The following is a 57,498-nucleotide window of genomic DNA, read 5'->3' as shown; positions in this document are numbered from 1 at the left end:
AGCGCCGTTGATGTCAGGATTGGATGCCAGCTCCCAGTGCATCTCCAGAGCCCGGCATGGAGAGAGACCAGATAGCCGACCTCCTCCTGGGCGACTCTGAGGTCACGGAGCAGGCCCCTGACGCCTTGCTCAACGACTCCCCACGGCCCCTACGATCTGGCGCGATCATGGCACGAGTGCTGCCAGGTCTGACCGGTGTCCGGCACGCGACTCGGTCAGGCAGGGCTCCTTGTCCAGAGCCACCCGGTCGCGTGCAGACCACACCCGGCGACCTTCTGAGTCGCCGACAGGTTGACTTCAGCGAGGCGGAAAAGTATTAGATAGGGCCTTTCGCTAGGTTATGCTGCCGCAGCTCATTCGCTCGCGGGCCAACTACTGCCTAGCGAAACTGATGGGAACCCATGAATGATCCTGTCCCCACGCACGGGAACGGCATGACTCTTGAAGCGCGGCCACCCCAGTCGGTCCGGCGCCGCGGGGCGGTGCTCGCGGGGATCCGGTCGGTGATCACGGCGACTGGCTGCGTGCTGGCCTACTACCTGCTGCCCATGGACCGCGCGTTCACCGGTGGTACGGCGGTCGGCCTCATCATCGGCCTGGTGGCCCTGGCGGTTCTTTTCGCCTGCCAGACTCTGATGATCACGCGGTCCTCCACCCCTCGTCTGCGGGCTGTGGAATCTCTCGCCACCATCCTCCCGCTGTTCCTCGTCCTCTTCGCTACCACCTACTACCTGCTGGAGCGGGGCGAATCCAGCAGTTTCAGTGAGCCGCTGACCAAGACCGACTCGCTGTACTTCACTCTCACCGTCTTCAGTACCGTCGGCTTCGGCGACATCACCGCCGATACCCAGACAGCACGTGCGGTCACGATGGGGCAGATCGTCGGCACCATCCTGCTCGTTGCCATTGGTGCCCGCATCATGGTCGGCGCGGTCCAAGCCAGCCAGCAACGACAGGAGATGAAAGAGTGACCGACGTGCGAACGCGGGAGCTCTGCTCGCGTCACGCGTTCGCCCGAGGCGCGGGGCCCGGAACAGGAAACCTGGCGGTATAGGACTGCGGGCCGCCCGCGTGATGCACACGAGCGTCACCTTGCGCGGGGCTCCGCCCGCAGTGCCCCCGCGACCGCCGACAGTGCGGCAGGGCCGGTTGGCTCACCCGTCACCCCACCGCCCTGAACGTAGAGGGACCGCGCCGGTCTGAAAGGCATTCTGGCCCGCTGCCCCGAACTGGAACCGGCCGCGGGACACGTCCGCGACTTCGGCGAGATGCTCAGCGGCCGCCTCGGCAGCACGCTCCCTAGTCGTCGAACTCGAACGCCGCCGGACCGGGCCCAGCCGCTCCGCGAGCGGTGCCACAGTGGAGAGCCGCCGGTCCCGTACGGTCTCACCGCCAACGGCCGCATTGGCCGGGTGGCTTTCGCAGGAGGGTCGGTATATGCGGATTCTGATCATCACGGCGGGTTCACGGGGTGATGTTGCGCCCTTCACGGGCCTGGGGCGGCGCCTGCTGGACGCGGGCCATCAGGTCGCCGTGGCCGCTCACCCGTCCTTCGCCTCACTCGTCGGCGGGTGCGGTCTCGAACACCGGCCTGTGCCGGGAGACCCGCAGGAACTGCTCCGGGCCTGGTCCCGGGCGGCGTCGCGGGAGGAGTCCCGGGCGCTGACGAGGGCGTACGCGGACGGGCTCGCCGACGGGGTGGCGGAGGCCGTGGCGGGCGGAACCGACCTGGTGCTGACCGCCTTCGGCCCGGCGCCGCTCAGCTGGACGGCCGGCGAGGCGTTCGACATCCCCGTCATCGGCACCTACCTCGTACCGGCGTTCGCCACCGGTCAGTTCCCGCTGCCTGGCGCACGGGACGCCAACGACCTGGGGCCAGAGGGCAACCTCGCCGCGGGCCGAGCGGTGGAGAGGCGGGCGGAAGGGCTCTTCGCGGGCGCCGTGACCCGGCTGCGCGCCCGCCTCGGGCTGCCCGCCGACGCTCCGTCGGCACCGGGGGGCACAGGGCCGGTCTTCCACGGCTTCAGCCCGCTGGTGGTGGCACGCCCTGAAGACTGGCCTTCCAGGGTCGAAGTGGCGGGCTACTGGTGGCCCGCGCGGCCGAACCGCTGGCAGCCCCCGGCCGAGCTTGTCGACTTCCTCCAGGCGGGTTCGCCTCCGGTGTTCATCGGGTTCGGCAGCATGGCGCCGGGCCAGGGCGAACAGCTCAGTGAGCTGGTGGCCTCGGCGGTGGAGCGGGCGGGCGTACGCGCGGTTGTGCAGGCGGGGTGGGCCGGACTGAGCGGCTGCGGCGACGACGTCCTGGCCGTCGGCGACCTCCCGCACGACTGGCTGTTCCCTCGCACCGCCGCCGTCGTCCATCACGCCGGGGCGGGTACCACCGCGGCCGGGCTGCGGGCCGGAGTGCCCTCCCTGCCAGTACCCGTCATGGCCGATCAGCCGTTCTGGGCATCTCGGCTGTACCAGCTAGGAGTTGCCCCCCGGCCTCTGCCGTTCCAGGACCTCACCGCCGAAGCCCTCGGTGACGCAATCAATGCCTGCCTGTCCGAGCCGGCCTACCGCCGCCGCGCGGCCGCACTCGCCCACCGCATCGCCGCCGAGGACGGCGCCACTCCTGTACTCGCCCACATCGACTCACGGGGCGCCCCGTGAACCCGAGGGATGTTCCATCCTCATGCCTCGCACGCGGCGCCGAGCCCCCGGAGATCGGGTCCCGGACCGTCCGCCGCAACGCTCTTGACCTGGAGCGCGCTCCAGATACGAGCATGGGCGGCATGAACACCACAGACCCCCAGATCGTCCTCGGAACGATGGACTTCGGCACCCGCGTCGACCCCGACCATGCCTTCGCCATCCTCGACTCCTTCGTCGCCGGCGGCGGTGTCTGGCTCGACACCGCGAACTGCTACTCCTTCTGGACCGACCCCAGTGGCGTCGGCGGCGCCAGCGAGCGCGTCATCGGCGCGTGGCTCAGGGCGCGCCCGGGCGCGCGCGACGCCGTGCGGATCGCGACGAAGGTCCGGCAGAACCCGCTCGTTCCGCACTCCTGGCCGAAAAGTGCCGAAGGGCTCTCCGCCCCCGCCGTCCACGCCGGCGTGGAGGGGAGCCTGGGACGTCTGGGAGTCGATCACATCGACATGCTCTGGGCCCACGCCGAGGACCGCACCGTGCCGCTGGAGGAGACGGTCGGCGCCTTTGGCGAACTGGTCGCAAAGGGAGTGGCCGTGCGGGTCGGGGCGGCGAACCATGCCGCCTGGCGCGTCGAACGCGCCCGGTCGCTCGCGCGGGAGCAGCGCGTGGAACCGTGGACGGCCCTGCAACTGCGCCACTCACTCGTCCAGCCGCGCCCGCTCGCCCCCCTCGCGGAGTCCGGCCACCGCATGCTCGCCGCCGAGGACTTGGACCTCGCGCGGTCGGAGGGGCTCGCCGTGTGGTCGTACAGCTCGCTGATGTGGGGTTCCTACGTGCGCGCGGACAAGCCGCTTCCGCAAACCTATGATCACCCAGGGACCACTCAGGTACTCGCGGTCCTGGACGACATCACCGACGAGCTCTCGGCCACGAGGAACCAGGTCGTCCTGGCATGGCTGATGCGGCAGGGGATCGATCCCATCGTCGGCGCGAGCCGGGTGGAGCAGATCGGGCAGGCACTCGCCGCACGCCATGTGCGGCTCAGCGACGAGCACATGGCGCGCTTCGCCGAAGCGCGGTAGCGCCAGGCACCAAAGGAGCCCCATGACCACCCTCACCCCGGCAACGGCCGCCGACCGCACCGGTGTCTCCATCGACACGCTGCGCTACTACGAGCGCGAAGGCCTCATCGGCCCGATCCGGCGCTCCGCCGGCGGGCGCAGGGAGTACACCGAGGATGACCTCTTCTGGATCGGCCTGGTCACATGCTTCCGCGAAGCAGGCTTGGGTATCGCGGACCTGCGGGGGTTCGTCGCCATCCTGCGCGCCGAGCACCCTCCGCAGGACCGGGTCGCCTTCCTCCGCGAGCGCCGTACCGCCCTGGAGCAGCGGGTGGCAGCGCTGTGCCGGGCCATGGAGGTTCTCGACGAGAAGATCGCCTACTACAGCTGAGCGCCGGGAGCCACGCACTCAGCTCGCTCCCTGTCTGCCACCCATCCCACGATCCCGAACTCCTCGCCGTCTGGAGCCGACAACGGCACAACGTCTGCCACTGGCTCAGGCAGGCAGATGGACACACGAACAATCTCCCAGCAACTACACCAGCCCACCTCGGCTGCCCCTGGTACGCGGGGAGGGTCCGACCGGCGCCTGCCGCTCGGACCCTCCCTGTTGCTCTGGTGGCGGCTCGCGCCTACCCGTCGGTCAGACGGCGGCAGGGGCGCCGAGCATCGCGGAAGCCTGCTTCAACGGGCTGAGCCCACGCGCGGGTGCGGCGGCGCGGGGAAGGCCGGGGCAGGTGAAGCCGAGCTGGCCCATGGCCCGGAGGACTTCGCCGACGCTGAAGTCGCGGCGGTCCTGGCGTGTGATGACCTGCCCGACCTGCTTGACCGGGTAGGTGCGGCGGCCGATGATCACGGACTCGCCGATGACCTGTTCGGGCTTGATGCCCTTCATGGATTCCAGGACGCCGCTCTTGGTGAGATCGAACGGAAAACGGGCGATGACACAGCGCACGATGCCTCACAGGGAGAAGAAGGGGATGGTTCTGCCGCGGTGAGGCGGCTCAGTGCGCAAGGGCGAGGACGCCCAGAGCACTGCCATGCTCGTCGACGACAGGCAGGGCAGCGAGCCGACGGCCGCGCATGGCGTGCTTGGCTTCGACCATGGTGGTCACGGGCGAGGTGAACGGCCCGCGGTCGTCGAGAATGTCGCGCAGCTGGACCCGGTCCGTGTACGCGGAGCTGTCACGGACGGCGGTGAGCTGGGCCTGGGTGACCAGTCCGGTGCACAGGCCGTCGTTGTCGCAGACGAGCAGGTGCTCGGTGCGGGCACTGGCCATGACGGACAGGGCCACCTCGATGGTCATGTCGTCACAGACCTGCGGTCCGGCCGTGTCCATGGCGTCGGCCACCGTCCGGTGCACGGAGCTGGCGCTCGCCGGGCGGGATTGCATCTGAACCAGTGTCAAGACGTGTCTCCTGCAGAGAGGGTCAGTTTCCTGATCACGAAGTTTCTAGGCCGCAGCGTCGAACAAGGACTGTCGCACGACCGTGCGCCGGGCGGCCGAAGCGGGGCTGCGCCGGCCGCGTGGGGCCGCACTGCGCTGACGCCGCTCGGCCACCGGCGCGGTGATCGTCACGGGGATGCCGGAGGGGGTCTGGGCGCCGGTGATCCGGCTGAGTGCCTCTTCGCCGGAGCGGACCGGGGTGGTCTGGGGGACGATGCCGGCGGCTGCCATGAGACGGGTCATGTCGCGGCGCTGGTTGGGGGTTACCAGGGTGACGACGCTGCCGGACTCACCGGCCCGCGCGGTACGGCCGCCGCGGTGGAGGTAGTCCTTGTGGTCCGTCGGCGGGTCGACGTTAACGACGAGGTCGAGGTTGTCGACGTGGATGCCGCGCGCCGCGACGTTCGTCGCGACGAGCACGGTGACGAGCCCGGACTTGAACTGGGACAGGGTTCGGGTGCGCTGCGGCTGCGACTTCCCGCCGTGCAGGGCCGCGGCCCGTACACCGCTGGACAGCAGGTGGTCGGTGAGCTTGTCCACGCCATGCTTCGTGTCCAGGAACATGATCACCCGGCCTTCGCGCGCCGCGATCTCGGTCGTCGTCCGGTGCTTGTCGGCGCCGTGGACGTGCAGGACGTGGTGCTCCATCGTGGTGACCGCGCCTGCGGACGGGTCGACGGAGTGGACCACCGGGTCGGTGAGGTAACGGCGGACCAGGAGGTCGACGTTGCGGTCGAGGGTGGCGGAGAACAGCATCCGCTGGCCCTCGGGACGGACCTGGTCCAGGAGCGCGGTGACCTGGGGCATGAAGCCCATGTCGGCCATCTGGTCGGCCTCGTCAAGGACCGTGATCGCGACCTGGTTCAGCCTGCAGTCACCCCGGTCGATGAGGTCCTTGAGACGGCCCGGCGTCGCGACGACGACTTCGGCACCACGGCGCAGTGCACTGACCTGCCTGCCGATCGGCATTCCGCCGACGACAGTGGCCAGGCGCAGCCTCACCGAGCGGGCGTAGGGGGTAAGCGCGTCGCTCACCTGCTGCGCCAGCTCTCGTGTCGGCACGAGGATCAGGGCCAGCGGCTGGCCGGGCTCCGCGCGCTGTTGGGCGGTGCGGGCCAGCAGGGCCAGGCCGAAGGCGAGGGTCTTGCCCGAGCCGGTGCGCCCGCGACCGAGGACGTCGCGGCCCGCGAGGGTGTTGGGCAGGGTCGCGCCCTGGATCGGAAACGGGATGCTCATGCCTTGCTCGGTGAGCGAGGCCAGCAGCCGCTCGGGCATGTCGAGGTCGGCGAACGCCTCGACGGCGGGCAGCGCGGGAGTGATCGTCTTCGGCAGGGCGAACTCGCCCGAGGCCGCCGCGGGCCGCCGGCCGTGGCCGCCCGAGCGGCTCGGCCCTCCGGAACGACTCGGGGCGGGCGAGCCGAAGCGGCTGCCCCGTTGCGAACCGGCGCCGGAGCCGAAAGCGGGACCGCCGGTACGGCTACGGGTGCGGGTGGAGCGGTCGTTCGTACGCATGGGGTTCATTCAGAACCTTCCTTGATACGGCACGTATCAAGGAATTCTCGCAGCGGAAGAGCAGCGCGGGGAATTACAAGAACGGGCCGAGCGAATGCAAGAGACAATCTGTCCTGCGGTGAATCCGGTGTGAGTGCAGGCGATTAAGCGGGTCACGTCATGCGGACATGAAATCCAGGACACCGAGGGCGCAGATTTAAAGAGGAGCGCATTCCTGGAGAGGAATCCTCAGACGGCTTCGTTGTCCCGCGGTGGCAACCTCGGGGAATGCCCGTAGCTGGGGCCCGCACCCCGAGGGATGCGGGCCCCAGCTACGAAGTGCGCGTCAGCCCTCAGACGGGAACGATGTTCTCGGCCGTCGGGCCCTTCTGGCCCGGCGCGATGTCGAAGGTGACCTTCTGACCTTCGAGCAGCTCACGGAAGCCCTGGGCGGCGATGTTCGAGAAGTGGGCGAACACGTCAGCGCCGCCACCGTCCTGCTCGATGAAGCCGAAACCCTTTGCTGCGTTGAACCACTTCACAGTGCCAGATGACATGTCATATCTCCTTTGGGGCAGTACGCCGGGACCCGCAAGCCACGGATACCGGGTCGCCGCGACGATGCCCCGCCCGGAAAGTGACCGGAAATACAAAACGCTTCCCGCGGCTGAAAAATGCCGACGAAAGCGTCGAAGTTTTGGGATCCACGACTGCAACTGAGATCGACAGTAGCATGCGGTAGCCGCCTGTGTACGGTTAATAATTCCGCTCTGTTCGTTGCGGTAAACACACTGCCCTCGCAGCGCAGTAAACTCTCATCTCGCGGTCGTAGATATTAATCCACCTGTGACGCAGCATTCCAGGAAGAGCGGTCGCTGTTTGCGCGGGCACAACTATTGGAAGGCCCTGCGGGGCGATGATCTCGGCCCGGGCCCCTTACCGGCACTGGGTGACGTCGAACGTCACGGCCTGCCCTTCCTGAAGCTCACGGAAGCCAGAAGAGTGGGTCGCCGCGCGGCGAGCGAACACATCCCGGCCGGGCGGCCGCCCTGGTTCCTCCGCCTGCCCATGGCAGTCGACCGGACGCCACGCGTCCGCACAGCCGCAGCACAGCGACACGCCGCACTCCCGACAGATGTGTGCGATACCCGGCGGGCACGCACCACCTCAGCCCGCGGTCGTGGGGTTCGCCGGTTCGGCGGCGTGGCGGTGTCCGGCGTTGATGCGCTGGGCTTCTTCGAGCTGGTCTTCGAGGATGATGATGCGACAGGCGGCCTCGGTGGGGGTGCCCTGGTCGACGAGTTCCCGGGCGCGGGCGGCGATGCGCAGCTGGTAGCGGGAGTAGCGGCGGTGTCCGCCAGGGCTGCGGAGCGGGGTGATGAGGCGGGCTTCGCCGATGGCGCGGAGGAAGCCGTGGGTGGTGCCGAGCATGTCGGCGGCCCTGCCCATGGTGTACGCGGGGTAGTCGTCGTCGTCGAGACGGCCGAACGAGTCGTCTGCTGTCATCGCACCTCACTGATGTGGAACGCGGGGAGGGGCCCTGGTGCCAATGGCACCAGGGCCCCGAAGGAACTGCTACACCATCTGCCGGCCCTGATACTGCGCCGGCCTTCTGTGTCCGTAGACCCGGCCTGAACACCAGGGGTACGGGGATCGCGGTTGCTTGACCGGAGACCACCTCACTATCGATGTCCTGCGGTACCCGGGCTCAGACTTCCGCCCGGGCGATCCTGATGGCGCCTGGCTCCTCCGTTCTTCCCTCTGGGATCAACCACTTACCTACTGCTGGTAATGCATTTTGCGTACCGCTCTGTGGCCTGTGACAGCACCACTCTTCGGCAGCCAGCCCCGTCGCCCGTCCTGCATCTGCTCCGGCTTGGAACCCCACTGCCGAACCTCCCGGTGCGCGCGCCCGCAGCCGACGCCTTCACCAAGGTGCTACTCACTCACTTCACTGCTGGGTTACTGCGAACTGCACCTACGGGTACTGCTACTGCGGTACTGCTCTCGGCGGCCCCTCACCACTGCGGGCCCCCCGGTCCGGTCGTCAGTCCCGTCGCCGTCCTGCAACCTCTGGCTCCAAAACTCCACCACCGAACCGTCCTGCGAACTGCAACTACCTGTACTACTGCCCGCCAGTTCGTCTCTGGCGGCCCTGCTGTCTCTCTGAGCTACGAGAAGAACCATAACTACGCCACGGCCCAATGTCTACTCCGGCCGACATAGATTTACGCGTGTTCGACAGTGCGGTAATCGACTGCGAACAGCGAAGGAGTGCGGCGGGAGCAAGCCGGGCCAACGGGCCGCAGTCCACGTACAAGCCCCGGACGGACAGGGTCAGGCATTGACGATCGGCTGACCCGTGCAGCAGTTGGAAGCTCCCGCGTGGAGGGCAGCGCCCGGCCGGGGAGAGCTGAGTGACGGCGCGGCCGGTGCGCACCGCGGCACGGTGAAGTGGCGCCCGTGGGCGAACGAGCAACGGGCCGGCCACCCGCAACGGGTGCGCAGCCGTACGCACGGCGGCCGGCGGAACCTTCATGCGGCGCGGCAGAGTGCCGCGGGGCCGGTCGCGGCCGAGGCACTGGCCACGGTCGCGTGCACGGGGCGGGGGGTGCGGATGATGGCCGCGGCCTGCGAGCGGTTGCGCGCGAAGACGACGAGGCGCAGCACCGCGAACCGCGCGACACCGGCGAGCGCGGAGGCCGAGAGGTAGACGATCTGCTCGAGCACCGCACCGGGTGACGCCACCAATTGCTGCAGGACGAGCATCGCGACACAGGTCACCGCGTACGCGGCCGCCGCGGACCCGGCCGACTGTGCATGCTGCCGCCAGGTCGCGCGCCCTCCCGCGCCGAAGGTGAAGCGGGCGTGCAGCTCGGTGGCGAGGAGCGTGGAGACCACGGTGATCAGGGCGTTGGCCAGGGCCCACGGAATCCAGGAGGCGAGGGCCACCACGGCGAAGCTGGACGCGAGCCCCACCCCGCCACCGCAGAGCACGAAGCGGGCGAAGGCGGTGAAGGCGCCGGGCGCCGCCTGCTGCTGGCTATGTGCTGTCTCCATGATCCGACCCCTTTGATGGCTCGCCCCGCGAAACGCGGTCCCCTCTCGGCCTGCGAGGCCGAAGGAACCGCTTCCGATGGCGCCATGATGGCACACATGTGGCGCCACCGTGGGCCATATATGACGCCACTCGCGATGCGAGGAGTGCCACGCTGCGGAAGAAGTCGTGAAATGTGCAGGTCAGCGGCGGCTCAGCACAGCCCCGGTACGCGCCGGGGGCATGGCGGATGCCGTGCCCCGGGAGCCGTCTGGTCTGCTGTCAGCCTTCCGTGCGGCGATGTACGCGCCCCCATCGGTGCGCGGTCTCGCTCCTGGACGCCGGACAGGCGCGGCTCGTCGCTCGGGTGGGTTCTGGCCGGGCTCGCGCCGAGCCATGAGATCTGCAGCAGCATGATCTGCCTGATGACGCGGCTCCGGCCGAGGTCGCGGAACTGGATGTCACGGCGCAGGATCTCCACCCAGCCCAGGCATTCGGCAAGCACGAAGACCGTGCTGCGCCGCACGAGTCGGCCTCGCGATCGGTGCCCCGTGCGGGAAAGGTCGTCGGAAGCCGGCCCGCGCGAGTTCAGGTCGCAGAATCAGAGGGCTTGTGCGCCTGGGTGCACGGCCCCACGCTCAGCGGGTGGAACACGGCCCAGAGCCTCGGCCTTCAGGCCCAGCACCGAAGCAGGTGCGGCCCACCACCCATACCTCGGTGTTCACGCCAGGCCAACAACCCCGCATCTCGATCGACGGGATGCGCCTGCGGGGCCATCGGGCCACCCTGGGACCATGGCAACCCCACCGATCGTCATCCACTCCCCGACACCGTCCGGCGGCAGGATCGTGACCGTCCATGCCAAGGGCCGGGACGAGCGGCTCGGGCTCGCGCACAGCGACCACGACGTGATCGCCTTCCTCGCTGATGCAGGACTGGCGGACCCCGAGCGGGTGCTCGACAACCCAGCCGTGGTCAGGTGGCAGGGAACCGAAGCGCACAGCTACGAGCCCGCCTGAGTCCCCGCAGCACCCGCTCACGGCCAAGGTCCTCTCGGCCGCAACAGGGCATGCCGGACCGTCGGGCACGCGCTGCACCAGCCGACGGTGCATCGGCACGGCTGCTACCGGGCGGCTCCGGTCAGCGAAGCTTCGCGTACACGATGAGGTTGTCGACGGGGTGGCCATCGGCGTTGAACGCCCCGTCACATGTGACCAGACGGAGCACACGCTCACCGGTCGCCCCGTACACCTTCTCTGTGGGGAAGGCGTTCTTGTCCACGGTCTCCGTGCCTGTGACCGCGAAATGGGACTGACCGCCCGCCCCGTCGGACACCACGATCTCCGCGCCTTCGGCGATCGAGCGGAGGTCGTGGAAGACGGCCTTGCCGAAGCGGGTGTCGTTGTGACCGATGAGCACGGCGGCACCCTGTTCACCGGGTACGGCCCCGCCCGCGTACCAGCCCGCCGTCATGCCCTCCTCTGCCGGCGGGACCTCGACCGTGCCGTCCTCGTTGAGGCCCAGCCGCAGCAGCGCGGTGTCGATGCCGAGCGACGGGACCGTCAGCCGGGTCGGCGCAGGCGCCTTGGGCGCTTCCGGGGACCGGGGTGCGTGTGAGGCCGTCCGGGCGGATGCCTCGGGGACGTCCGCCGTTCCGCACCCCGTGACGGGGGCGAGCAGCAGGCCGACTGCCGTGGCGGACGCGACTGCCCGCCAGGACGAGTTCCGTATGAGGGGCATGTGCACTCCGGTGCGGTGGTGAGCGGGGGAAATGGGGGTGGCGCCGCCCCTCTGGGAGCGGCGCCACTGTGCGGGGATCAGCCGTTGCGCTGAGCGGCGGACCGGCGACGCAGCACGAGGGCACCGGCACCCGCGAGCAGCACCGCGCCCGCGGCCGAGCCGTACAGCGCGGTGTCCTGGGTGCCTCGGACGGGACGCTCCCCCGCGTCGACGCCGCCCCGCGGCATCGTGCCGGGCCGCAGGGACTCCGCCGGTGCGGGAGTCGCCGTCGCAGAGGGCTCGGTGCCCTCGGAAGCGGGGGCAGGGGTGGCGACGCTCGCCGTGGGCACCGGCGTGGGAGTGCCGTCGGCGACGGCCGCGGCGGACGGGAGGAGGACCGCGCCGGTGGCGACGGTGGTGAGGACCGCGGTGCGCAGGGTCGTTCGAAGGGACATGAAGAACTCCGATTCCAGCTCGGCATCGATGGTGCCCGCGCTCGGATGCGCGTCGGGCGGCGCCGGCTCGCCCCAGACTGGAGTGAAGTTGTGAGGAAGCTGTCAGACCGCCGTTTCCATCGGATCAGGGCCGGCCGACGGAAGCCGCAGGGTGAACACCGACCCCTGGCCCACCGTGCTGACCACGCCGCTCGTGCCTCCGTGTGCCTCCGCAAGCTTGCGGACGATGGCCAGCCCGAGACCGCTTCCCCCGGTCCGGCGACTGCGTGACTTCTCCGCGCGCCAGAACCGGTCGAAGACGTATGGCAGGTCCTCGGGCTCGATGCCACTGCCGGTGTCGGCGACCTCCACCACCACCGCTTCGCCCTCGGCACCCTCGCCCGCGTCCCCGGGCACGGTCGCATACGCGCGCAGCGTCACCTTCCCTCCGGGCGGGGTGTGGCGTACGGCGTTGGACACCAGGTTGCCCACCGCCTGGCGCAGCCTGACCGGGTCGGCGTCGAGAGCGGGGAGCGGCTCGCGCCCGGCCGTGAGGGCCACGGTGAGGCCGACCCCGGCGGCATCGGCCTCGGCCTGGTGCGCGGAGGCGACCTGGGCGAGCAGCTCCTCGATCCGCACCGGCTCGGGGTGCAGTCGCAGGGCACCGGCATCGGCCGCCGACAGGTCCTGGAGGTCGTCGATGATGTGCTGCAACTGGACCGCCTCCTCCAGGAGCGAGGAGACGAACGCCCCGTCCGCCTCGGCGATGCCGTCCTGTGCTCCCTCCAGCCACCCCCGTATGTTGCTCAGCGGGGTGCGCAGTTCGTGCGCGACGTCGCTGACCATCACCTTGCGCTGTTCCTCCAGTCGGGCACGGTGTGCCGACATGTCGTTGAAAGCGGCGGCCAGCCGGCCGATCTCGTTGTCACCCGCGACCACCACCTGCGACGGGTCCTCGCCGTCCCGCATGCGCTGAGCCGCTCCCGTGAGCGCGTGCAGGGGCCGTACGAGGCGGACTCCGGCCAGGACCGAGGCGCCGACAGTGAGTGCGAGGACCAGCGCCGCGGCGCCGGTGATCTTCACCGTGTTCGCCGCCGACAGCTCGAAGCCGGGGACGGCACCTCCGCCCGGGTCGGTGATGAACAGCAGCGCCGGTGAGGCGACGTAGGAACTGAGCTGCTCCTGGCGGGCGATGCCGACGCACGAGGCGATGTCGCGGTCGTTCTCGCTGTCCAGGGGCGAGGGGGTGGCGTATGGCGTCGGCACGGCAGGCCCGGGAACGGCGACGCCCGGGGCGGGTGTCGGCGCTTCGGCGAGGGCCGTGGGGAGGGGCTCCGTGGAGCTGTCCCACGAGAGGTCGAGGTCCAGCCCCACGGCTTCGCGGCCCTGTCGTTCCAGACACGCGTTGACGAGCTCGTTCAGTGCGCTCAGCGCCTTCTTCTCGGTCCCGGTGGGGCTGTCAAGCGCGTCCGTCGCGCACGCGCTGCTCCGCAGACGGTCAGGATCGTTGCCGACGACCTGGATGCGGGGGCGCCCGCTCGGGCCCTCGACGACGTCCGAGGCGATCCCGGACCGACTGAGGCACTGCACGGCGGCCTCGGCGGTGCGCCTCAACGACGTACGTTCGGCCTGGGGCAGTCTGAACGGGCCGACGGCCCGCGGGTCGATCCGGTCGTCGGCGGAGCGCTGCTCCCCGTCCGCTCCGGGTGCGCCGACCGTCACGGACACCGAACCGGAGCCCCCGCCTGCCCCGTTCACGCTGTTCGCGGTTGCGGACGACACGGCTGTCACGGCCAGCGGATCCACGACGGCGGACGCCTGTGTCGGAAGAGCGGGTGGGGGCGGAGAGGTACCGGCGGAGTCGGCGACCGTTTCCCGGCTCTGCGTCGTCAGTGTGATGCGCCGGTCGGCCGACTCGGCGAGCTCGTCCACGGTGGTTCCCACACCGTCCCAGGTGGAGTGTTCGGCCGCGTAGGCGAGCAGGGCGTCGAGGATCCGGGTGTCGGCGGCCAGGTTGCGGCCCTGTTCCTGTTCGATCGCACCGGACGTGGTCTGGACGGCCAGCCATGCGGTTGCGGCGACGGAACACGCCGCCACGAGCGCCGACACGGCCAGCAGCCGACCGAGCAGGCTCCGGCGCAGCGGCAGACGCGGCCGCTGCCCCGCGCGCTCAGCGCGCCGCAGCACGCGCGGCCCCCTTGAGCGGGTCCATGAGTTTGTATCCGACGCCGAAGACGGTGAGCAGCCGGACCGGCCGGCGGGGCGCGCGCTCGATCTTCTTGCGGAGGTTCATGATGTGCACATCGACCGTACGGCTGCTGATGTACCGGTCGAAACCGTGCAGTTCGGCGAGCAGTTGCTCGCGGGTGAAGACGCGCTCGGGCTCGGCGGCCATGGCCGCGAGGAGCCGGAACTCCCCCGGCGTGCACTCGACTCCCGCGCCGTCGACGGCCACCTCGTGGCGCACGGGATCGATCACGAGTGTTCCCACCCTCAGTACGTCGCTCTCCGCCCGGTCCCCGTCCCGCCGGGTCCGCCGCAGGAGCGTGCGCACGCGTGCCATGAGTTCCCGCGGGCTGTAGGGCTTGGTCATGTAGTCGTCCGCCCCCAGGTCGAGCCCGAGCAGCAGGTCGTCCTCCGCCGTCCGGGCGGTCAGCATGAGGACCGCCAGTTCGCTTTGCTCGGCCCGGAGTACGCGGAGCACGTCCAGTCCGTCGGCGCGGGGCATCATCACGTCGAGGACGAGCAGGTCGGGCGCGCCCCGACGGGTCTGTTCCAGGGCGGAGAGTCCGTCCGACACCACCGTGACCGCATGCCCTTCGCGTTCGAGGTAGCGGCGTACCAGCTCCGCCTGTTTCGCGTCGTCTTCGGCGACTATCACGTTTGCGCACACGGGGGTGATCGTAGAGGAGCCCGGACCGCGGCCTTCCGTCGGGCGATCACGCGTGAGGCCGCGGAGTCGGGGGCCCGCCGGTGGGGCAGCCGACACGCCGCCGGCCGCCCCACCGGTGAGCTGCCTCAGGTGGTCCGGTCCGCAGGTATCCCTTCCCCGCCGGGGACCAACCGGGTCAGCTCGTCACTCACGACGCGCGCATCCTCGGTCCGCCCCGGGGCGAGCAGTTCCTCCTTGCATGCCTCCAGCACCTCACTCAGCAGTGCCGCTCGCTTCGGCTCGGCCTCGTCCATCCGCCGGGCCGCGGCGGCAGCCTCGGTCAGGACGGGCAGGCGGGTCGCCGGGTTCCGGGGCTCCGACGTGCCGAACGTGAGGAGCGCGCGGGCCAGGCGCGGCAGATACACCGCCGGACTCACCCCGACGAGCACTCGATAGGCGTCGACCTCCTCGTGGATGTTGATCGTGCCGGATCCGAGCAGCAGCGCGCGTGCTCTCAGTACGGCGTCGTGATCGACGTTCTCGCAGTGATTCATGACGGTGATTCTGGGAGATGCCGCCGAGCCCCAACAAGGCTTCCGGAGCGTGCTGTTCGTCCTACGAAAACGCCGTCTGACCTGTCATGATGGGTGTGTCATCGCTCCTCGGGGGCGGTACGGAGGCCAGGTGCCGGGGCCGGCTGGTCGCAGGCCACCGCGTCGCTTCGGAAAGGGGCCGTCCCCCTCCTGGCGGAGACCGTGACCACGTCCGGAGTACGCGAGGACCCGCCCCCCCGACGAGGGGGCGGGTCCTGTGTGGGGCCGGGGGTCTGATCAGCGCGTCACTTCAGTGCGGGCGGTGCGGCGTCCGCCGAGGTGCCCCAACGGGAGGGCGTGGTGCCGACCTCGAAGGAGATGTCGCGGGTGTCGCGGAGGTCCTCGGTGGTGACGTAGGTCTTCCCGTATGCGGCACCGTCGGTCAGCGCGGACTGGATGTACCGCGCGGTGTCCGAGGTGCCGGGAGCCTGCACGGTCAGCCGGCCCTTGGGGTAGTAACGCCGGTCGAGGGTGAGGTCGACCCGCTCGAAGACGGGCGTGGACAGACCCCACGTGTCCGCGCCCGGCTGGACCGGGAAGATCCCGATCGACGACAGGACGTTCCAGGCGGACATGGTGCCGAGGTCGTCGTTGCCGGTCATTCCGGTCGGGGTGTCCGTGAAGAGCGTGAGCGCGGCGTGCACCACGTCAGTTGTCTTCCAGGGCTGGCCGGTGGAGAGATAGGTGTACGGGGCGATGAGGTCCGGCTCGTTCTGCGGGTTGTACTTGTCCGCGTTGTAGTAGTCGTACGGCCCGTTCACCCAGACCTCGCGGGCGGTCTTCGCAGGGTCCTTGAGCAGCTGCTCGTAGGCGAAGAACGAGTCGAGGCGTGCGTTCGCGGAGTCGGTGCCGCCGATCAGGGAGACCATGCCGGGCAGATCCTGCGGGACGAGCCACTGGTACTGCCAGGACGTGCCCTCGTGGAAGCCCTCGCTCTGTGCGGGGTCCACGGGGCCGGTGAACGCACCCGACGCGTCCCGGGCACGGAAGAAGCCGGTCGAACTGTCGAATATCTTGCGGTAGTTCTGGGCGCGCGCCGCGTACCGGGCGGCGTCGTCCTCGTACCCCAGCTCCTTCGCCATCTGTCCGAGCATCGCGTCGGACAGGGCGTACTCCAGGGTTGCGGATGCGCCGTGGTCGTAGTCGGAATCGCCCGGCTTCGCATGGGCCCGGCCCTTGATGTAGGGCGCGAAGCCGTCGGCGAGGTACTCCTTGTTCGCCTCACGTCCCACGGGTGCGGAGCCGGCCGGGGGTACGCCGTCGGCGTTCTTCTTCAGAGCCTGGTACGCCTGCTCCTCATACCCCTTGAGCAGGCCCTGCTGATAGGCGTTGGTGAGGAACGGCGTGACCGGGTCACCGGTCATGATGTTCGTCTCGACCGTGCCGTAGCCCCACTTGGGGAGCCAGCCGCTGTCTTCGTCGATCTTGAGGACGGAGATCGCCATGTCACGGGACTCGCTGGGCGCCAGCAGCGACAGCAGCTGGACCTGAGTGCGATAGGTGTCCCAGAGCGACCAGTTCTGGTAGTAAGTGAACCCCTCGGCCCGGTGGATCTTCTGGTCCCAGCCGGTGTAGCGCCCGTCGACGTCGCTGCCGATGTTGGGCGCGAGGAACGAGCGGTAGAGGGAGGAGTAGAAGGTCCGCCGGAGGGTCTCGCTGCCGCCCTTCGCCTGGACGTCGTCGAGGCGGTCCTCCCACGCCGCCTGCGCGGCGCGCGCCACACGGTCGAACGAACGCCCGCCCTCGGTACGGAGGTTGAGGGCCGCGCCCTTGGCATCGACGTACGAGATCGCGGTGGTCGCCTCGACGGTACGGTCCTTCGAGGTGTCGAAGCGCACGAAGGCGCCGTTGCGCTCACCGCCGGCGGACGAGGCAGCCGAGCCCTCGGTGACCGTGTCACCCTTCCACGTTCCGGACGTGGTGAAGGGCCGGTCGAAGCGGGTGATCGTGTACACCGTGTACGGCTTGGTGTCCTGGCAGAAGCCGCTGCCGGTGATGGCCGTGCGCACGGTGCGGTCGTCGAGGATCTCGACGTCGGTGTTCACCGTCCTGTGCAGCGACTGGCCCGCATTGATGAGGACGTTGGCCTTGTCGGTGGCGGGGAAGGTGTACCGCTGCACGCCGGTGCGCCGAGTGGCACTCAACTCGGCCTTGATGCCGGACTTGAGACCGACCTCGTACGTGCCGGGGCCCGCCTTCTCGTCGTCGTGGCTGAACTCGGCCGCGTACGTGGCGTTGTCCGTCGAGGTGACGTCACCGGTGGTCGGCAGCACCGGGAGATCACCACCGAGGCCACAGCCGACGCCGGAGATGTGGACGGAGGAGAAGCCCCTGATGTGGGTCTCCGAGTAGTCGTACCCGGTGTTGTGCCCGGTGTCCGGTGAGAGCTGCACCATGCCGAACGGCACTGCGGCGCCCGGGTAGGTGTTGCCCTCGTTCTCCGTCCCGATGAACGGGTTGACGAGGTCGATGAGCGGGCTGCGCTCGGCGTGCTGCACGCCGTCCGCCGCGGCGGGTGCGGCAACGGCGGCGCCGAGCATGGCGGCCGTGGCGGCTGCCGTCCCCGCACCGCGAATCCAGTGGGTCCATCTCATGGAAAGAACGCCTCTCGGACTTAGACAACGTTGTCATGTCTCGCTGCGCGATCATTCTTGGCCGGTATACGTGTACTCGTCAAGAGTCAGAACGCGACTTGACCGATCAGGCCCTGCTGGCGGGCTCTTGTCCCGCCGACCTCGACGAGGGCGCGACAGCAGTGCATTTCGCCCCCCCTTCTTCGAAGTGCATCCCCCTCGCCAAGAGCCTGGGTGTCAACCGGTTCCTTCCGCAGGGTTCCTGGCCCGCAGTACTCCGTCGATGGACTCTTCGCGCCATCGCGACAGGAGCTCGTGGAAGGCGCCTGCGCCGTGGGGGTAGGCGCTCGGGCCGTTCGGCCGGCCGCGGCCTTCGCGGTTGTAGTAGCCGGGGGTGCACTCGGCGTGGAACCACTCGTGGTCTGGGGCGCCTTCGGTCAGGACGGCGATCCAGGCGTCCTCAGCCTCACGGGACGGTTCGATGACTGCGCCCTTGGCTTCGGCAGCCGCGACAAGGGCTGCGGCATGGACGGCCTGCTCGTCCAGAATGTGCGTGAAGTTGACGCTGCTGGCGTTCTGCAGGGATCCCATCTGGATGAGGTTGGGGAAGCCGTTGCAGGTGAAACCGTGCAGAGTGCGCGGGCCCTGGTTCGCCCACGCGTGAAGGAGTGGGATGCCCCCTCGCCCGTGGACGGGAAGCTTGCCGGAGAAGATGCCGGAGGTCCCGACGGAGAACCCGGTGGCGAAGATCAGGCAGTCGAGTTCGTAGGCGGTGTCGCCGACCACGACTCCGTGTTCGGTGATGCGCTCGATGCCATGGGTCCCTGCGGTGTCGACCAGCGTCACGTTGCTTCGGTTGAACGCCTGATAGTACGTGTCGGAGAAGGTCGGGCGCTTGCAGGCGTACCTGTACCAGGGTTTGAGCTTCTCGGCCGTGTCCTGGTCGGTGACGGTCCGCTCGACTCGGGCGCGGAGCTCGTTCATCTTGGCGGCGTCGGCGACCTCGTAGGCTGCTTCGAATGCCGTTCGTCGCCTTGACGGCGGAAGCTGGGCAGGAGCTTCTCCAAGAGGCCCGCTGACGTGGTCCAGCGGTCCGCCACGAGATCCTGTTCGGCTGTCTCACCGGAGACGATACGAAGGAAGTTGTCGCGGCGCTCACGCGCCCAGCCGTCGCGGTCCGCGCCGACGTCCTGCGCTGTGGTGCGGCAGTTGGCACGCACGTCCACGGAGGAGGGGGTTCGCTGGAAGACGTAGACGTGTCCGGCGTCCTCGGCCAGCATCGGAATGACCTGCACGCCGGTGGCTCCGGTACCGACGATGCCCACTCGTTTCTGCGCAAGGCAGCTCATGCCCCCGTCCGGGGTACCGCCGGTGTACGCGTAGTCCCACCGCGACGTGTGGAACGTGTGACCCGTGAAGTCCTCGATGCCGGGTATCCCGGGAAGCTTCGGTTCGGAAAGGGTGCCGGTGGCTGTGACGACGTACCTGGCCCGGAACGCGTCGCCGCGGTCGGTGGCCACGATCCACATCTCGGATGATTCGTCCCAGGTCAGCGAGGTGACCGCGGTGGAGAACAGGGCGTCGGGGTAGAGGTCGAACTTCTGCGCGACCTCCATCGCGTGGCGGCGGATCTCCTCACCGGGGGCGTACTTCCACTCCGGTACGTATCCGGTCTCGTCGAGCATCGGCAGGTACACGTGCGCTTCGATGTCGCAGTGCACGCCCGGGTACCGGTTCCAGTACCAGGTGCCGCCGAAATCACTGCCCTTCTCGACGACGCGGATGCGCTGCACGCCGTGCTGCCGTATGCGCGCGCCGGCGAGGATGCCGCCGAATCCGCCGCCGATCACGGCGACGTCGACGGTGTCGTTCAAGGGATCACGCTCGGCCGGCTCGTCCGCGTAGGGATCGGCGGCGTAGTAGCCGAACTCCGCCTCGGCGCCACGGTACTGGCGGGCACCGTCAGGCCGTACACGCCGCTCTCGTTCGAGGCGGTAGCGCTGCCTCAGCGCGGCGAGCTCTTCGGAAGGCGACGCTTGAGGGGTTGTCACGTGGGGGACCTCAATCCTGCCTGTCGGACCGTCCTGCGATGAACGGCCGTCGGTTACGGTAGCAACTACCGGACAACACTGTCCGGTTGGATTTCGGGTGTACCTCGATATTCGGCCAGAGGACGTGCGGGCCCCGGGCGGGCGCACGCGCCCGTTGCGCAGCGGGCACCCGCACCACCGCGGACAGGAAGAGTGATTCCATGCAGCGACTCCAGATCCGGTCTCTTGCCGTGCTCGCCACCATGGGCATGCTGACCCTCACCGGATGCGGTACGGAAACAGGTGGCCCGGACGGCGGCAGAACCGGCCCCGCCAGTGCGGACAGGACCATCCGCGCCCACAAGGTCATGCAGCTGACACAGGTGCACGAAGAGACCGGAATGACTCTGCTGGAAGGTCCGGCCTTCGACGAGAACGGTGACCTGCTCGTCGTCGATGTCACCGCACCGCCCGGCAAGCCCAAGGTCATTCGCGTCAACCTCGGGAAGAAGACGTCCAGGGCCGTCCACACCGACGGCCGAGGGGCCTACACCTCCGCACAGTTCAGTCCGTACGACGGACGGCTCTACCTGACCGACTACGCCCACGGTGAGGTCGTGAGTCTGGACCCGGACGGCGACGACCTGCGAACCTTCTTCTCCGGCAAGGTCGACGGGGCGCAGATGAACCCCGACGACATCGCCTTCGACAAGGCAGGCAACCTGTACGTCAGCGACTCACGCGGTCTCTCCGAGGGCGAGGCGCACGGGCGTGTGGTGCGCATCAGCCGTGACGGCCAGGAGGTCACGGTCCTGGCCGAGGACTTGGCCGCGGCGAACGGCATCTCCTTCGACGTGGACTACCGGGGGCTGTGGATCAGCGAGCTCACACAGAACCGGATCTCCTACGTCCACCTCGACGGAAAGGGCGGAGTGTCTTCCCGGCACACTGCCATCCGCGTCGACGGCGGTATCGCCCAGACAGACTCGATCGCCGTCGATGCGGACGGCAACCTCTACCAGGCGCTGCACGGCCGGCCGGCGATGGTCGTGTACGACCGGCACGGTGAGCGCCTGGGTACGGTCGAGATTCCCGCCCGCGCCGCGGCCGCAGGACTCGAGTCGGCGACGAACATGGCGATCACCCCCGGCGGAACCACGGCCTACATGACCGTCAGCGGGCCCGCCGGGGGGTACTTGTACACCTTCGACGCTCTGGCGAAAGGCATCCGGCAGTCCAACGGCGGCTGACACCAGTGATACAGCCGCAGGCTCCAGCGCGCCATGCCCAGGCCGTCCTCGCCCTGGCCCATCGTCGCTTCAACGACCTCTGGACCCTGACTGGCCTGGTCGGCACGCTGGTCGAGATGGAGTTCACTGCCGACCGGCTGCAATGCCGTTCAGTCGCTACGAGGATCGAGAGGTGCGAGACATCGGCCGACTGGACACCCACGCACTCAACCAGAACGGTTTGACGGACGGCATCAGGAATCGAAGGGCCGCACCGGTCCCACCTCGACGCCGAGCAGCCGCCAGGCAGCCAGCGCTCGGCATTCCCGGTCCGCACGAGTGGGGCCGGTGACGGCGCCCGAGACCATGGCGACCGCGAGCATGAGGTCGTTCGCCGCGCCCAGCCGGTGACCGTCCGGAAGGTGCCCCCGCAAGCCGCGCTCGACCCGCTCGGACAGGGCCAGGGCGTGCGCCCTGATGTCGGAGGGACCGCCCGACTCGTGAGCGTGCAGGAGGCCGATGAAAGCCGCCGACTCCGTGAGGTGCCACGTCATCACACCGAGGACATCGGCCAGGGTCGCGTTGTCGACCGCGGCTGCCTGCTCGACCTGCCGCACGTTCTCTTCCAGGACCGCCCCCGCCAGGGCGACCCGGTCGGGAAAATGCCGGTACAGAACGCCCTGACCGACCCCGGCCCGACGGGCGATCGCGGAAAGCGGAGCGTCCAGACCGTACGCCGCGTAGATCTCACGGGCGGCGTTCACCAGGGCGGCCCGGTTGCGTGCGGCGGCCTTCGGCCCGTCGTTCGCGGGCCGACGCTCGTCCGGCACGGGGTGCTGCATCACCCCGGAAGCGTACCGGCCCGGCAGCGCAGCCAATGCCTGCCGGTGGTGAGGCCGGGCAGAGCCGCGCCGACCCCTGCCCGCACAGCCAGCCACCTGCCGCAAGTGGGCAGGCAGAGACGGCGACCGCTTGTAGTACCCCGATATGGCTCTGTGTGACCTGGACAAGGCGTTCGCCGGGATTCCCGAGCAGGTGAGCGTCGTCAAGCGGGGCACGCCAGGAAAGAAGGACGGCCGGATCGGTGTCGTGGTGGCCGCTCCGGGTTTTCGAAGCAGCTACCTGAGCGGCTCAGGCGGTGGCTTCGGGCTGTCCCGGACTGAGGTAGTGGACACGGGTCCGGTCGGTGTGCGGGAGGAGCAGGCCGTGCAGTTCCTCGGCTGCGGTCTTGAGGAGGTGGCCGTCCCGGGCTGCATGGAGGGTCTCAAGGACGAACGCGACGTGGGTGGAGTCCTCGGTGACGCGGGTGCGGTGGGCGTCGCGATGGTTCCAGTGCCGGGTCAGGACGCCGGTGGTGTCGGCGTAGATGATCTCGCCCGGCTTCGGATTCTCCACCGTTTCGGGCGCGCCGAGCGGCGTGAACTCCTCGCTCCCGTCCGCGTACCGGATGTCGACGTCGCCGGTGACGTGGTCGAGGTCGAAGGCCCCGGCGGGCAGACCGTGTTGGGCGGACACGGCGTTGTAGGAGTCGACGGCCGGGTTGATGCGGGGCAGGGTGCCCTTCTTGGCCATGCGGCGGCCCAGCGCGTCGACGCTGGGGCGGATGCGGCGGGGGTTTGTGCCGAAGGAGCGGTAGGCGGTGTGCCATGCCTCGATGCGTGGATCGGTCTCGCCGGCGGGCTGCCAGGTGCCGTCGGCGAGCTGCTGCTCCAGTGCCTCCAGCGCGGCTCCGGTGTCGGGCCAGGTGTCACGGCCGCGCAGGCCGGTGGCGGTGACCAGGGCGATGAGGGTGCCGGGAAAGGCGTCAGCTACGGCGGGGGCGATGCGGAAGACGGTCATAGCGGGGCTCCGTGCCTTGGTGCGTGCGAGGGGGGACGTCGGGGGTCAGGATTTCCAGGGGCCGACGCGGTCCAGGCGGCGGCGCTGCTGGCGCGCGGTGGGCACGTCCAGCCCCTGTCCGCGTTCGGTGAGGCGGTCGGCCACGTCCGCACGATGCTCGACGGGCTTGTGGTCGTCGTACTTGAACTTCGCCCGCACGTCGGTGACCTGGAGGCGCAGGCCGCGGATGCCGGACAGCATTCGGCCGTAGGGCGGCTGGTCGACGGCCAGGGGGGCGTGGTCGCCGTCGGGCTGGAAGTGGGCGAGCTGGCGGCGCAGCAGCTCGGCCTTGGCCTCGGGGTCGTCGACCAGGTGGGCGCGGCAGGTGAACTGCACTGCCGCGTAGTAGCTGGTGGGGACACCGTCGGTGGGCTCGGTGCCGGGCTTGGCGCGCCAGGGGCCGGGGATGAACGCGTAGTCACCGATGACGGTGAAGGTGACGTTCGGGTTCTGCTCGATCGCCTTCCAGACCGGGTTGGGGCGGGCGAGGTGGATCAGCAGGTCGCTGCCGTCGGTGGTGAAGTGGGTGGGGACGACGGCAGGCGGCCGGCCGGGCAGGCCGTTGACGCTCAGCTGTCCGAAGTCGTGGCCTTCGGCGATCCAGGACCGCCATTCGGCCTCGTCCAGGTCTGCGTCCCAGGGCTGGATGAACATGCTGCTCCTTGCGCGGTCGGTGCTACGGCGGGGGCGATCAGGTGAGGGCGAGGAGGCTGACGGCGGCGGCAGCGGTGCCGAGCCCGATGAGCTGGCCGCGGTGGATGCGTTCGGCGAGCACGCTGCGGGCGAGCAGGACGGTGCCGGCCGGGTAGAGGGCGGTGATGACGGCGACGACGGCGAGGTCACCGCTGCGGGCGGCGAGCAGGAACAACAGGTTCGCCACCGAGTCCAGCACGCCGGCGGTGGCCGACATCGCGTACGCGGGCTTCTCGGTGCCCAGACGGCGGTACAGCAGCCCGGCTGCGATGAGGGTGACGGCCGTGGACACCGCCCTGCCGATGATCAGCGGGCCGACGCCGCTGTCGGAGGGTGCCTGGTGCAGGAAGATCAGCTGGAGGGCGATCGCGGCACCCGCCCCGAGGGCAAGCAGCAGCGCGGTGCGGGACGGGCGCACCGACCCGGCGCCGGGTCCGGCGCTGACCAGTACCACTGCGGCCAGCGCGAGCGGCAGACCGATCAGCCCGGCCAGGCCCAGGTGCTCGCCTTGGAGCAGCCCCACACCGACGGGCAGCACGGCGGAGACCAGCGCGGTCACCGGGGAGAGCACGTTCATCGGGCCCATGGCCAGGGTCTTGTAGAGCAGGGCGAACGCGGCGGCCGATGCGACACCCGCGGCGGCGCCCCAAAGCAGGGTCTGCGCGCTGAACGAGGCACCGATGAAGGGCCACAGCAGCAGCTCGACCAGGAGAGAGGCCGGGGCGGCGATCATCACGGTGCGCAGGACATGGGCCTTTCGGGCACCGAGGCCGCCCAGGAAGTCGGCACATCCGTAGGCGAGCGAGCTGCCCAGAGCCAGCAGCAGAGCGATCACGGTACATCCTTTACCATTACAATGGAACGACTAAACTGTACAACGGATCGACCGGCATGTGTCAACCAAACGACCGGGCGGTACATTCCAGTGGTCCACTCGCGAGGATGGTGATCGGATGGCCGAGACAGAGGCAGCCCTGCGGACGCTCGCTCACAACGTCAGGGCAGCCCGCACCCGCGCGGGCCTGTCGCTGGACGAGCTCGGCCGACGCGCCAAGGTCAGCAAGGGAGCCCTCGTCGGGCTGGAGAAGGCCCAGGGCAACCCGAACTTCGCCACGCTCGTCAGGCTCGCCGACACTCTCGGCGTCTCGGTGTCCGCCCTGTTGGAAGGGCCGGCCGAAGGCCGCGTTCGCGTCGTGGCCGCTGACGCCGTGATGCCGCTGTGGGTGGGAGAGCACGGAAGCGAGGCGCGGCTCATGCTGACGACATCGGGCCCCGCCCCGGTCGAGGTCTGGCGCTGGTGCCTGGAACCGGGCGAGGAGTACCCCAGCCATCCCCATCAGGCCGGAGTCGTGGAAACCGTCAGCGTCAGCTCAGGGCAGATGGTTCTGATTGTCGACGGTGCCGAGCACCCCGTCGAGGCCGGCCAGACCGCCTGCTTCGACGGCGACACCGCCCACACCTACCGCGGCGCGGGCGACAAGACCTGCCAACTGATCATGACCGTGCACCTGCCGCCCGGCCCCGCAGGCAGTGTCTGATACCGCGCATTTCAACCGCGGAACGGTGCCCGCTCGGGTGCTCAGTCACAACTGGTACGGCTGAGCGCTCCACCTGGCCCGGCCGGCCGAGTAGAGCGCCTCTTTTATGGCCGGACTCCGTCTCATTCGCTCGCATGAGAGCACCGGGTGCCCTCGGCCTGCCTCGGCACCCGCATCCGGCGCATGAGATCGCGCGTCACGCGCCGATCGAGCGTCGTGCGCCAGACGACTCCCGGATACCTGGCTCGCAAGTGGGAGAGCGCCCTCGTTCCCAGCCCACTGCGATGGAACTGCGTCTCTATCACCACATCGGTGATGACTGCCTCCGCACAGACAGCGCAAAGGCGGAAATCCACCTGGCCAATCACCTTGCGCACGTGCACCAGGAGCAGACACTGCGTGTCACCGGTGCCCCGCCCCAGCGACTGCACCAACTCGACCTCGCGATAAGCGAGCACGCGCCGATGCCAGGCGCCTTTGCGGTGTCTGCGCAGTCGATGGCGACCCCCGCCGCCATGATGCGCGATGGTTTCTACGTCGTGCGCCCTGCGAAGGGGCGCACCGCGGAGCGTGTACGTCACGGGCTGTGCGTAGCTTCCCTGCATGCCTCGCGCCTGCCCCGTCTGCCGCGTTCGACGCCTCCAACCGCTGAAGCTCCCCCGGCCGGGCCGTGTCAGGGCCCGGTACCGGGGTCAGGATGGACGGGCTCGGTGATGCCGGCTCTGGCGGCCTCCAGTTGGGCCGCGAACGCGATACCGAGGAACAGGACGATGCCAGTCAAATTTGCCCACAGCAACAGTGCCACGAAAGCGGTCAGTGGCCCGTAGACGGCACCGAACGATCCGCTCATGCCCACATAGAACGCGAGAAGCCAGGTGGCCGCGACCCACAGGACCAGATGCACGGCGGATCCGAAGACCAGCCACGTGTAGCCGGGCTGCACACGCCGGGGCGACCAGCGGAAGATCACTGCGGAGGCCAGTCCGGCGCAGACCGTCCCGACCGGTATTTCGAGGACACCCCACCAGGCGAGCCAGGACTGCGACCAGCCAAGTGCCTCCACCACCGAGTCTCCGACGGCTTCGCCGGCGACCAGCACGAGGAACCCGATCAGCAACGGCAGCCCCGCGGCAACTGCCAGCAGCAGGCTGCGTCCGTATTTGGCGAGGAACGGGCGATCGCGCTCAATGCCGTAAATACGGTTACAGCCCCGTTCGATCTGGCCCATCGCCGACGCGAGATTGAGCACGGCGAAGCCGAGGCCCAACCACATCGCCAGCGCCGCTGTCGGCGTGGACCCCGCGCTGCGGCGGGTATCCCGCAACGCTTCCTGCACGAGTTCGGCGCTGGCGCCGGGCACGATCCTCCCCAGCGTCAGCTCGATCACGCGGGCGATGCTCTCGGTGTGCACCGTCGTCGCCACGCCCACCAGCGCGATCACGAAAGGCACCATGCCCACGACCACCTGAAAACCGAGGGACCTCGCGAAGCTGAACCCGTCGGCGTACCGGAACCGTGCGAACGCGTCGATGAGTAGCTTGCGCCCGCCGTAGTGGCGCAGCGCGCTCAGAGCCTCGTCCCCCGAGAGCTCCTCTCCGATCATGTCCCGCGTCTGCGGAACATGGACGACTGTCCCCATGAGACCTCTCCTCTGACTGTCGGCTCTGCTGTCTCCGACCCGCCCGCACAGTAGTTCGTGAGAGAACAGAGCCATCGAACCGGGTCCCCGGACACCTCTTGAGCCGACGGCGGACGGAGCGGTTGCGCATACCGGTGGGCAGGGAGGGCAGACGACAGGACACATCGACTTAAGGAGCCCTTCATGATGATTGTTGGCATCATCGCTGTCTGTATCGTCCTGGCCGTCCTCGCCTTCCTCGTGCCGCGCTTGTCCCGCCACCCGGAACGCGGCACCCAGCGAACTCTCGGGGCCGGATCACGCGCCGGCGGCAAGGCTCCGGGCGTGCTGGGCCGAATCTTCAGCAAGCCGTTCCGCAGCAGCTCCAAGGCTGTGGGCCGTAGCGGCTCCGCCGGCCGGCGTATGCGTGGCCGCATGCCGTTCTGACCGGTTCGCCGCCCCGGCAACAAAACCAATGGGCTCGCATCGCCTCTCGCCCACGGCCCGACAGAGAGCAGGGTGTTCCGCACGGTGCCCGCGTGCGGCAGACACCCCGCACGCTGCGGCTGGGCTGATGGATGTCGGCTGTCGTTCTCCTAATGCTCCGGGTGCGTGGTGTCGCGAGGAGTCCCGCCCCGAGGGCGACGGCCTGCCTTCATCTCGGCTTCGTAGAGGTGGTCGCGGCCCTGGGCGAGCTCTTGGACCAGGCGCCGCTCGATGTCGGTGAAGGGCTGGTAGTAGGTCTGGTTGTACGCCTCGATGAGTTGGAAGGTCCAGTGGCCGGGGATGACGTCGCGGCCCAGGATCTCCCGCTCGACAAGGTCGGCTGCCTCGTGGTGGCCGGCCTCGCGCAGGAGCCGCACGGCGTCGCCGACGGCGAGGTCGGCGCCACCAGTCAGCTGATGGAACTCGTACAGGGCGCCGCGGGCTCGTTCGGTGGTCTCCAGCGCCTTCGACAGCGCGCCCAGGGCTTCCACGGTCTTGTCGCTCATCCCTTCGGGGCGCCGGTGTGCGGCGTCCGGGGTGCTGGTCTGTTCATCGCTCACGCAGACACCCTTGCCCCGGAAGTCCGCGTTCCTATCGGCCGGTCACCCTTCTTCGAGATCCCAGCCCCGCCTCCGCGCTGCGATCACACGCCACGAAAGCATTTCGTAACTGCGGGATGTCGTGTCCTTGTCCCCTGTGCGGGTCGTGTCAGTGTCCCGACCAGCAGGCAGGCCATCCGGGGTAAGGGGACTCGAAACACCGAAGGGACCACACACTCGCCGGTCATCGGCCCGCCGCGGGGTGGGGGCACCTCGGAAGTTCCGGACGGTCCTTGGTCCGGACGGCGGGCAGCCACGCCGTGGCCTGCGGGCCTGCGTGGGGAACGCGGACGCGGAACCAGCGGGTGGACTCCAGATCCCCCTCGTCGATGATGGACTGACCCCGCAGTATCTGGCAGTCGATGTCGAGGACGTCACCGTGCCATACCCGTGTCGGGACGACGTTGTCGACGGTGTAGGGCCGCATGGGGTCGATCGCCAGGCCGAGACTGCACTGCGGGTCCCGGTCCGCACGGTCCTGACAACCCTGCTCGGCGTTGAAAACCCGTATCCGTGCCGGGAGTTCACCAGACGCGTACGGCGATGCGGACGGTCCTTCCTGTCCGGCGTACGCCCAGACCGCCACGCCCGCCGCACCGCACACCGTGACGGCGAGAAAGGCGGCGCGGCTCCGGTGCCACCCGCGTATCGCCCGGCTCCTCGGGGTGGGCTCGGTGCTCCTGCTCTCCTGGGCCGTGATCCGTTCGTGCAGGCTTTCTGCCGTATGGGCGGCGCGCGCGGCGTGGGTGGGCGCCAGGCAGTCGGCGGCCAGTACACGCCAGAACTGAGGCACCGCGGTGTCCATCCGTAACGGAACACGCCCCTCGGCGTACTCCTGCACGGCGGCGCCGCGGGCAACCGGCGTGGCGCCGGGAAACGGCGAGGCACCGGAGGCGAACACCTCGTGGATCACGATGCCCAGCGCCCAGATGTCGGCACTCGCCCGGACCTGCACGCCCAGGTCGCCGAGCGGCGCCCTCCACCGCTCCGGCGGGAGGTAGTCCAGGGTGCCCATCGGGGGCCCGTGTCCGTGCGTTCCGGTCAGTTCGGTGGCGAGCCCGAAGTCCGAGAGCTTCACCGAACCATCAGTGCCGATGAGGACGTTCTCGGGCTTGAGATCGGTGTGCACCCAGCCACTGCGGTGCAGATGAGCCAGCCCCTCGCAGATGCCGGCGATCAGCCGGCGGCCTTCGGCCTCGCTCACCCCGACGTCGAGCAGGTCCCGCAGACTGCACCTGGCCCGCTCCATGACCAGTACGATCGCGCCGTCGAGGGACGGACACTCGGGTGCGCTGAGGACGACGGAGTCGAGTAACCGGGCGAGCCGCGGATGCCCCGCCCTGCGGGCGAGTTCCACCTCGCGCCGGGCGGCCTCGGCCACGCCGCGGGCCTGGCGGGGCGCGAGTCCGGCGGTCGGCATGACCTTGAGCGCGACCTCGCCCCGTACCGGCGCCTTGTCGCCATCCTGCCCACCTGGCCGGGGCGTCCGATCCGTGCCGTCCGTGCGGTCGTGGGTCGATCGCCCGGCGTAGACAGTGGCCCAGCCTCCGGCCCCGATCGGTTCGATGACCTCCCAGGACCCCACCCGATAGCCCGGGGGCAACAGTTCCGACCGGTCACTTCCCCAGGAGGCACCCCCACGCCGCACCGGTGCCACGTCCCTTACCACTCCCGCGCGGCCGGCTCGGCCCGGGGCGGCAGGAGCGCCAGATGCTCCTCATGAACAATGCCGAACCTCAGCGCGAGTCCGACCACGGCCTCGCGCTTCCCGTTCCTGCGGCGGTCTCCTCTGCCGGTCTCGGCCGCCTGGGGAACGCTGATCCTCAGCTTCTCCTCGGCGAGGTAGTCGATGTGCGAAGTGACCGCTCGGGGCGTCAGCCTGGCACAGGCGGCGTGGCCCCTGAGCCGCTCCACGACCTGGGGAGTGGTCGGCACCGCGACCGGTGACTGGTCGCGCAGCCAGGGTTCGCAGAGCGCCACGAGCACCAGGAAGTACCTGGCCGTCTCGTCCAAGGAGTACGCCGTGACCGTGCGGCTCTCCCACGGCCCGCCCGCGCCTTGCGGGTCCAGGTAGGCGTGGTCGGGCGCGAACACCTGGAAGGAGACCGTGGTGTCGTGGCGCGTGGGCAACACCACCCGGGAGAACTCGAACGGGATGGGCGCCGCGGCGCGCCGAGGCGGCACCCGCAGGTACTCCCCCGCCCCTTCCGGGTTCTCCACCAGGTAGCTGTGGGTGGTGCTGTGGTTGCTGAGCTGCCAGTGGTCCTCGGTCGCCCGGATCTCGCCGGCCAGCCGCGAGATGGCGGCGTCGGCCAGCCGGAGTTCGACCGGGACGGTCGAAGAACCGCGCCCGAAGCGCGCGCGTTCCCCCGGGCCGAGCCTGAGAGTCACCGCGTCGCCGTACGGCTCCTCGCCGCCGACGCCGCCGCTCCCTCGCGGTAGATGGACGACTACGCCGCTCACCGCTCCCCCTGTCCCCCGTGTCGACAGTTGTCGTACTCACCGAACGCTACCGGGTGCACACGGGAGCCAAGGGTGTCGCATCGGTCACTTTCCGGGCCTGCCGATACGCGGGGAGTGGCCGAATTCCGTGCAAAGGCCGGTTCGGCACGCGGGAGAAGGGGGCGCGTGCCGGCACGGCTGGCCAGCTCTTCAGGGGGTACTCGCGCCACGCCGCGCAGCGACGCCGACGATGCTGCCCACAAAGCCCGTCAGTAGGTGGGAGTGCCCGAACGGAACGGTGCGACCGCGCGGTCGCCGAACGTGGTCCACGGGCGCCAGCCGCCACTGGGGCGGTCCTGTACACGGCTGCGTATCCGGCCGTCGGTGGTGACGGCGAAGACGTGAATCCGTCCGGTGGCATCGGCCGCGGCAGTCGGCGTGTTGGCCAGGAGGACACCGGGCTCGCCGAAGTCGTCACCGGGATCCCAGCTGCCGCCGGGCGTGAGGTGCCAGCGATGGCCGATTCGCTCGCCGCCGGGGGACAGGGCGAATGCCTCAAGTCTGCCGTCGGCGCTGGGGGCGAGCATCGGGGCTGCGGCCGCCCAGCCGGACAACGGTTTCCAGTCGTCCCACCCGCCGCTCGGCACTGACTGCCGCCGGTAGTAACTGGCAGTGCCGGACGGGGCGATCGCGACCACGGTGAGCCTGCCGCTGCCGTCACGGGCCGCGCGCGGGGCGGCGCCGGCCGCGGTGCCGAAGCTCTGCCACGCCGCCCAGCGGCCGTTGGGCGTTTCCTGCCACCTGTGATCGATCCGGGAGCCGCCGGGCGCGAGGGCGAACACCTCCAGCCGGCCGTCGGCGTTCGCGGCGACGACCGGCGGTGCACCCGCCGGCCCGCCGAATCCGGCGTCCCACGCGTCCCACGTCAGCGATCCGGGCGCCCACTGTCGCCGGCGCGCGATGGTGGTGCCGCCGGGGCTCAGCGCGAAGACCTCCAGCCTGCCGTCGGCGTTGCGGCCGACGGCGGGAGCGGAACCGGCCGGGCCACCGAACTCCTCCCAGTCGTTCCAGTCGCCGTCCGCACGCTGCACCCGATGGTGCAGGTTGACGCCGCCCGGGGCGAGGGAGAACACCTCGAGCCTGCCGGAGGCGTTACGGCCGAGGGTGGGAACCGCACCGGCCGGTCCGCCGAAGTGCTCCCATGCCGACCAGGTGTCGGACCCGGGGTCGAGCTGGACGCGTCGCAGCATCGAACGGTCACCGGCATCGAGCGCGAACACGGTCAGACGGCCGTCGACGTCCAGGGCTGCCACCGGGTTGTCCATGCTCTGCCAGGGGGGTGGCGTGTCCCTCCAGTACAAGGGCGCCAGGTACAGGCCCTGGTGGAACCACCCCGCGGCGCTCGCGTACCACTCCTCGCCGTCGCTGACCACCTCTACGGCGTGACCGGCCACATGGCCCGCGTAGTCGCCGAGGGTGAAGCGGAACGGGTCCCGGGACGCGAACACGTCCGTGCCGCAGTAGCCGTTGCGGGGCCCGATGAACAGGTAATACCAGCCGTCCCGTTCGACCACGCACGGTGACTCGGTGACCGAGACGGTGGCGCTGGTGGTCGCGTCGGTGAACGCGGTGCCCGGCTCGCTCCAGTGCAGCAGATCATCGGACCGGCGGAAGGACACGACGTGCCAGCCGTCGACGCCGGACAGTTCGGTGTAGTACATCACCCACCTGTCACCGATCCGCACCACCATCGGGTCCCGCGCCGCGAGTCCACGGAACAAGGGGCCGGACGGTACGCGGGTCCAGGTGAACAGGTCGGTCGAGGTGGCAAGGTTGATCGCGACGCCGCCCTGCCCTCCGGCGGCGTAGAACATCCAGAACGTGCCACCCGCCTCGACGACGTGGGGCGCCCACAGGTGTCTCTCGCCGAAGTAGGCCGGGTCGACGGTCAGCGCGTCGGCGTGTGTGGTCCACGGTCCGTGTGGATCCGGTGCGGAGGCGTGGGCGAAGGCGACCTCGGCCGCGCTGTCCGGGGATTCGCCGGGCGGTGCGCTGTCACCGACGATGCTGAACAGGTGCCACCGCCCGTCTGCCTTGATCAGTGTGTGGTCGTTGAGATAGCGCCGTCGCCCGGAAACGGACGGATCGTAGACGTGTGTGAAGGATCCCGCGCCGGTCCACCGCCGCGGCGGGACGGCCGCGGCGGCCGCGGCTGTCAACCGGCCGGCACCCAGGAGCGTGAACGCGCCGGCCCCGGCGGAGCCCCGCAGAAGGTGCCGTCTGCTGATCGGATGCATGAGCCTCTCCAGAGGAACCCGTGGCCGGCCGTGCCAGGCCGGCTCGGCCGGCCACGGGGTGGGGTCAGTTGACGGCGGGGCCGGAGCTGTTGTTGACCCATGCCCAGTCGGACCAGGTCGTGAAGCCGGTCTGCCACTTGTGGTAGACACCGGCGCGACTGGTCCCGAACACCTCGATACGGCCGTCGGCGTTCGTCGAGGCAGCGATCTCGGTCCCGCCTTCGCCGAAGGTCACCCACTCGCCGTAGGGCGCGTTCACCCCTGTCTGCCAGGTGTGCATCGCCGTGCCGCCGTTGATCGCGAAGACCTCGACCCGCCCGTCCGGCGTCCGCTCACTGGTCAACTGGGAATCCGCCGGACCACCCACCGGCTCCCACTCCGACCAACTCGTCGCCGAGATCTGGTACTTGTGGAACACCCCGACCGGACCGGAGGCGAACACCTCCAACCGCCCGTCAGCATTGTGGTCCACGGTCAGATCGCGGCCACCCCCACCGAACGCGTCCCATCCGGACCAAACGCCGTTGACCGACGTCTGATACAGGTGCTGGAACACATCACCACTGAGGGCGAACACCTCCAGCCGCCCATCCGGCGACTTCTCCATCTCCAGCCGACCACCAGCCGGCCCCCCACCCGTGGGCTCCCAACCCGACCAGTCGCCGTTCGGCGCGGACTGATACCGGTGGAACACACCCACCGGACCCGAGGCGAACACCTCCAGCCGGCCATCGGCATTCGCGCCCACGGCCACGTCACGCCCACCACCGCCGAACGTCTCCCACCGCGACCAGCCACCGGACGGCGACAACTGGAACCGATGCTGCGCGATGTCCCCATTGATCGCGAACACCTCCAACCGCCCATCGGCGTTCGGTGCGATCGCCAGCTCCGCACCACCCGGCCCACCCAACGACTCCCAGGCCGACCAGCCCCCGTTCACCCCCGACTGCCACGCATGATGCACCCCATCGGCCCCGGCCGCGAACACCTCCAACCGGCCATCCGCCCCCCGCGCCGACACCACCCGGCCCGACTCCGCCGGATACACCAACGGCACCGGTCGGGGGCCACTGCCAGGTGTGCAGGGCAGTTCCACACCGCGTTCCTCGAGGTAAGGGATGGGGTCGGTCCGGTGGTTCGTCGTTCTGTCACCCCATACGCGCAGGTGGAGGTGAGAACCACTCGACTGACCTTCGCTGCCCATCAGCGCTATGCGCTGACCAGCAACGACATGCTCGCCGACGAAGACGTCCCGCTGGTACATGTGCCCGTACTCGGTCACCGTCCCATCGGAATGCAGGATGCGGATCCACTGGCCGTAGCCGGAGATGGGACCCGAGTCGATCACCTCGCCGTCGCCCACGGCATGGATCGGGGTGCCGTAGTCGTTCGCGATGTCGATGCCGTTGTGGGCATCGCTGTAGTACTGGGACACAAAACCGGAGGTCGGACACGAGCCGGCGAAGTCGGCGGGCTGCGCGGCAGCCGGCGACGTCACCAGAGCCGGCAGTAAGGCGGTCGTCGCCGTGAGCGTGAGAACGACACGCAGCGCGCGTCGGGACAGGCCGAGAAGCACGTGACGCTCCTCTCTCTTGGAAGTCGTCGCGGAGTATGCGGGATGTGCGGGCGGTTCGCGCGGACGGGACAGCCTTCAGGTACGCGCTCCGCCTGTCATGCCTTGCGGAGCCGTGCGATGACGCCGTCGATGTCGCGTTCGAGAGCCCAGCCGCGGACGAAGTGCCCGCCGGGCACCTCGTGCGACTCGTGCGGAATGCCGACGGAGTCGAGCGTGGCCCGGAACTCCCGCTGCCCGGCGAGCACCTGGGTCTCGTTGAACGTCTGGAACCAGTCGATCGGGTCGGGGCTCGTACCGGCGACCAGGAAGACCCGCTTGTTCCGGTAGCTCTCGATGCGCTGCACCGGATTGTCGTCAGTGACCCTGCGCTCGTCCCATCCCGGCATGCCGTAGACCGAGCCGCCGTTCAGGTCCACGGCCGCGGAGGTCAGGTTGGCCCAGTGGACGACCGCGCCGCTGTCGCGGCGGATACTGGCCGGGCCCGAGTGGGAGCTGACCGAGGCAAAGTGGCCCCAGTACTTGGCCGCGTACTTGAGCGCGCCGAAGCCGCCCATCGAGAACCCGGAGACGGCGCGGCCGTCGTACTCGGCGTACGTCCGGAAGTTCGCCTCGACCCACGGGAGCAACTGGTTGATGTGGAACGTCTCCCAGTTCCGGGGGCCGACGTTGGAGTGGACCGGGTTGGAGTACCAGCCCGTGCGTCCGCCGTCGGGCATCACGACGATGAGCGGCTTTCCGGCCGTCAGGGCGCGGATGTCCTTGTGGTCAAAGCTGATGAAGTCCTCCATACCGCCGTGGAGGAGGTAGAGGACCGGGTAGGTGCGTCCGCTGTAGTGGTAGTCGTCGGGGAGCAGCACGTTCACAGCGGGACCGGGGTTCCACCCGATCGCGTCCGTCGCGAACCGGTAGTAACGCATCCGGTGGTCGTTCTCGTTGCGGTCCACGATGCGCAGGCCGAAGCCGTCGCCGACCGCTGCGGCCGGTGACGCCGCCGCGAGGACTCCTCCGGCGCCCAGGGCCATCGCGGCCGAGAGCCCGCCGGCGGACTTGAGGATGCTTCTGCGGGTCGGGTGATGCGCGGTCAACGCGGCCTCCTGGCTGGGAGTGTGACGTAGGGACGGTTTCGCGCCGCAGGCTGCGCCTGGCCGCGGAGGGACGTACGGCACCGGTCGGATGCACGACACGACGGGGCCGTGTGACTGACGGTTGAGAAGGTATCGACGGATCCAGGGCCGGAGAACCCGCAACCTTACGGACTGACGCGCGCGGCCCCCTCCCGTAAAAGGGTGGGACGCCGCGTTGCAGCCCGAAGGACCGCACGTGTCACTCCGTATCGTTCCGGATACCTTGCCCGGCGCTCCCGCCACTACCTTGCAGACGGCGTCCGCCAGACCGACCGGTCCGGAGCCGAGGGAGCAGCGATGCCAACGACCGCCACCACCTGCCGGCCAACCGCCACCGTGCTCAGGCATCAGGAGCACGAGGTGCTCTCCGCGGTCGGCTGCGGCCTGCGGGACGACGAGATCGCCGCCGCCCTCGCCATCCGCGAGGACGCCGTGGCCGGGCACCTCGCGCGTATCCTCGTGAAACTCGGCCTGCGCGACCGTGCCGCCGCCATCGTCCACGCCTTCGACTGCGGACTGGTCGTACCCGGTCGCGGCCCCCGCACACAGGCGGTGAGCCCGGTGCCGCGGACCGCCACCGGCCGGACCGCCGGACCGAAGGTGCAGATCTCCTTGCTCGGACCGCTGCAGGCCCGGCAGGAGGGGCGGCCCCTCGACCTGGGGCATCTCCGCCAACAGGCTGTACTGGCGGCGCTGGCGCTGTGCGCGGGGCGGACGCTCAGCCAGCGGGAACTGCTCGACGGAGTATGGGGGATGGAGCCACCGGTCGCGAACGTGGTGCCCGTCTACATCTACCGACTGCGCAAGTGCCTGCGCATGGGTGACAGCCCGGACTCGGTCATCGAGCACGACCGGCGTGGCTACCGGCTGGTCCCCGGCGCAGTCGACGTGGACGTGGCACGCGTGGAGGAGCTGGTCACCGGCATCGGACGGGCCGACCGAGCGGGCGAACCGGCCGAGGCGCTCCACCTGTGTTCCCAGGCCCTGGACCTGTTTCGTGGCGAGCCGCTGGCCGGCCTCCCCGGCCCGCTCGCCGAACTGGAACGGCTGCGGCTCACCGAGCGCAGGATCGCCATCGCGCAGCGGAAGCTGGAGTGGCAGCTGCGGCTGGGCCAGTCCTCCGAGGCGATCGCCGAGCTGTTCGCCCTGTCCGCTGCGCACCCTCTCAACGAGCCGGTGGCCGCGATGCTGATGCGGGCGCTGTACCGTACCGGCCGACAGGCCGAAGCCTTGACCGTGTTCGACCGCGCCCGCCATCGTCTGGCCGACGACCTGGGGGTTCCTCCGGGCCGGATGCTGCGGCGGACACGGCAGATGATTCTGCGCGGGGACGAAGCCGGTCTCGGCCTCGGCGGAACCACACAGTGCCCCGGACCGGCGCGCACCCGGCCGACGACTCCTTCGTGATTACCAGGGGTTCCAGGCGCCGTTGTACCACTGCTCGCTCGCGCTGTCGTTGTGGTGATCCATGTTGAAGTCCTCGGGATAGTTGTTGACGTGGTTGCCCGGGTACGTCCAGATCCCGGCGGACTCGTCACAGACGTAGTCCCAGTGGCAGATCGTCTTGACCGGCACGTTGCCGAAGAACCTGTCGGCGCCGGCGAGCGGAGCGCCGACGAAACCGCCGAACGGCACGGCTCCGCCGTTGGCACCGGGAGGGCCCTGCCGCTTGGGGTCCGAGATGAGAACGGCGTTGACATTGCCGAACGTCTGCCAGTTCTCGGTGACCCAGATGTGCACCACCGCGGCACCCAGGGAGTACCCGCCCATCTTGACGTGCTGGCCCGGGCACGCGGCACGTTGGTCGCGGACCAGCCGGTTCAGCTCGTTGACGCCTGCCCGGGCGCTCGCACCGTTGGGAATTTGGGTGGGGTACCCGACGTGCTGCTGGATGTTGCCGTAGAAGCCGTCGTTGTTCCACGAGCTTCCCGTGCCACCGACAACGATCGTGTAGGTGCCCTCGCACGGAGCTGCTGCTTGCGCTGTGGACCCCTGTGCCACTGAAAGCCCGGCTGTCATCAGTAGTCCGGTCAACGCGGCCGCAATCCTTCTTGCTCGCATTCGATCCTCCCCATGTAGGTGGCCCTGCGCGTCTGCATTTCGATGCGGTACGCGGTCGGCCAAGGTCACCGGACCACAGTGGCAGCGGTCGATGACATCCCGATGAAACCCGCAGGGTCCGACCGACGGGGCAGTACTGCCGTCGTCCTGATCGATGCCCCGGGCCGTCACGTCGCTCAAGGCCAGGGCGTCGGCGAGGAGTTCGAACAGGCCGGATCGTCGTAGCCCCTTGGCAGCACCTCCGCGTTGGGGGTGGCGCGCTGATTCCATCGGTATTTCATCGGTGCGCTCTACTGTCGGCCGCCGACGACCGGTGTGGCCCGGGTGACGACTTTCGGATCCGACCGGACCTGAGCGGGCATTCCCCAGGGCCAGGAATCGGCTGAACTCTACACACTTCACATGATAGAGAGGCGCATAATGGCAAACAGTGTCTTATGCCGCGTGTTCACCAGACTGGCCGTCGTGGCCGGCATCTGGGCCTTGGTCATCGGGATGACCGCCACGGTTGCCATCGCCGAGCCGGCGCCTGGTCCAGGCCCGGGCCATGACCGGTCCGGCGTCTCCCGGTACTTCAGCGGCCCACAGGGGTTGGCCATTCCGACCGTGCCCTGTGATCCGGCCGGCCCGTCCGCCACCGACGGCATCATGGCCGACCAGCTCAACCCGCAGCTGCACGCCAAGATGGCCGGCTACATGAACGCTTACAAGGTGTCCTGCGCGCGGGTGGTCACGCAGGCGGTGAAGGACCGGGGGCTCAACCAGAGAGCCGCAGCGATCGCCATCTCCACGATCATCGTGGAGAGCAGCATGAACAACTACTCCCAGGCCGTCGACTACACGAGCCTCGGGCTGTTCCAGCAGCAGGACTGGTGGGGTACCCGGGAGGAGCGTCTGAACCCGGCCCACGCCACCAACACCTTCCTCGATCGGATGGAACAGCTGTATCCGGGCGGCTCGTGGAACAACGAGGCGATCGGCGAGGTGTGCTGGCATGTTCAGCAACCGCGTGAGGACCTGCGCGGCCTGTACGCGGTCGAGGCGGACGACGCGGTGATCATCGCCAACGCGCTGTGGTCCGGGACGAGTGGCGGCCCCAAGCATCCGTACGCCTCCGGCCGGGTGGTGTCCGGACGGTCCGCGGACGGGCGGCTGGAGGCTTTCGCCGCTGGTGCCGATGGTGTCTACCACTCGTGGCAGACCACGGCGAACGGCAGTTGGTCGCAGTGGCGGTTCGCGGGCGGTCCGCGTCATGCGCAGTTGGCGGTAGCGTCCAATGCGGACGGCCGGCTGGAGTTGTTCGCGCTGTCGGACAGCACGTTTGATCACATGTGGCAGACCGCGCCCAGTGCGGGCTGGTCCGCCTGGGAGAACTTCGGCACCGGAGGGTACCGACTGGCTGCCGGTAACAACGCTGACGGCCGTATCGAGGTGTTCGCCTCCAACGCCGAAGGCGTGTTCCACCGCTGGCAGACCGCACCCAGCGGCAGTTGGGCCAACTGGGAGGGCACCGGCGGCGGCCCGGCCAATGCACGACTCGCCATGGAGAACGCACCCGACGGGCGTCTCGAGGTGTTCGCGCTGTCGGACTCGACGTTCGGGCACCTGTACCAGGCCGGCGTCAACGGCGGCTGGTCTGCCTGGGAGAACTTCGGCGACGGCGGACACGACGTCACCGCCACCTACAACCAGGACGGCCGACTGGAGGTATTCGCCTCCAATGCCAGCGGTGTGTTCCACCGCTGGCAGACCAGCCCGACCTCGTGGTCGGGCTGGGCGGGCACCGGCGGGATCTCCAACGCCGAGCTGACCACCTCTCGGTCGGTCGACGGCCGGGTCGAGGTGTTCGCGATCAACGCCGACACCGCGAGCCACGCCTGGCAGACCAGCCCGAACGCCCCTTACTCGGCGTGGGAGACCTTCGGCGGCGGTGGCACCGAGATCGGTGCGAGCAACAACGCCGACGGGCGCATCGAAGTGTTCGGCACCAGCCACGCCGGCGTCTATCACCGATGGCAGACCGGGTTCGCCACGTGGGCCGACTGGGTCTGGCTGAACGATTCCGGCCCGGCCGTCAACTAGCCGCTTCGGCGCGTATCCGATCCGGGGAAGAGAGCTCCGGCGGGCGTGCCACGGGAAGGAGTCCTCGACAGTGGTGGCGGGATGGCGGGCAGAGGGCACTTCAGACGGTCCTGGGCGGAGTCGGCCGGCGCATCACCCGGTCCGACCGCAGCCTGCCCAGCAGTTCAAGACCTAGCCAAGGCTCTGCCCTGGCAACCCCGTATAAGCGCCTGTTCCAACCCTCGGAACAGGCATCCTCCTCGGCGCCGATCTCAGCTCGCAGCATGCCGCCGGATCACGGTCAGGAGGGCCTGATGTAGCTTCTGCAGGCCAGGTCGACGTAGTTGCCGTCATCCAGACAGACCGTGATTTTGGCAGCCCCGCCCGGAACATCGGCGGAAACGTTAAGAGTGAAGCTGGCCGTCCGGTTGCAGATGACGCTCGTGCCGGCGCTGCCCAGTTGTTGGCCATTGGCGTCATAGGTGTACATCCAGGTCGCCCGGCATCCGCTGGAGCTAATGGCTCGGTGCTCACCGGTCAGAGTGACCGACCGGTTGTACCAGGTGGCCGTGCCCATGGTGTAGGTGGCCCCGAAAGGGACATGGACCCCCGGGGTGGTGGGGTACGCGACGGCCTGCGCGCTCGTCGCCGGCAGCCCGAGGAGCATGCCAGCCGTCAGAGTCGCGGTGCCAAGGCCAGCAGCCATCTTCATACGGCGCATACGGTCTCCCAGGTAGAGAAGCGAAACACAGAAGAAGCCCTTCCAACCTGACGAGGGGACACCAATACGTCTACGGACTATCCAGCCACATCAATCCCCCGAGTCCCCAAGTTCGAGCTGCGTTCGACACCGAACGTTAAACGCCAAGCTGAAGCTGCTCGCCTCCTGGTCTGTAGGCAAACGAGGGCACGCCGCCGACGCCGCTCGCCGGGCCCCTGCCGACTGACCGCCGCGGGCAGGCCCCGCCGTACTGGCGCTTCCAGGGGTTGCCCGAGCCAGCCCTCGCGGGATTCCGGGGGTCACGCCGTTACGGCAGGGCGGTCGGGGGCGGCCCTTCCCCTGACCGACGTCGCCCCCTCCCCCGGGCTCTGACGTGCTGGTCCGGCCCACTACGAGATCCCGCGCCGCCTGCGGCGCATGGACGCCTTCCCGGCAACCGTCCACGGTAAGGCGGTCGGACTCCGGGTAACGGGCGGCACGGGAAGTCGCGGGCCGGATGGCGAGCCGGATCAGCGGATCTCGGTGACCCGGCTTTCCTTACGCGCTGCACAGTTGGAGTTCTCCACCGACACGTACACGTTGGAGATGTGGCCACCCCAACTCACGCAGTGACCCCTGCCGTAGACGTAGCCCGGCCCGGCGTACGACGTGAAGTACCCGGAGTCCCCGGCCCACGCGTCCGTGTCGGGGACGTAGATGTACGTGGACATGTCCCTGGCCGTGCCCGGGTTGGCGCGGATGGTCGCGACGCAGTTCTTCCCGTTCGAGGAGTTGTACGTCAGATAGACGGTGCCCAGCGAGCCTACGGGCACCGAGTTCACGGTCTTGTAGGCACTGCCGCACACGCCCTGCGGTGTGACGTTGGGTGCGGCAGAGGCAGTCGTGCCGATCACGGCCGTGGCGCCCACCACCAGCGTGGTCAACGCCCCGACAGTCGCGATATTACGCACACTTCTCATATTTCCCCCTTGTGTCCCCGAGAGCGGTTTGCTCCCACCTGATGTGACCCCCGAGCGCCAAGGATGGTTGTACCGGGAGAACACAGAGGCGCCGGGTGGAACAGCCACACGAGCGGGCCGCTCACCGGACCGGACCACGGGGCGATCGCGTCGAAAAGGGTTTCGGCAGCCTCGACTGCCGGGGGGGCAGGGTGGTCGCGACTGCCGAGAAGCAGGAGCGCATGCTGGGACCCGTCACCGATTACTGCGGCCACCAGCGGTTCTCTAGGCTACGAGCATGCGGAAAATAATCCCCCTGTCGCCCACGCTGCGCCTGCCTCCGCACGACCTGCTCCTCCTGGGCGAGCCCATGACCGCAGCCCTGGACACCGCTGACCCGGAGGCGTGGGTCGACCTCGACCGTCGGATACGGTCGGCGACCGCACGACGCAGCGGGGGCCAGCCGCTCGGGGCCATGCTCCGCGACCGCCGCGCCCAGGGGACCGGGTCCGTCGACTGGGCGACCGCCCCACGCTGGGACGAGGAAACCCTCGACGTCACCTGGTCACGATTCCCGCCCCCCGAGCCGGAGAACGCGATCGTCCTCTGCCACGACCGGTGGCAGGCGCGTGAAGCCGCGCTGGCCTTCACCGTCGGGCGGCCGGCCCTCCTGCCTCTGCTCCTCATCCGCTGCGCCGACAGTCATCCGCAGGTGCGGAGGCGAGCCCGCCGCATGGCAGGCAGGGCCCTGGACGCGTCCGCGGCGATGGCGTCGCAGATGGTACCCCTGGCCCTGCGTCTGAGCCTGCGCCCGCACGGTGGCTGGGCACTGGAACGCGTCATGGCCACCGCCGGCCCTCTGCCGACCGGCCTGGCAGCCCCTTTCCACACCAGTCCATTGCCGCGCGTCCGCATCCTGGGGGCCCGGCTCTCAGTGGAGCGGGAGCTGCTCGCGCCCGCCGAGCTGGCAGAGCTTGCCCTCAGCTCCCCCGACCGGGCCGTCCGGCACCTGTGTACCGCCGCGCTGCTGGCCCAGGTCACCGCCGACGCCCCGCGGCAGCTCCTGGATCCCCTGCTCCATGCCTCCTCCGCCGTGACCCGGTCCTCCGCCGTGACGGCACTGCACAGGGCCGGCCGAGGCCGGGAAGCCGCGGCCTACCTGTCCGACCCGTCGGCCCGGGTGCGTTCCGCCGCCCGTCTGGTGCTGACACTGGAGGGCGGCGACCCTGCGTCGTACTACCGCGCCCTGTGCGCCGACCCCCGTGCTCCCGGCCTGCCGCCGGGAGCCCTGTTCGGCCTGGCCGAGTCCGGAACGCCCGATGCGACAGCTCTCCTGCGCCCGCTGGCCGCGCATCCGGAGGGCCGGGTGCGCGCCGCCGCGCTCGCCGCACTGCTCATGACGGACGCGCTCTCCCCCGACGAGCTGATGGCCGCCATGGAAGACCCCCACCCGCCTCTAGTACGTACCGCCCGCAAGGCGCTCGTCCCCTACGTCCTGCTCGTTCCCGAGACGTGGCTGGCCTCTCTGCTGGCTCCGGGACGTCCTCGTCACGTACGCCGGGCCGGCCTCCGGCTGCTCTGCGCCCACAGCCTCGGTCTGCGCAAACGTGTCCTGGCCGCGCTGGAGCTGGACGAGGACCCCGAGGTCGCGCACGAGGCGCAACGCGCCCGCTACGAACCGCTGCCACCCAACGGTTCCCGGAGCTGATGCCCGCATCGGCTGTCACGATCGACCGCGGCCCGCACCCACGACATCCCCGCCACGCTCGCCGTCGACGGCATCAAGTCCTGGGCGGACAAGGCTTACCAGGGCGACGCCGGACCTGCCGTCCGCCTCCCGATCCGGGGCAGGCGCCCGCTCGCATCGCAAGCGGCTGACGTGGCGACAGGAACGGCTCGGCCAGAACAGCGGCTGGCCGTCGTCACGGTGCCACCGCTCTCCACGCCATCCACCAAGACCCGGCTTCGCCGTGGACGGTGGCGAAATCAGCGGCGGAAGCCGGTCTCGCCCGGGCTCCGTTCGCCAGGCGCTTCGCGCTGCTGACCGGTCAACCGCCCATCGGCTACCTGACCTGGTGACGGATGGCCACGGCAGCACGCCTCCTGCGGACATCGGACGCGCCCTTGAGATCCATCGCCGCCCAGGCGGGCTACACGTCCGAGTTCGCCTTCGCCAACGCGTTCAAACGATCGCACGGAACGGCACCCGGTACGTACCGGCGGGGGAACTGAATCAAGGGCGACCCCGCCTCTTCGGCCGGCAGCAGCTGCGCCGGGCGGATGTACGTCGTGGGACCACCACTCCGGGCATGTGGGCCTGGGATGCGGCCACTTCCCCCAGGCATGGCCCGCTATCGCGAGCCTCTGTGTGACAGCGCTGTTGACGTCGCAAATCTGCCAGAGGATGAGTTCCGTTCCTGCTGCAATGGTGCTCACGCCGCACGTGACGCTCCGCAGAGGACGGAATCCATGTCCATCGCAATCGCCGATTCCACCGACAGTCCCGCCCCTCCCGCTCGTTCACCACTCGTTTCGTGGCTGGCAGTGATTTCGGTGATGCTGGGCATCTTCTCCATCGTCACCACCGAAATTCTACCGATCGGCTTGCTGACGTCGATCGGTTCGAGCTTTACCATCTCCGATGGAATGGCTGGTCTGATGATGACCATGCCTGGGTTTCTGGCTGCGTTATCGGCACCCGTGGTGACCGTGGCCACCGGGCGCATCGACCGTCGACTCATGCTGGGCGTTTTCATACTGCTGCTGGCAGTTGCGAACTTCCTCGCCGCCGCGGCATCGAGTTACTGGCTCGTACTGCTCTCCCGTGTGCTGGTCGGAGTCACCATCGGGGGTTTCTGGTCCATCGGGGCAGGGCTGGCCGGCCGGCTGGTTCCCGCCGAATCAGTGGGCCGTGCCACCGCGGTGATCTTCTCCGCGGTGCCCTTGGGCTCCGTCCTCGGAGTGCCTTTGGGTACCTTCATCGGAGACATCGCAGGGTGGCGTATCGCTTTTCTCGCCATGGGCTTCCTGACCCTCGCTGTCTTCGTCATGCTGCTTCTGGTGGTCCCACCTCTGCCGGCCGAGGAACCGACTCGCCTCAGTGTGCTCACCGGCACGCTCAGAAGCGTGAACACCCGTTTCGCCCTGGCAGCGACCTTCCTCGTCGTGCTCGCCCACTTCGGCGCCTACACCTACGTCACTCCGTTTCTGGAGCAGGTGACTCACATCAGCTCGGGGCTGATCACGCTGTACCTGCTCGCCTACGGAGCTGCGGGGATCGCGGGCAACTTCCTGGGCGGCTCAGTCGTCGGACGATATCCGCGGGCCACTCTTTCAGCCGCGGCCCTGATGATCGCCGGAGCGACCTTCATGCTCCCTGTGTTCGGCAAAGGCGATTTCGGTGCCTTGGCACTCCTCATGCTCTGGGGCGTTGCCTACGGCGCTGTTCCGGTCTGCTCCCAGACCTGGTTCGCGAGGGCATGTCCAGACACGCCTGAGGCGTCCTCAGTCCTCTTCACCGCTTCGTTCCAAGCGACCATCTCCCTCGGGGCCCTGGCCGGAGGCATCGTGGTCGACCGATCCTCCCCGTCCATGGTCATGGCACTCAGCGGGACGTCCGCCGCCGTCATGGTGCTGCTCGTGTGGTCCCATCACGCCCGGAAGATCACCTGGCCCCGAACCTGCCGAGGCTCAGAGGGGCGCCGGCCCTCGGACGAACACCTCGTCGAGGGCGGCCCGAGTCGGTCTACGCGTCCGTAGCCGCTGAGTCGCCGGACTGGGCTGCCGGCCAGCGTTCCACCCAGAGCCGCTGCACGTCCTCCAGATACCCGGAGGAGGCGCGACTGCGCGCATCCTCCCGGAGTCTCGGGATGCTCCCGGGGTGGGCAACGACCGAGAGGGCGATGCCGTCCTGGTAGTAACCGCCGTGCATGAGCAATTCCCCATCGAGCGAGGCCATGATGAAGGCCGGGTTGCCCGCTCCGGCCCCCAGGACGAAGCTCGCACAACCGGCTCCGGCCACGTCCCATTCCGGCGCGAGCTCCACCCGTACCCACCTGCACGAGATCTCCTCCGGCTCCGCCTCGTTCGGATCCGACCCCGAGATGTCCAGCCCGACCAGAAACTCCCGTCCGCCTTCCGCCCCCTTCGAGACGAGGCCCCGCTCAAGCGCGAGACGCTCCCACTCGTCGTTGATCCGCGCACAGAGAGCGGCCTCCTTGTGAGGGATCACCACACCGGCACGGCCCTCCGAACCAGTCGTGGAGCACCAGGACCTTGTGGTCGCCGGAACCGATGAGGCGGTGCGGAATGCTCATGGCGCGGGTTCCTCCCGTGGTGGCGGTGCTGGGCCAGGTGGCACGTCGAAGAGTGGCCAACCGCCGCACCACTGTCCACAGGGCCGCGACGTGGGGCCGCCGCTGCGCCGCATCGCGCTGAACTCGGTTGCGCGCAGGGGGTCTTATGCCGGGCAACCCACCGCCACCTGAGTAGCGCACCGCGCGGTCCACCGAGGGATCGCGGGGCCGGTCGCCTCAGTCGGCAGGAGGCGTCGAGCGGGCGTATCGGTTTCCGAGTCGCCGTAGGTGGGCGACCAGTTCCGCGGGCTCGGTGACGTCGAAGTCGAAGTCGAGCATGCCCAGGTAGACAGCGAGCGTCTGCACCGTATCGGCACCGGTGATCAGGACGCAGCTGTCGGCGTCGATCGCCTCGACCGTGCCCACCGCGGGGTTGATCCGCTCGATCACCGCCGCTGCCGGGGCGTGGACGGTCACCCGCGCGTGGTGGCGCCAGGCCGCGCTCGACACGCGAAGGGAGACATACGCCGCGACGTCGCCGCCGGGCAGTTCGCGCGGGGCGAAGCGCGGTCCCGTGGGGGTGCGGGGCTGAATACGGTCGATCCTGAAGGTCCGCCAGTCCTCGCGCTCGACGTCCCACGCCACCAGGTACCAGCGCCGGCCCCAGTTCACCGCCCGATACGGCTCGACCAGGCGGCGGGTGGGCGAGCCGGCGTGGTTCAGGTAGTCGAAACGGAGTCGCTCCCGGTCACGACAGGCCGACACCAGCGTGGTAAGCACATCCGCGGAGACGGCCGGGGCCGGACGGTCTGCGGGCACGGCGACCGTGTACGCCTGGAGCGCCCGTACGCGTCGGCGCAGCCGCGAGGGCAGCACCTGTTCCAGTTTGGCCAGCGCCTGCAGGGAGGTCTCCTCGGTGCCGGGGACGGCGCCCTGTACAGCGGTGCGCAGGGCGATCGTCACCGCCACGGCTTCCTCGTCGTCGAGCAGCAGCGGCGGCATCGCCGCTCCGGCGCCCAGCCGGTAGCCGCCGGCGGCTCCGCGTGTGGCGTCCACGGGGTAGCCGAGCTCGCGCAATCGGTCGATGTCGTTGCGGACCGTACGGCCACTCACCCCCAGCCGCTCGGCCAGTTCGGAGCCCGGCCAGGCTCGCGGGGTCTGCAGCAGAGAGAGCAGGCGCAGCAATCGTGCGGAGGTATCAAGCATGGAGCCCAGCCTGTTGTGTCTTTAGGAACGTATCGTGCCTATATCGAAGATACTGTTTTACCCATGGAGAGCAGCAGCAACACCGACGCCCGGATCCGCCCCTTCCGCATCGACGTCCCGCAGGACGAGCTCGACGATCTCCGGGAGCGGCTGGCACGTACCCGCTGGGGCAGCGAGATCCCTGGAGCCGGCTGGAGCCGGGGCGTGCCCACCGACTACCTCAAGGCCCTGGCCGCGTACTGGGCCGACGGTTTCGACTGGCGCAAGGCGGAGGCGGAGCTCAATGAGTTCCCCCAGTTCACCACCGAGATCGACGGCCAGAACATCCACTTCCTGCACGTCCGTTCGCAGAACCCGACGGCCGTCCCGCTGCTTCTGCTGCATGACTGGCCCTGCTCGTTCGTGCAGTTCGTCGAGGTCATCCAGCCGCTGACGGAGGACTTCCACGTCATCGTGACCTCAACGCCCGGTACCGGCTTCTCCGGTCCGCTCGGTGAGGCAGGCTGGAATACGGGCCGCATCGCAGGCGCGTTCGTCGAGCTGATGGACCGGCTCGGCTACAGCTCCTACGGCGTTCAGGGAACGGGCGGCGGCGCCTGGATCGCCGCCGAGATGGGGCGCCAGGCACCCGACCAGGTCATCGGCGTCCACGTCAACGGTCTGGTCACCTTCCCGTCCGGAGACCCCGCCGAATTCGACGGGCTGACCGAGTCCGAGCAGGAGCGGCTGGCACGTCTGGAGACCTTCCAGCAGGACAAGATGGGTTTCAACGCCATCCAGTCCACCCGCCCGCAGACACTCGCCTTTGGGCTTCACGATTCGCCGGTCGGCCAACTCGCCTGGATCGCGGAGAAGTTCAAGGAGTGGACGGACCCCGCCGCCGAACTCCCCGAGGACGCTGTGGGCCGCGACCGCCTGCTGACCAACGTCAGCGTCTACTGGTTCAGCGGCACGGCGGGCTCCTCGGCGAACCTCTACTACGAGTCGGGCCACGACCCGAGCGCCTGGGCCCCGAAGGCGCGCGGCACCGTCCGGACCGGCGTGGCCGTCGCTCTGAAGACCGATGTCGCCATCCGCCGCTTCGCCGAGCGGGATCACAACATCACCCACTGGAGCGAGCTGGAGCACGGCGGCAACTTCCTCGCACTGGAGCAGCCCGAGGCGTTCGTCACCGATGTCCGCGCCTTCTTCAGCTCGCCCGAAGGCTGACGTTTCCGGGTGTCACCGCCAGCATGCCCGGGCAGTCCTGGCTGGGCCTCGCAGTTGCCGGGCCGGGACTGTCCGGGCTGAACCGTTCCGCGTGCGCCCTGACCCGCGGCCTCCTTCTCTACTGGGGCGGTGACCACGCCGCCGTCGCGGCCGGTCTCGGGAACGGTCCGGTCGGCTACAGGTCGTCGACGGCGGGGCGCAGGGCGCCTTCTCGCTGGACCGGATCACGAACCGGACGACTCGGGGCTGCCCGACCCCGAGGACCCGGCCGGTGTCCGCCAGTTCCTCCTTCAGCTCGACACCTCCGTCGATCGCCGCACGCAGCCCCACCGTCACCGGCCGCTGACCGGCATCGAGGCCGACTGGCTCCACGACCGGCTGCGCGACCCGGTGAACATGTCCGCCGTAGCGGGGTTCGTCACCTCGCTGGAGCACCGGAACGCGCTCACTCAGGGAGAGCTGGCACGGCTGCTTCACCTCTGGGAAGAGCAGTACGCGGGGCGGCTCCGACAGGCTGCGGGGCCCGTCGGATCAGTTCGCCTGCGGCCGCGACTCCTGAATGACCTCGGAGCCAGTGATCCAGAACCGCGCGAACGCGTCCCGGAATTCGTCCATGGCCGCAGCGTGGTCAATGGCGAGCTGGTCGAAGGGCATGTCCGGCTCACGCCACACCAGGACGACTCGCTCCAGAGCGTGGCGTACGGGCATACACAGGCGGCCCACACTGTCAGGGCCGAGAACGAGCACCGCGCGTGTCGCTCGCTGGTTCACCCTCAAGGCCGCGTTCACCGCGAGGTATGCGGGCCTCAACTCCTCGGCGGACGCGGAGGCCGTACGGCCGCGCATCACCTCCTCAAGGGCGTCATGCACAGCATCGGCCGCGGCGAGCATCGCGCCGTAGGCTTCCTGGCGCTGCTCCCTCAGCCAGTGCTCGTGGCGGTCCCGCGCCTGCACGCGGGCCTGGTTGACCATGGCACGCCCGGTTGCCCACGCTGCGACGGCGGCGCCTCCCGCACCGGCAGCACCCGCGACAACTGCCGCCCACCCGTTGTCCATGAGCCCACCCTGCCGGTTTCCGTCCCCGTACGCACGAGAAGGTGGAGAAGCTGGCGGCACTTCGTCATACCACTGAGTTCGCGAAGTGCGGTCCACCCGCGGGCTCCCGGGCGTGAAGAGTCCGCCCGGCACGTGGCGGACCCGTTGGCGCATCGGGTCCGCCAGGCCGTCTTGTCCGGCTTCGACGCCGTCAGCCCGCGAACCGGGCCATCCACGCCTCGACGTCGTCCGCCGACCGCGGCAGGCCCGCTGACAGGTTCTCGTGACCTTCACTGGTGACGACCAGGTCGTCCTCGATCCGGACGCCGATGCCGCGCCACTCCTCGGGCACGGTGAGATCGTCCGGCTGGAAGTACAGGCCGGGCTCGACGGTGAGCACCATGCCCGGTTCCAGTACGCCGTCTACGTACGCCTCGTTCCGGGCCTGCGCGCAGTCGTGGACGTCCAGACCGAGCATGTGCCCGGTGCCGGCCATGGTGAAGCGGCGCTGGAGGCCGAGTTCGTACGCGCGCTCGGCCGGGCCCTCGATGAAGCCCCACTCGACCAGCCTGGCCGCCAGGTGGCGCTGGGACGCCTCGTGGAAGTCGCGGTACGCGGCGCCCGGCTTGACCGCGGACATGCCGGCCTCCTGGGCCTCGTACACGGCGTCGTAGACCTTGCGCTGCAGGGGCGTGAAGGTTCCGCTGATCGGAAGCGTGCGGGTGACGTCGGCGGTGTAGAGGGTGTGCGTCTCCACGCCTGCGTCGAGCAGGAGCAGGTCTCCGGGGCGTACGGGTCCGTCGTTGTCCGTCCAGTGCATGATCGTGGCGTGCTCGCCCGCGGCGCAGATCGAGCCGTAGCCGACGGAGTTGCCCTCTAGGCGGGCGCGGCGGAAGAACGTGCCCTCGATCCACCGCTCGGACGACGCGACGGCCCTGGAGAGTTCACCGATCACGTCGGTGAATCCGCGCACGGTGGAGTCCACGGCCTTGCGGAGTTCGGCTGTCTCCCATGCGTCCTTGACGAGGCGGAGATCGCTGAGCGCGCCTTCCAGTTCGGCGTCGCGCTCCTCCTCGGTGGTGACGGCGGCCTCCATGGAGGCGTCGAGACCACGGACGATCCGGGTCGGCGACGCACCGGAGGCTGCCGACAGGTCGCGGGCCGCCGTGCGGATGTCTCGGCAGGGCAGGCCGAGCACGAGCTCTGCCTCGGCGAGGGAGCGGCGCCGGCCCATCCAGAGCTCAGCCGTGGCGCCGGTCCAGAACTCGTCGTCGTCCCTGCCGTCCCGCGGCAGCTGGTAGCAGTAGGCGTCGTGGCCACCGTCCGCACGGGGTTCGAGGACGAGAGCGCCGTCCCGGGCCTGGTCTCCGGTCATGTGCACGTAGCCCGAGTAGGGGCGGAACGAGTAAGTGTCGTCGTTGGAGCGGACCTTGAGGTTCCCGGAGGGGATCACGAGGCGTTCGCCCGGGAAGCGCGCGGACAGCGCGGCGCGGCGGCGGGCCGCGTACGGGGCCTGCTCGCCGAGCTGCAGGTCGCGCTGCTCGGTGTCCGCCCAGCCCGTCCGCATCAGCGCGGACAGTTCCTCGGAGATCCCTGAGTAGAGACCGTTCTTTCGGCCTTTCGCCACGTCCTGCACCTTCTTCTCAGTGGGTTTCTCAGCGGCGAGGGGCAGAGGAAGCTCTCGAACGGGCCTAGCTCCCCCGGTGCGGTCCGGGCGCCCTCGCTGCCGCCGGTCCTCGGCGGCTTCTGGACGGTATCCCCCACCGTGCGCGCATGGCGCCCAGAAGCGCCACTGGCACGGATCGGCCACCGCACCGACGGATGCCGTCGATAATCGGCGTATGACAAACGCGAAACTCGGCGAAGCCCTGCGGCTTCTGGGACTCGATCACGCGGCGGGCAAGGTCTACCTGGCCCTGCTGGAGCTGTCCCCCGCTCCGCTGAGTGCGATCGGCACCGCCGCCGGTCTGGGCGGTGCGGAACTCGCCACGGCGTACGACACGCTGGTCGACGCGGGTCTGGCCAGTGCCGCCGAGGTGGGTGGGGAGGTGGTGGCCCCGGTACCGCCGACCGCGGGCCTGGAGATCCTCGCCCGGCACCGGGCGGCCGAGGTCGAGGAGTCGCGCATCGCCGTCGGGGGCGCGTTCGAGTCGTTCCGGCGTCAGCGGCTCGCCGCGTACAACGACCATCTCGTCGAGGTCGTCACCGGCGACGCCATCGGCCCCCGGGTGCGTCAGGCCTGGGCGAGCGCCCGTGATCAGATTCGCCAGTTCGAGTCGCCACCGTATTTCCCGCTGCCCGGAGCCACGGACGACGCGCTGGCCACGCTCGCCCGTGGTGTGACACAGCGGGTCGTGTACTCGCGGGAGTCGCTGGAGCATCCGGGCCGTCTGAAGGACGTCATCGAACCGTGCATCAAGGCGGGCGAACAGGCCAGGGTGCTGCCCTCGGTGCCGGTCAAGCTGGTGATCATCGACGAGGCGTACGCGCTCGTGTCGTTGTCGATCAAGGAGGCCGACGTGCACAACACCATGCTGGTCGTGCAGCCGTGCGGCCTGCTCTCGGCTCTCATGGCGCTGTTCGAACAGTCCTGGCAGAACGCCCTCCCGTTCCACGGCCGCAGGACTGGCCCGGGTGGCCTGCCACCCGCCGACCGCCGCCTCCTGTCGCTCCTCGCGGGCGGCGCGAGCGACGACGTCATAGCCCGGGAACTGGGGATCAGCCGTCGCACGCTGTTCCGCCGTCTGCAGATCCTGATGGCGCGGCTGGGCGCCGCGAACCGCTTCCAGATGGCCTTGCAGGCGCAGCGCTGCGGATGGCTCTGACCGGCACGCCTGAGACGGTTTCGGTCAGGCTGCGTCCTGACGGTCGGTTTCCGGGGTCGTCGGGTTGTGCTCGCCCCGCATCTGTCGCATCTCCAGCACGTGCAGGCCCAGGGACTGGAAGCGAGTCAGCAGGCCGAACAGATGGGCCTCGTCCGTCACAGTGGGCTGGTCCGTCGTGGCCGGTCCCGCCTCTCATTCTCCGGGCTGTGCCCTTCTCCTGGCATCGCCCGGTTCGGGGGATGTTCCCGTCGGCGGACCCCGAGGCATGCCTGGGCCAAGCGCCCATGCCCCAGGGGGTGCCGGCGCATGCGGCGCGCTGCGACCAGCCGGTGGCCCAGGCCACCGGCACGCAGTCACCGGTCGAGGGGCCCGCCGGGCTGCCGCCCCGAATGGCGCACGGTGAGCGGCTGGTCTCAGCTGTAACTAGTTCGGGCGAGTCGGGGAGCACACAGGGGACGCGGAATGAGCCAATCGGCGGCAGGCGGTAATCCCGCGCCCCTTGCCGATGACGAGCGAGCCGAACTGGCCGAGTTGCGCGGCCGGTTCGCGGGCTCGCGGACAGCTCCCGCGCCGGCGAAGAAGCACCGCTCGCGCTCGGTGCTCGCGGTGGTCCTGATCGCCCTGGCCGCAGTGCCGACTCCACTGAGGATCTCACGCCACGGCCCCGCCGTCCCCGCGTCGAGGCGGCGAGCGACGATGCGGGACGGTGCCGTCCGTGATGTGCTCGTAGGGCGGCCGGGGAGATGCGCGGCCCAGTCGCAGAGGGAGTACTGATGGCCGCCCCGCCCGGACCTGCTCCGCTGCGCCGCAGGAACACTCTGCGGGCGGAGCGGACCCAACTGCTGTTCGCTCTGGCCGGGACGGGCCTGGGCCTGCTGCTGCCGAGGATCACCCGGGGGCCCCAGGCATCGGGCGCTCAGGTCAACGACATGCTGCTGGGTCTGGGCCTGGGCGTCCTGGGACTGACCGCGGTGATCTTCTCGATGCTGTTCCTGGTCGTGCAGTGGGCACACACCTCGTTCACCCCTCGTCTGACGATGTTCCGCAACTCGCCGCTCGTCTGGCAGACGTTCGCCTTCGCCATCAGCCTGGCCCTCTACAGCCTCACAGCCGTGCTGTCGACCGGCACCCGCCCCCACGTGACGGTCATGGTGCCTGCCGCCGCCGGGCTCCTGCTGCTGGTCCTTCTGGGGCTGCTGCGGGCCCTGCAACTGCGGGCCTTCTCCGCCATCCAGCTCGCCCCCGTCCTCCACGCGGTGAGCGAACGCGGCCACGCCGTCCTGAGCACCCTGTACGACCGCGGAAACGTGCCCGCCACCGTGCGGCCGAGCGTTCAGGGGCCCTTGCCGAGGCCCACGGCCACGGTTACCTGGTCCCGCCCCCACGCCGTGCTGCAGCAGATCGACATGGACCAGCTCCTGCGCGCCGCCCGGCGGGCCGACGCCGTCGTGGCGCTGAAAATGGCACCGGGGACGGCGCTGCCGCCGGGCACGGTGGTCGCCGACATCCATGGCGATCTGGAGGCTTCCGCGGTGTTTCCATGTCTGGTCACGGGGGTGGAGCGGACCTTCGACCAGGATCCCCTGCTCGCCTTCCGGATCCTGGCAGACATCGTCCTGCGCGCCCTGTCGCCGGGGGTCAACGACCCCGCCACCGCCGTCCAGGGTTTGGACCACCTGGAGGACCTGCTCGCCGTACCCGCTCCCGCCTCCTGCGAACTGCTGCACTTCGCCGACAAAGAGGGAACGGTGCGCGTCATGGTCGCTCTGCCCGGCTGGCAGGACTTCCTGCACACCGGGATCGACGACGTCATCGCAGCCGCCCTTGCCTCCCCGATGACCCTCACACGGCTACGGACCCTGCTCATGCGCCTTCACACCCTGGAACACCCCGACCGGCACGAACAGCTGGAAGGCCGACTGGCCTGGGTGGAGGCCGAACTCGCCCAGCGCTTCCCGCTGCTGTGGAAGGAAACGCGAGGCGCCTCCCCGACTGAATGACGAACTCCGGCACAGTGGCGTGCTCGACACCGGCGCCGGCATCCGGACCGTAGGTGGCACGGGGGCGGAACCACCGCTGGGGCACTTCAGCGATCTTGTAACCGTCCCGCTCGATCGCGTACTCGTGATCCACGATGTTGCCCTGCACGGAGAGTTTCTCCCCGTCCTGCTGCTTGATGACCCCACCGTTCCCGCAACGGGCTGACGATCGCCGCGTTAGCGAGACGACAGCGAACCGACAGGGCGGTCCGTCAGGCTGTCGCCGAGTCATGCCGTATGGAGCCATCCACCCTCCGCACCACTTCTGTTCAGGACAAAGGTGTGTCGGGGCCGGCCGGCGGTGTGCTCGGATTGCCGGAACTGCTGTCCGGCTGCCTCCGTTACGCAAAGGGTGACTGATGAGACCATTCCCAAGTGCTGCCGGTAGTAAGGACTTCCGGCCCCCGGACCCCGGGGACGCCGCAGGGCATCGGCGGTGGTACGCACGAGGCCGCGTCCGCACCATGATGCGGACCGCTGTCCTGTCTCTGGCCGGCGCTCTGCTCGTCAGCACGGTGGCCGTGTCCGTGGCGCCCTCCAAGGCTGACGCCGCGCCGGCTGCGGGAGGGCCTCCGACCAACACCACCGTCGTGATCCAGAGTGTCGGTGACGGGGACCCCGACGGCAACAACAGGGGCCGGGGCGGGGGCGGATACCAGATCTCCGGGACCGAGATCCTCTTCCGCGCGACGCCACCGAAGGGCGACGAGGCGGACCAGTGGTGGTATCTCGAGGCGTCCGGTGACGGTACGACGTACAAGGTGAAGAGCCGTACCGAGGGCGACCGTTGTATGGGACGGGACTCCAACTCCGAGGGCGAGGCGCGCCTCGCGTTCCGGGACTGCGCCGGTTCCGGTACGGACTGGGTGTTCGACCGGGTGAGGGGTGAGCGCTACCGCATCCGGCCCGTCGGCTACCAGGAAACCCTCCAGACTCCGCTGGACCGGCAGGTCAGCAGCGACGTCACCTTCGCGACGACGCGGGAGGAGGGCGACCGGCAGCTGTGGTACGTCACGCCGGTCACCCCGAGCCGGCCGTCGATGCCGGCGGATCCGACGTTCGACCAGATGACGTTCCTGACCGCGCACAACGCGTTCAACAACAACTTCGACGCGGATGGTTTCGCCTTCCCCCTGGCCAACCAGCCCGTCTCCATCCGCGACCAACTGGCCGGCGGAGTGCGGGCGCTCATGCTCGACGCGCACTCGGCCAACGGCCGGGTGCGGATGTGCCACGAACTGTGCGCCCTGACGAACCAGCCGTTGTCCGAAGTCTTCACGCACATCGGTGACTTCCTCAAGGACCCGGCCAACCGGAACGAAATCCTCACGGTCTTCCTGGAGGACTACACCTCGTACGCCGAAATGGAGGCGGAGGTCGGCGACGACCTCCGGCCGGGCGGCCAGCTCGACGGGCTGCTGTTCAACCCCGGCAAGGACAAGCTGCCCGGGTTCCCCTCGGACATCGCCTGGAACGTCAAGGAGAAGGGGTGGCCCACCGTCTCGAAGATGAGGGATGCGAACAAACGCCTCGTTCTCTTCTCGGACCGGAGCGACAAAGTCACCTCGCCGCAGGGCGACACCGCTCTCGGGTTCATGCACCAACGTGAGTGGACGGTCGAGAACCACTGGACGATGGGGCCGGGGATCGGCGAGTCGGACTGGACCTGCACGACGCGATGGGGCGAGCTTCCGCTGTCGCAGGAGGAGCCCGCGTTCCGTCGTCTCTTCGTGATGAACCATTTCCGCGATGCGGCCGTCGCCCGGACTGCCGAGACGGACAACGAGAAGGTGCTCGACCGCACGCAGCGGTTCTGCTCGCCGGCCGCTCGCAAGAAGCCGAACTTCCTCGCCGTGGACTACTTCGACCGGGGTGGCGCCACGAGTGCTGTCCAGGCGCTCAACCAGTACGTGTACCACGGCGACACCCCCGGCTTCGGCGGGACGCCCGACGAACTGGGCGAGAACTGGCAGGTCCCTCGCCTGACCGTGATGCCGCTCGGCGACTCCATCACCGAAGGCGCCGGAAGCAGCACCCGCTCCAGCTATCGCGCCGCCCTGTGGCCGCAGCTCGTCCCCAGGGCGGGTGTGCTCGACTTCGTGGGCTCGCTGCGGCACGGGGTGATGCCGGATACCGACCACGAGGGGCACTCGGGCTGGCTGATCGACGGCCTTGCCGCGAACATCGACACCTGGATGGAGGTGGCCCGACCGAACGTGGTGCTGCTGCACATCGGCACCAACGACATGGACCGTGACAGCCAGGTCGCCACCGCTCCCGCACGGCTCGCCGCCCTCATCGACCAGATGATCGCGGCATCCCCGCAGACCGCGATCGTCGTCGCAGACCTCGTCCCCTCGACCTCGTCGACGGTGCAGGCCCGGATCGACGCGTACAACGCACAGGTGCCGGGGATCGTCGCGGCCCGGCAGGCCCAGGGGCACAAGGTCGGCTTCGTCAGCATGGGATCGCTCACCCATGCCGACCTCCGGGACCGCCTCCACCCCAACGACCAGGGTTACGTGAAGATGGCGGACGTCTTCGCCGGGGGCATCGCGCAGGCCGCGCGTCGCGGGTGGATCAGCGAGCAGGTGACGGTGCGTCCCGCGCCGCCGCGCGCCGGTCTCGGTGACTACCAGGTCGACCTCAACGCGGACGGGCGCGCCGACTACCTGACCGTCGACGGCAACGGCGCCGTGCACGCGTGGCTCAACAAGGGCGGCGCGGGAACGTCCGGCTGGACCGACGCCGGCCAGGTCGCTTCCGGGGTGCCGCTCGCCGGCGGCCAGGTGCGCTTCGCCGACGCCAACGCCGACGGGTACGCCGACTACCTCGTCGTCGACCCGAACGGCGCCGTGCGGGCGTGGCTGAACCAGGGCGGTACGGGCACCTCCGGCTGGACCGGCGCCGGACAGATCGCCTCCGGGGTCACCCTGGCGGGTGGCCAGGTTCGGTTCGCCGACGTCAACGCCGACAGGTACGCGGACTACGTGATCGTGGACCCGGACGGTGCCATGCGCGTGTGGCTCAACCAGGGCGGTACGGGCACCTCCGGCTGGACCAGCGCCGGACAGATCGCCTCCGGGGTCGGAGTCCCCGCCGATCAGGTGCGGTTCGCCGACGCCAATGCCGACGGATACGCCGACTACCTCGTCGTCGACTCCAACCGCGCCGTGCGCGCGTGGCTCAACAAGGGCGGTCCCGGCACCTCCGGCTGGACCAGCGCCGGACAGATCGCCTCCGGCGCCGATGCGCCCGGGTCCTCGGTACGGTTCGCGGACATCGACGCCGACCGGCGTGCCGACTATCTCGTGGTGGAGCCCAACGGCGCCGTGCGCGCCTGGCTGAACAAGGGCGGCGACGGGGGCGGCGTCGGCGGAGGCGGCTGGACGGCCGCCGGGGCCTTCGCCACGGGTGCCGGTGTGCCGGCCGCTCAGCTGCGCTTCGCCGACATCAACGCGGACCGCAGGGACGACTACCTGGTGGTCGCCACGGACGGCTCCGTGCGCGCCTGGCTGAACAACGGAACGCCCGGGAGCTGGACCTCGATGGGGCAGATCATCTCGGGCACAGGTGTCACGGGTGATCAGGTGCGGTTCGCGGACCTGAACGCGGACGGCCGCGCCGACTACCTCGCCGTCGCCACCGACGGCTCGACCAAGGCGTGGCTGAACCAGGGCGGCAACGCCAACGGCGGCTGGACCGCACTCGGCACCTACGCACCGGCTCTGGGTGC

50 protein-coding genes and 3 pseudogenes are annotated in these 57,498 nt (G+C 69.5%); 18 read left to right on the top strand and 35 right to left on the bottom strand.

All coding sequences use genetic code 11. The features are described 5' to 3' along the window. Positions 1-503 precede the first annotated feature (503 nt). From ACFWSK_RS17840 to ACFWSK_RS17825, 4 genes are all read left to right on the top strand, one after another. Positions 504-971, top strand: coding sequence for a potassium channel family protein (locus ACFWSK_RS17840; protein WP_383786702.1), 468 nt, complete (start codon positions 504-506; stop codon positions 969-971). Between the two features lie 466 nt (positions 972-1,437). After that, complete coding sequence (locus tag ACFWSK_RS17835; protein ID WP_383786699.1) at positions 1,438-2,652, top strand: glycosyltransferase; 1,215 nt, start codon at positions 1,438-1,440, stop codon at positions 2,650-2,652. A gap of 122 nt (positions 2,653-2,774) precedes the next feature. Then, positions 2,775-3,713 (top strand): aldo/keto reductase, encoded by a 939-nt coding sequence (locus ACFWSK_RS17830; protein WP_383786696.1) that lies wholly within the window; start codon positions 2,775-2,777, stop codon positions 3,711-3,713. A 22-nt stretch (positions 3,714-3,735) separates the two neighbouring features. Then, the gene (locus ACFWSK_RS17825) at positions 3,736-4,083 is read left to right on the top strand and encodes a MerR family transcriptional regulator (RefSeq protein ID WP_383786692.1); all 348 of its coding nucleotides are present in this window, start codon (positions 3,736-3,738) and stop codon (positions 4,081-4,083) included. A gap of 252 nt (positions 4,084-4,335) precedes the next feature. Here the strand turns inward: ACFWSK_RS17825 and ACFWSK_RS17820 are convergent, their stop codons facing one another. The 8 genes and pseudogenes from ACFWSK_RS17820 to ACFWSK_RS17785 form a co-directional block, all read right to left on the bottom strand. Further along, positions 4,336-4,647: an SCO5918 family protein gene (locus ACFWSK_RS17820; RefSeq protein ID WP_383786689.1), complete on the bottom strand. Its 312-nt coding sequence runs from the start codon at positions 4,645-4,647 to the stop codon at positions 4,336-4,338. A gap of 49 nt (positions 4,648-4,696) precedes the next feature. Beyond that, entirely contained in the window at positions 4,697-5,101 is a 405-nt protein-coding gene (locus ACFWSK_RS17815) for a CBS domain-containing protein (RefSeq protein WP_383786686.1), read from the bottom strand. A gap of 45 nt (positions 5,102-5,146) precedes the next feature. Beyond that, positions 5,147-6,661, bottom strand: coding sequence for a DEAD/DEAH box helicase (locus ACFWSK_RS17810; RefSeq protein ID WP_383786683.1), 1,515 nt, complete (start codon positions 6,659-6,661; stop codon positions 5,147-5,149). Positions 6,662-6,984: 323 nt separating this feature from the next. Further along, positions 6,985-7,188, bottom strand: coding sequence for a cold-shock protein (locus ACFWSK_RS17805; protein ID WP_383786680.1), 204 nt, complete (start codon positions 7,186-7,188; stop codon positions 6,985-6,987). A 379-nt stretch (positions 7,189-7,567) separates the two neighbouring features. After that, positions 7,568-7,669 (bottom strand): annotated as a pseudogene (locus ACFWSK_RS17800) (cold-shock protein); the annotation flags it as partial. Positions 7,670-7,798: 129 nt separating this feature from the next. Next, positions 7,799-8,137 carry a MerR family transcriptional regulator gene (locus tag ACFWSK_RS17795; protein WP_383786677.1) on the bottom strand — a complete coding sequence of 113 codons (339 nt, stop codon included), beginning with the start codon at positions 8,135-8,137 and terminating at the stop codon, positions 7,799-7,801. 1,029 nt (positions 8,138-9,166) lie between these two features. Further along, positions 9,167-9,691 (bottom strand): GtrA family protein, encoded by a 525-nt coding sequence (locus ACFWSK_RS17790; RefSeq protein WP_383786674.1) that lies wholly within the window; start codon positions 9,689-9,691, stop codon positions 9,167-9,169. 191 nt (positions 9,692-9,882) lie between these two features. Beyond that, a complete protein-coding gene (locus tag ACFWSK_RS17785) occupies positions 9,883-10,194 on the bottom strand; it encodes a hypothetical protein (protein ID WP_383786671.1) in 312 nt (103 codons plus the stop codon). A gap of 268 nt (positions 10,195-10,462) precedes the next feature. Here ACFWSK_RS17785 and ACFWSK_RS17780 point away from each other — a divergent pair, with 268 nt between their 5' ends. Continuing rightward, on the top strand, positions 10,463-10,687 hold the full coding sequence (locus ACFWSK_RS17780) for a hypothetical protein (protein WP_383786668.1): 225 nt from the start codon (positions 10,463-10,465) through the stop codon (positions 10,685-10,687). 121 nt (positions 10,688-10,808) lie between these two features. Here the strand turns inward: ACFWSK_RS17780 and ACFWSK_RS17775 are convergent, their stop codons facing one another. The 7 genes and pseudogenes from ACFWSK_RS17775 to ACFWSK_RS17745 all read right to left on the bottom strand — a co-directional run bounded on the left by ACFWSK_RS17775 (position 10,809) and on the right by ACFWSK_RS17745 (position 19,910). Further along, the gene (locus ACFWSK_RS17775; protein WP_383786664.1) at positions 10,809-11,408 is read right to left on the bottom strand and encodes a class F sortase; all 600 of its coding nucleotides are present in this window, start codon (positions 11,406-11,408) and stop codon (positions 10,809-10,811) included. Between the two features lie 77 nt (positions 11,409-11,485). Then, positions 11,486-11,842, bottom strand: coding sequence for a hypothetical protein (locus ACFWSK_RS17770; RefSeq protein WP_383786661.1), 357 nt, complete (start codon positions 11,840-11,842; stop codon positions 11,486-11,488). Between the two features lie 102 nt (positions 11,843-11,944). After that, a complete protein-coding gene (locus tag ACFWSK_RS17765; protein ID WP_383786657.1) occupies positions 11,945-14,008 on the bottom strand; it encodes a sensor histidine kinase in 2,064 nt (687 codons plus the stop codon). After that, positions 13,992-14,714, bottom strand: a complete 723-nt coding sequence (locus ACFWSK_RS17760; protein WP_383786654.1) for a response regulator transcription factor — start codon at positions 14,712-14,714, stop codon at positions 13,992-13,994. Before ACFWSK_RS17760 ends, ACFWSK_RS17765 begins: the two co-directional genes overlap by 17 nt. A 125-nt stretch (positions 14,715-14,839) precedes the next feature. Beyond that, the gene (locus tag ACFWSK_RS17755) at positions 14,840-15,247 is read right to left on the bottom strand and encodes a hypothetical protein (RefSeq protein ID WP_383786650.1); all 408 of its coding nucleotides are present in this window, start codon (positions 15,245-15,247) and stop codon (positions 14,840-14,842) included. 284 nt (positions 15,248-15,531) lie between these two features. Beyond that, positions 15,532-17,880 carry a GH92 family glycosyl hydrolase gene (locus ACFWSK_RS17750; RefSeq protein WP_383786647.1) on the bottom strand — a complete coding sequence of 783 codons (2,349 nt, stop codon included), beginning with the start codon at positions 17,878-17,880 and terminating at the stop codon, positions 15,532-15,534. Positions 17,881-18,096: 216 nt separating this feature from the next. Continuing rightward, positions 18,097-19,910: pseudogene (locus ACFWSK_RS17745) on the bottom strand (flavin-containing monooxygenase). Positions 19,911-20,110: 200 nt separating this feature from the next. Between ACFWSK_RS17745 and ACFWSK_RS17740 the strand changes: the two are divergent. Beyond that, on the top strand, positions 20,111-21,139 hold the full coding sequence (locus ACFWSK_RS17740; protein WP_383786644.1) for an SMP-30/gluconolactonase/LRE family protein: 1,029 nt from the start codon (positions 20,111-20,113) through the stop codon (positions 21,137-21,139). Positions 21,140-21,372: 233 nt separating this feature from the next. Here the strand turns inward: ACFWSK_RS17740 and ACFWSK_RS17735 are convergent, their stop codons facing one another. The 4 genes from ACFWSK_RS17735 to ACFWSK_RS17720 form a co-directional block, all read right to left on the bottom strand. Continuing rightward, entirely contained in the window at positions 21,373-21,963 is a 591-nt protein-coding gene (locus ACFWSK_RS17735) for a TetR/AcrR family transcriptional regulator (protein ID WP_383786641.1), read from the bottom strand. A 286-nt stretch (positions 21,964-22,249) separates the two neighbouring features. Beyond that, positions 22,250-22,957 carry a B3/4 domain-containing protein gene (locus tag ACFWSK_RS17730; RefSeq protein WP_383786638.1) on the bottom strand — a complete coding sequence of 236 codons (708 nt, stop codon included), beginning with the start codon at positions 22,955-22,957 and terminating at the stop codon, positions 22,250-22,252. A gap of 45 nt (positions 22,958-23,002) precedes the next feature. Continuing rightward, positions 23,003-23,650: an FMN-binding negative transcriptional regulator gene (locus ACFWSK_RS17725; protein ID WP_383786635.1), complete on the bottom strand. Its 648-nt coding sequence runs from the start codon at positions 23,648-23,650 to the stop codon at positions 23,003-23,005. A gap of 37 nt (positions 23,651-23,687) precedes the next feature. Further along, positions 23,688-24,524, bottom strand: a complete 837-nt coding sequence (locus ACFWSK_RS17720) for an EamA family transporter (protein ID WP_383786632.1) — start codon at positions 24,522-24,524, stop codon at positions 23,688-23,690. Between the two features lie 118 nt (positions 24,525-24,642). On the opposite strand from ACFWSK_RS17720, the gene ACFWSK_RS17715 reads away from it, so the two are divergent. Next, the gene (locus ACFWSK_RS17715; protein ID WP_383786630.1) at positions 24,643-25,227 is read left to right on the top strand and encodes a helix-turn-helix domain-containing protein; all 585 of its coding nucleotides are present in this window, start codon (positions 24,643-24,645) and stop codon (positions 25,225-25,227) included. A gap of 122 nt (positions 25,228-25,349) precedes the next feature. Here the strand turns inward: ACFWSK_RS17715 and ACFWSK_RS17710 are convergent, their stop codons facing one another. Next, positions 25,350-25,808 carry a hypothetical protein gene (locus ACFWSK_RS17710; RefSeq protein WP_383786627.1) on the bottom strand — a complete coding sequence of 153 codons (459 nt, stop codon included), beginning with the start codon at positions 25,806-25,808 and terminating at the stop codon, positions 25,350-25,352. A gap of 92 nt (positions 25,809-25,900) precedes the next feature. Then, positions 25,901-26,866, bottom strand: a complete 966-nt coding sequence (locus ACFWSK_RS17705; protein WP_383786624.1) for a YihY/virulence factor BrkB family protein — start codon at positions 26,864-26,866, stop codon at positions 25,901-25,903. A 183-nt stretch (positions 26,867-27,049) separates the two neighbouring features. Between ACFWSK_RS17705 and ACFWSK_RS17700 the strand changes: the two genes are divergently transcribed. Continuing rightward, positions 27,050-27,292: a DUF6411 family protein gene (locus ACFWSK_RS17700; RefSeq protein ID WP_383786621.1), complete on the top strand. Its 243-nt coding sequence runs from the start codon at positions 27,050-27,052 to the stop codon at positions 27,290-27,292. A 149-nt stretch (positions 27,293-27,441) separates the two neighbouring features. Here the strand turns inward: ACFWSK_RS17700 and ACFWSK_RS17695 are convergent, their stop codons facing one another. The 6 genes from ACFWSK_RS17695 to ACFWSK_RS17670 all read right to left on the bottom strand — a co-directional run bounded on the left by ACFWSK_RS17695 (position 27,442) and on the right by ACFWSK_RS17670 (position 35,270). After that, the gene (locus ACFWSK_RS17695) at positions 27,442-27,837 is read right to left on the bottom strand and encodes a hypothetical protein (protein ID WP_383786873.1); all 396 of its coding nucleotides are present in this window, start codon (positions 27,835-27,837) and stop codon (positions 27,442-27,444) included. Positions 27,838-28,114: 277 nt separating this feature from the next. Beyond that, the gene (locus tag ACFWSK_RS17690; RefSeq protein ID WP_383786618.1) at positions 28,115-29,587 is read right to left on the bottom strand and encodes a serine/threonine-protein kinase; all 1,473 of its coding nucleotides are present in this window, start codon (positions 29,585-29,587) and stop codon (positions 28,115-28,117) included. Positions 29,588-29,592: 5 nt separating this feature from the next. Continuing rightward, complete coding sequence (locus tag ACFWSK_RS17685; protein ID WP_383786615.1) at positions 29,593-30,393, bottom strand: serine/threonine protein kinase; 801 nt, start codon at positions 30,391-30,393, stop codon at positions 29,593-29,595. Positions 30,394-30,641: 248 nt separating this feature from the next. Beyond that, entirely contained in the window at positions 30,642-32,669 is a 2,028-nt protein-coding gene (locus ACFWSK_RS17680) for a glycosyl hydrolase family 32 (RefSeq protein ID WP_383786612.1), read from the bottom strand. Positions 32,670-32,733: 64 nt separating this feature from the next. Then, a complete protein-coding gene (locus ACFWSK_RS17675; RefSeq protein ID WP_383786609.1) occupies positions 32,734-34,248 on the bottom strand; it encodes a peptidoglycan DD-metalloendopeptidase family protein in 1,515 nt (504 codons plus the stop codon). A 95-nt stretch (positions 34,249-34,343) separates the two neighbouring features. Next, the gene (locus tag ACFWSK_RS17670; protein ID WP_383786870.1) at positions 34,344-35,270 is read right to left on the bottom strand and encodes an alpha/beta hydrolase; all 927 of its coding nucleotides are present in this window, start codon (positions 35,268-35,270) and stop codon (positions 34,344-34,346) included. Positions 35,271-35,669: 399 nt separating this feature from the next. Between ACFWSK_RS17670 and ACFWSK_RS17665 the strand changes: the two genes are divergently transcribed. Next, positions 35,670-36,779, top strand: coding sequence for a BTAD domain-containing putative transcriptional regulator (locus tag ACFWSK_RS17665; protein ID WP_383786606.1), 1,110 nt, complete (start codon positions 35,670-35,672; stop codon positions 36,777-36,779). Here ACFWSK_RS17665 and ACFWSK_RS17660 read toward each other — a convergent pair whose 3' ends face one another. Further along, complete coding sequence (locus ACFWSK_RS17660; RefSeq protein WP_383786604.1) at positions 36,780-37,433, bottom strand: cutinase family protein; 654 nt, start codon at positions 37,431-37,433, stop codon at positions 36,780-36,782. 402 nt (positions 37,434-37,835) lie between these two features. Between ACFWSK_RS17660 and ACFWSK_RS17655 the strand changes: the two genes are divergently transcribed. Next, the gene (locus tag ACFWSK_RS17655) at positions 37,836-39,515 is read left to right on the top strand and encodes a peptidase M23 (protein ID WP_383786602.1); all 1,680 of its coding nucleotides are present in this window, start codon (positions 37,836-37,838) and stop codon (positions 39,513-39,515) included. A gap of 280 nt (positions 39,516-39,795) precedes the next feature. Here the strand turns inward: ACFWSK_RS17655 and ACFWSK_RS17650 are convergent, their stop codons facing one another. Together ACFWSK_RS17650 and ACFWSK_RS17645 are read right to left on the bottom strand one after the other, a co-directional pair. Further along, positions 39,796-40,215: a hypothetical protein gene (locus tag ACFWSK_RS17650; RefSeq protein ID WP_383786600.1), complete on the bottom strand. Its 420-nt coding sequence runs from the start codon at positions 40,213-40,215 to the stop codon at positions 39,796-39,798. 509 nt (positions 40,216-40,724) lie between these two features. After that, positions 40,725-41,174: a spore-associated protein gene (locus ACFWSK_RS17645; protein ID WP_383786597.1), complete on the bottom strand. Its 450-nt coding sequence runs from the start codon at positions 41,172-41,174 to the stop codon at positions 40,725-40,727. 277 nt (positions 41,175-41,451) lie between these two features. On the opposite strand from ACFWSK_RS17645, the gene ACFWSK_RS17640 reads away from it, so the two are divergent. The 3 genes and pseudogenes from ACFWSK_RS17640 (at position 41,452) to ACFWSK_RS17630 (ending at position 44,912) form a co-directional block, all read left to right on the top strand. Continuing rightward, positions 41,452-42,861, top strand: a complete 1,410-nt coding sequence (locus ACFWSK_RS17640; RefSeq protein ID WP_383786594.1) for a hypothetical protein — start codon at positions 41,452-41,454, stop codon at positions 42,859-42,861. 221 nt (positions 42,862-43,082) lie between these two features. Then, positions 43,083-43,385 (top strand): annotated as a pseudogene (locus ACFWSK_RS17635) (helix-turn-helix transcriptional regulator); the annotation flags it as partial. A 237-nt stretch (positions 43,386-43,622) separates the two neighbouring features. Continuing rightward, positions 43,623-44,912: an MFS transporter gene (locus ACFWSK_RS17630; protein WP_383786591.1), complete on the top strand. Its 1,290-nt coding sequence runs from the start codon at positions 43,623-43,625 to the stop codon at positions 44,910-44,912. On the opposite strand, the gene ACFWSK_RS17625 is transcribed toward ACFWSK_RS17630, so the two are convergent. Both ACFWSK_RS17625 and ACFWSK_RS17620 read right to left on the bottom strand, forming a co-directional pair. Further along, positions 44,899-45,387, bottom strand: coding sequence for a hypothetical protein (locus ACFWSK_RS17625; RefSeq protein WP_383786589.1), 489 nt, complete (start codon positions 45,385-45,387; stop codon positions 44,899-44,901). The genes ACFWSK_RS17630 and ACFWSK_RS17625 overlap by 14 nt on opposite strands. 298 nt (positions 45,388-45,685) lie before the next feature. After that, positions 45,686-46,654, bottom strand: a complete 969-nt coding sequence (locus tag ACFWSK_RS17620) for a helix-turn-helix transcriptional regulator (protein ID WP_383786586.1) — start codon at positions 46,652-46,654, stop codon at positions 45,686-45,688. Between the two features lie 63 nt (positions 46,655-46,717). Here ACFWSK_RS17620 and ACFWSK_RS17615 point away from each other — a divergent pair, with 63 nt between their 5' ends. Then, a complete protein-coding gene (locus tag ACFWSK_RS17615; RefSeq protein WP_383786583.1) occupies positions 46,718-47,863 on the top strand; it encodes an epoxide hydrolase family protein in 1,146 nt (381 codons plus the stop codon). A 531-nt stretch (positions 47,864-48,394) separates the two neighbouring features. Here the strand turns inward: ACFWSK_RS17615 and ACFWSK_RS17610 are convergent. Then, positions 48,395-48,919, bottom strand: coding sequence for a hypothetical protein (locus ACFWSK_RS17610; protein WP_383786580.1), 525 nt, complete (start codon positions 48,917-48,919; stop codon positions 48,395-48,397). A gap of 190 nt (positions 48,920-49,109) precedes the next feature. Next, a complete protein-coding gene (locus ACFWSK_RS17605; RefSeq protein WP_383786578.1) occupies positions 49,110-50,525 on the bottom strand; it encodes an aminopeptidase P family protein in 1,416 nt (471 codons plus the stop codon). Between the two features lie 214 nt (positions 50,526-50,739). On the opposite strand from ACFWSK_RS17605, the gene ACFWSK_RS17600 reads away from it, so the two are divergent. After that, positions 50,740-51,723, top strand: coding sequence for a LuxR family transcriptional regulator (locus ACFWSK_RS17600; RefSeq protein WP_383786576.1), 984 nt, complete (start codon positions 50,740-50,742; stop codon positions 51,721-51,723). 24 nt (positions 51,724-51,747) lie between these two features. Here the strand turns inward: ACFWSK_RS17600 and ACFWSK_RS17595 are convergent, their stop codons facing one another. After that, entirely contained in the window at positions 51,748-51,882 is a 135-nt protein-coding gene (locus ACFWSK_RS17595) for a hypothetical protein (RefSeq protein WP_383786574.1), read from the bottom strand. 303 nt (positions 51,883-52,185) lie between these two features. On the opposite strand from ACFWSK_RS17595, the gene ACFWSK_RS17590 reads away from it, so the two are divergent. The 3 genes from ACFWSK_RS17590 to ACFWSK_RS17580 all read left to right on the top strand — a co-directional run. Beyond that, positions 52,186-52,497, top strand: a complete 312-nt coding sequence (locus ACFWSK_RS17590) for a hypothetical protein (protein WP_383786571.1) — start codon at positions 52,186-52,188, stop codon at positions 52,495-52,497. After that, positions 52,497-53,723, top strand: coding sequence for a DUF2254 family protein (locus ACFWSK_RS17585; protein ID WP_383786568.1), 1,227 nt, complete (start codon positions 52,497-52,499; stop codon positions 53,721-53,723). Before ACFWSK_RS17590 ends, ACFWSK_RS17585 begins: the two co-directional genes overlap by 1 nt. Before the next feature lie 503 nt (positions 53,724-54,226). Further along, positions 54,227-57,498, top strand: a 3,272-nt coding sequence (locus ACFWSK_RS17580) for an FG-GAP-like repeat-containing protein (protein ID WP_383786565.1), incomplete at its 3' end; no start/stop codon positions are given.

The sequence above is a fragment of the Streptomyces sp. NPDC058620 genome, assembly GCF_042717135.1.
Lineage (GTDB): Bacteria > Actinomycetota > Actinomycetes > Streptomycetales > Streptomycetaceae > Streptomyces.
The sequence above is the reverse complement of the archived record's forward strand: the minus strand, read 5'-3'. Positions and strand labels throughout refer to the sequence as shown.

Coding starts and splice junctions, on each gene's coding strand:
- ACFWSK_RS17835 (WP_383786699.1), top strand. CDS start 1,438: ATGCGGATTCTGATCATCACGGCGGGTTCACGGGGTGATGTTGCGCCC.
- ACFWSK_RS17830 (WP_383786696.1), top strand. CDS start 2,775: ATGAACACCACAGACCCCCAGATCGTCCTCGGAACGATGGACTTCGGC.
- ACFWSK_RS17825 (WP_383786692.1), top strand. CDS start 3,736: ATGACCACCCTCACCCCGGCAACGGCCGCCGACCGCACCGGTGTCTCC.
- ACFWSK_RS17810 (WP_383786683.1), bottom strand. CDS start 6,661: ATGAACCCCATGCGTACGAACGACCGCTCCACCCGCACCCGTAGCCGT.
- ACFWSK_RS17805 (WP_383786680.1), bottom strand. CDS start 7,188: ATGTCATCTGGCACTGTGAAGTGGTTCAACGCAGCAAAGGGTTTCGGC.
- ACFWSK_RS17795 (WP_383786677.1), bottom strand. CDS start 8,137: ATGACAGCAGACGACTCGTTCGGCCGTCTCGACGACGACGACTACCCC.
- ACFWSK_RS17790 (WP_383786674.1), bottom strand. CDS start 9,691: ATGGAGACAGCACATAGCCAGCAGCAGGCGGCGCCCGGCGCCTTCACC.
- ACFWSK_RS17780 (WP_383786668.1), top strand. CDS start 10,463: ATGGCAACCCCACCGATCGTCATCCACTCCCCGACACCGTCCGGCGGC.
- ACFWSK_RS17775 (WP_383786664.1), bottom strand. CDS start 11,408: ATGCCCCTCATACGGAACTCGTCCTGGCGGGCAGTCGCGTCCGCCACG.
- ACFWSK_RS17770 (WP_383786661.1), bottom strand. CDS start 11,842: ATGTCCCTTCGAACGACCCTGCGCACCGCGGTCCTCACCACCGTCGCC.
- ACFWSK_RS17755 (WP_383786650.1), bottom strand. CDS start 15,247: ATGAATCACTGCGAGAACGTCGATCACGACGCCGTACTGAGAGCACGC.
- ACFWSK_RS17750 (WP_383786647.1), bottom strand. CDS start 17,880: ATGAGATGGACCCACTGGATTCGCGGTGCGGGGACGGCAGCCGCCACG.
- ACFWSK_RS17740 (WP_383786644.1), top strand. CDS start 20,111: ATGCAGCGACTCCAGATCCGGTCTCTTGCCGTGCTCGCCACCATGGGC.
- ACFWSK_RS17730 (WP_383786638.1), bottom strand. CDS start 22,957: ATGACCGTCTTCCGCATCGCCCCCGCCGTAGCTGACGCCTTTCCCGGC.
- ACFWSK_RS17725 (WP_383786635.1), bottom strand. CDS start 23,650: ATGTTCATCCAGCCCTGGGACGCAGACCTGGACGAGGCCGAATGGCGG.
- ACFWSK_RS17715 (WP_383786630.1), top strand. CDS start 24,643: ATGGCCGAGACAGAGGCAGCCCTGCGGACGCTCGCTCACAACGTCAGG.
- ACFWSK_RS17705 (WP_383786624.1), bottom strand. CDS start 26,866: ATGGGGACAGTCGTCCATGTTCCGCAGACGCGGGACATGATCGGAGAG.
- ACFWSK_RS17700 (WP_383786621.1), top strand. CDS start 27,050: ATGATGATTGTTGGCATCATCGCTGTCTGTATCGTCCTGGCCGTCCTC.
- ACFWSK_RS17695 (WP_383786873.1), bottom strand. CDS start 27,837: ATGAGCGACAAGACCGTGGAAGCCCTGGGCGCGCTGTCGAAGGCGCTG.
- ACFWSK_RS17680 (WP_383786612.1), bottom strand. CDS start 32,669: ATGCATCCGATCAGCAGACGGCACCTTCTGCGGGGCTCCGCCGGGGCC.
- ACFWSK_RS17670 (WP_383786870.1), bottom strand. CDS start 35,270: ATGGCCCTGGGCGCCGGAGGAGTCCTCGCGGCGGCGTCACCGGCCGCA.
- ACFWSK_RS17665 (WP_383786606.1), top strand. CDS start 35,670: ATGCCAACGACCGCCACCACCTGCCGGCCAACCGCCACCGTGCTCAGG.
- ACFWSK_RS17660 (WP_383786604.1), bottom strand. CDS start 37,433: ATGCGAGCAAGAAGGATTGCGGCCGCGTTGACCGGACTACTGATGACA.
- ACFWSK_RS17655 (WP_383786602.1), top strand. CDS start 37,836: ATGATAGAGAGGCGCATAATGGCAAACAGTGTCTTATGCCGCGTGTTC.
- ACFWSK_RS17650 (WP_383786600.1), bottom strand. CDS start 40,215: ATGCGCCGTATGAAGATGGCTGCTGGCCTTGGCACCGCGACTCTGACG.
- ACFWSK_RS17645 (WP_383786597.1), bottom strand. CDS start 41,174: ATGAGAAGTGTGCGTAATATCGCGACTGTCGGGGCGTTGACCACGCTG.
- ACFWSK_RS17640 (WP_383786594.1), top strand. CDS start 41,452: ATGCGGAAAATAATCCCCCTGTCGCCCACGCTGCGCCTGCCTCCGCAC.
- ACFWSK_RS17630 (WP_383786591.1), top strand. CDS start 43,623: ATGTCCATCGCAATCGCCGATTCCACCGACAGTCCCGCCCCTCCCGCT.
- ACFWSK_RS17620 (WP_383786586.1), bottom strand. CDS start 46,654: ATGCTTGATACCTCCGCACGATTGCTGCGCCTGCTCTCTCTGCTGCAG.
- ACFWSK_RS17615 (WP_383786583.1), top strand. CDS start 46,718: ATGGAGAGCAGCAGCAACACCGACGCCCGGATCCGCCCCTTCCGCATC.
- ACFWSK_RS17610 (WP_383786580.1), bottom strand. CDS start 48,919: ATGGACAACGGGTGGGCGGCAGTTGTCGCGGGTGCTGCCGGTGCGGGA.
- ACFWSK_RS17600 (WP_383786576.1), top strand. CDS start 50,740: ATGACAAACGCGAAACTCGGCGAAGCCCTGCGGCTTCTGGGACTCGAT.
- ACFWSK_RS17590 (WP_383786571.1), top strand. CDS start 52,186: ATGAGCCAATCGGCGGCAGGCGGTAATCCCGCGCCCCTTGCCGATGAC.
- ACFWSK_RS17585 (WP_383786568.1), top strand. CDS start 52,497: ATGGCCGCCCCGCCCGGACCTGCTCCGCTGCGCCGCAGGAACACTCTG.